Source organism: Pseudomonas sp. P4_D7 (genome assembly GCF_056401755.1).
On record NZ_JBFUIR010000010.1, the window covers coordinates 1 to 57671 of the forward strand.

At 59.6% G+C, this 57671-nt stretch carries 53 protein-coding genes (1 of these 53 running past the window's edge); 15 read left to right on the plus strand and 38 right to left on the minus strand.

Annotated features, from left to right (window positions below):
- From AC1DVF_RS09185 to mtnA, 6 genes are all read right to left on the minus strand, one after another.
- Positions 1-589 (minus strand): prephenate dehydrogenase/arogenate dehydrogenase family protein (locus tag AC1DVF_RS09185; RefSeq protein WP_477782386.1); only part of this gene is annotated, 589 nt, incomplete at its 3' end.
- 28 nt (positions 590-617) lie between these two features.
- Positions 618-1730, minus strand: coding sequence for a histidinol-phosphate transaminase (hisC, locus tag AC1DVF_RS09190; RefSeq protein ID WP_477782355.1), 1113 nt, complete (start codon positions 1728-1730; stop codon positions 618-620).
- Between the two features lie 12 nt (positions 1731-1742).
- The gene (pheA, locus tag AC1DVF_RS09195; protein WP_016770924.1) at positions 1743-2837 is read right to left on the minus strand and encodes a prephenate dehydratase; all 1095 of its coding nucleotides are present in this window, start codon (positions 2835-2837) and stop codon (positions 1743-1745) included.
- Positions 2837-3922 carry a 3-phosphoserine/phosphohydroxythreonine transaminase gene (serC, locus tag AC1DVF_RS09200; protein WP_194934042.1) on the minus strand — a complete coding sequence of 362 codons (1086 nt, stop codon included), beginning with the start codon at positions 3920-3922 and terminating at the stop codon, positions 2837-2839. Before serC ends, pheA begins: the two co-directional genes overlap by 1 nt.
- A gap of 161 nt (positions 3923-4083) precedes the next feature.
- A complete protein-coding gene (gene gyrA / locus AC1DVF_RS09205; protein WP_477782356.1) occupies positions 4084-6858 on the minus strand; it encodes a DNA gyrase subunit A in 2775 nt (924 codons plus the stop codon).
- A gap of 423 nt (positions 6859-7281) precedes the next feature.
- Positions 7282-8358 carry an S-methyl-5-thioribose-1-phosphate isomerase gene (gene mtnA / locus AC1DVF_RS09210; protein WP_093435305.1) on the minus strand — a complete coding sequence of 359 codons (1077 nt, stop codon included), beginning with the start codon at positions 8356-8358 and terminating at the stop codon, positions 7282-7284.
- A gap of 108 nt (positions 8359-8466) precedes the next feature.
- Between mtnA and AC1DVF_RS09215 the strand changes: the two genes are divergently transcribed.
- From AC1DVF_RS09215 to AC1DVF_RS09235, 5 genes are all read left to right on the plus strand, one after another.
- Positions 8467-9801, plus strand: a complete 1335-nt coding sequence (locus AC1DVF_RS09215; protein WP_093435307.1) for a TRZ/ATZ family hydrolase — start codon at positions 8467-8469, stop codon at positions 9799-9801.
- 56 nt (positions 9802-9857) lie between these two features.
- The gene (gene ubiG, locus AC1DVF_RS09220; RefSeq protein WP_093435309.1) at positions 9858-10556 is read left to right on the plus strand and encodes a bifunctional 2-polyprenyl-6-hydroxyphenol methylase/3-demethylubiquinol 3-O-methyltransferase UbiG; all 699 of its coding nucleotides are present in this window, start codon (positions 9858-9860) and stop codon (positions 10554-10556) included.
- A gap of 4 nt (positions 10557-10560) precedes the next feature.
- On the plus strand, positions 10561-11232 hold the full coding sequence (mupP, locus tag AC1DVF_RS09225) for an N-acetylmuramic acid 6-phosphate phosphatase MupP (protein ID WP_093435311.1): 672 nt from the start codon (positions 10561-10563) through the stop codon (positions 11230-11232).
- A gap of 72 nt (positions 11233-11304) precedes the next feature.
- Positions 11305-12045: a YciK family oxidoreductase gene (locus AC1DVF_RS09230; RefSeq protein ID WP_025113079.1), complete on the plus strand. Its 741-nt coding sequence runs from the start codon at positions 11305-11307 to the stop codon at positions 12043-12045.
- A 363-nt stretch (positions 12046-12408) separates the two neighbouring features.
- A complete protein-coding gene (locus AC1DVF_RS09235; RefSeq protein ID WP_460091852.1) occupies positions 12409-13335 on the plus strand; it encodes a GGDEF domain-containing protein in 927 nt (308 codons plus the stop codon).
- 134 nt (positions 13336-13469) lie between these two features.
- Here the strand turns inward: AC1DVF_RS09235 and AC1DVF_RS09240 are convergent, their stop codons facing one another.
- From AC1DVF_RS09240 to AC1DVF_RS09270, 7 genes are all read right to left on the minus strand, one after another.
- Complete coding sequence (locus tag AC1DVF_RS09240) at positions 13470-14231, minus strand: TenA family transcriptional regulator (protein WP_477782357.1); 762 nt, start codon at positions 14229-14231, stop codon at positions 13470-13472.
- 79 nt (positions 14232-14310) lie between these two features.
- Complete coding sequence (locus tag AC1DVF_RS09245) at positions 14311-16770, minus strand: EAL domain-containing protein (protein WP_460129738.1); 2460 nt, start codon at positions 16768-16770, stop codon at positions 14311-14313.
- A gap of 201 nt (positions 16771-16971) precedes the next feature.
- Positions 16972-18798: an ABC transporter ATP-binding protein gene (locus AC1DVF_RS09250; protein ID WP_093435319.1), complete on the minus strand. Its 1827-nt coding sequence runs from the start codon at positions 18796-18798 to the stop codon at positions 16972-16974.
- Complete coding sequence (locus tag AC1DVF_RS09255; RefSeq protein WP_460092255.1) at positions 18791-19393, minus strand: DsbA family protein; 603 nt, start codon at positions 19391-19393, stop codon at positions 18791-18793. Before AC1DVF_RS09255 ends, AC1DVF_RS09250 begins: the two co-directional genes overlap by 8 nt.
- A 35-nt stretch (positions 19394-19428) precedes the next feature.
- Entirely contained in the window at positions 19429-20370 is a 942-nt protein-coding gene (gene trhO, locus AC1DVF_RS09260) for an oxygen-dependent tRNA uridine(34) hydroxylase TrhO (RefSeq protein ID WP_099756885.1), read from the minus strand.
- A gap of 102 nt (positions 20371-20472) precedes the next feature.
- Positions 20473-20772, minus strand: coding sequence for a BolA family protein (locus AC1DVF_RS09265; RefSeq protein WP_064391455.1), 300 nt, complete (start codon positions 20770-20772; stop codon positions 20473-20475).
- A gap of 12 nt (positions 20773-20784) precedes the next feature.
- A complete protein-coding gene (locus AC1DVF_RS09270) occupies positions 20785-21306 on the minus strand; it encodes a DUF2059 domain-containing protein (protein WP_034155305.1) in 522 nt (173 codons plus the stop codon).
- A gap of 193 nt (positions 21307-21499) precedes the next feature.
- Here AC1DVF_RS09270 and AC1DVF_RS09275 point away from each other — a divergent pair, with 193 nt between their 5' ends.
- Complete coding sequence (locus AC1DVF_RS09275; protein WP_007908383.1) at positions 21500-22894, plus strand: class II fumarate hydratase; 1395 nt, start codon at positions 21500-21502, stop codon at positions 22892-22894.
- Between the two features lie 123 nt (positions 22895-23017).
- Here AC1DVF_RS09275 and AC1DVF_RS09280 read toward each other — a convergent pair whose 3' ends face one another.
- Entirely contained in the window at positions 23018-23977 is a 960-nt protein-coding gene (locus tag AC1DVF_RS09280; protein ID WP_477782358.1) for a DMT family transporter, read from the minus strand.
- 210 nt (positions 23978-24187) lie between these two features.
- Here AC1DVF_RS09280 and AC1DVF_RS09285 point away from each other — a divergent pair, with 210 nt between their 5' ends.
- Positions 24188-24382, plus strand: coding sequence for a DUF6316 family protein (locus AC1DVF_RS09285; protein ID WP_093435328.1), 195 nt, complete (start codon positions 24188-24190; stop codon positions 24380-24382).
- Between the two features lie 139 nt (positions 24383-24521).
- On the opposite strand, the gene AC1DVF_RS09290 is transcribed toward AC1DVF_RS09285, so the two are convergent.
- Both AC1DVF_RS09290 and pap read right to left on the minus strand, forming a co-directional pair.
- Entirely contained in the window at positions 24522-25706 is a 1185-nt protein-coding gene (locus AC1DVF_RS09290; RefSeq protein WP_427120430.1) for a thiolase family protein, read from the minus strand.
- A 102-nt stretch (positions 25707-25808) separates the two neighbouring features.
- Entirely contained in the window at positions 25809-27323 is a 1515-nt protein-coding gene (gene pap / locus AC1DVF_RS09295; protein ID WP_095048579.1) for a polyphosphate:AMP phosphotransferase, read from the minus strand.
- Between the two features lie 172 nt (positions 27324-27495).
- Between pap and mnmC the strand changes: the two genes are divergently transcribed.
- From mnmC to AC1DVF_RS09320, 5 genes are all read left to right on the plus strand, one after another.
- Positions 27496-29475 carry a bifunctional tRNA (5-methylaminomethyl-2-thiouridine)(34)-methyltransferase MnmC2/FAD-dependent 5-carboxymethylaminomethyl-2-thiouridine(34) oxidoreductase MnmC1 gene (gene mnmC / locus AC1DVF_RS09300; RefSeq protein WP_477782359.1) on the plus strand — a complete coding sequence of 660 codons (1980 nt, stop codon included), beginning with the start codon at positions 27496-27498 and terminating at the stop codon, positions 29473-29475.
- 162 nt (positions 29476-29637) lie between these two features.
- Positions 29638-31410, plus strand: coding sequence for an N-acetylglutaminylglutamine amidotransferase (locus AC1DVF_RS09305; protein WP_477782360.1), 1773 nt, complete (start codon positions 29638-29640; stop codon positions 31408-31410).
- A gap of 3 nt (positions 31411-31413) precedes the next feature.
- Positions 31414-33159, plus strand: a complete 1746-nt coding sequence (ngg, locus tag AC1DVF_RS09310) for an N-acetylglutaminylglutamine synthetase (protein ID WP_460091863.1) — start codon at positions 31414-31416, stop codon at positions 33157-33159.
- A gap of 156 nt (positions 33160-33315) precedes the next feature.
- Positions 33316-34506: an osmoprotectant NAGGN system M42 family peptidase gene (locus tag AC1DVF_RS09315; protein ID WP_077574040.1), complete on the plus strand. Its 1191-nt coding sequence runs from the start codon at positions 33316-33318 to the stop codon at positions 34504-34506.
- Positions 34507-34691: 185 nt separating this feature from the next.
- Positions 34692-34919 carry a YheU family protein gene (locus AC1DVF_RS09320; RefSeq protein WP_003192759.1) on the plus strand — a complete coding sequence of 76 codons (228 nt, stop codon included), beginning with the start codon at positions 34692-34694 and terminating at the stop codon, positions 34917-34919.
- A 5-nt stretch (positions 34920-34924) separates the two neighbouring features.
- On the opposite strand, the gene csrA is transcribed toward AC1DVF_RS09320, so the two are convergent.
- From csrA to AC1DVF_RS09335, 3 genes are all read right to left on the minus strand, one after another.
- Entirely contained in the window at positions 34925-35110 is a 186-nt protein-coding gene (gene csrA, locus AC1DVF_RS09325; protein ID WP_016985988.1) for a carbon storage regulator CsrA, read from the minus strand.
- 135 nt (positions 35111-35245) lie between these two features.
- Positions 35246-35578 (minus strand): YnfA family protein, encoded by a 333-nt coding sequence (locus AC1DVF_RS09330; RefSeq protein ID WP_016985989.1) that lies wholly within the window; start codon positions 35576-35578, stop codon positions 35246-35248.
- Between the two features lie 63 nt (positions 35579-35641).
- Positions 35642-36457: an SDR family oxidoreductase gene (locus tag AC1DVF_RS09335; protein ID WP_093435347.1), complete on the minus strand. Its 816-nt coding sequence runs from the start codon at positions 36455-36457 to the stop codon at positions 35642-35644.
- Positions 36458-36780: 323 nt separating this feature from the next.
- Here AC1DVF_RS09335 and AC1DVF_RS09340 point away from each other — a divergent pair, with 323 nt between their 5' ends.
- Positions 36781-36939, plus strand: coding sequence for a DUF3309 family protein (locus tag AC1DVF_RS09340; RefSeq protein WP_169432680.1), 159 nt, complete (start codon positions 36781-36783; stop codon positions 36937-36939).
- 75 nt (positions 36940-37014) lie between these two features.
- Here AC1DVF_RS09340 and AC1DVF_RS09345 read toward each other — a convergent pair whose 3' ends face one another.
- The 10 genes from AC1DVF_RS09345 to AC1DVF_RS09390 all read right to left on the minus strand — a co-directional run bounded on the left by AC1DVF_RS09345 (position 37015) and on the right by AC1DVF_RS09390 (position 46438).
- Positions 37015-39108 (minus strand): LTA synthase family protein, encoded by a 2094-nt coding sequence (locus tag AC1DVF_RS09345; RefSeq protein ID WP_477782361.1) that lies wholly within the window; start codon positions 39106-39108, stop codon positions 37015-37017.
- A gap of 314 nt (positions 39109-39422) precedes the next feature.
- Positions 39423-40028 (minus strand): START domain-containing protein, encoded by a 606-nt coding sequence (locus AC1DVF_RS09350; RefSeq protein ID WP_016985992.1) that lies wholly within the window; start codon positions 40026-40028, stop codon positions 39423-39425.
- Between the two features lie 41 nt (positions 40029-40069).
- On the minus strand, positions 40070-40324 hold the full coding sequence (locus AC1DVF_RS09355; RefSeq protein WP_007908349.1) for a YkgJ family cysteine cluster protein: 255 nt from the start codon (positions 40322-40324) through the stop codon (positions 40070-40072).
- Positions 40325-40490: 166 nt separating this feature from the next.
- Positions 40491-40961, minus strand: coding sequence for a translation initiation factor 2 (locus AC1DVF_RS09360; RefSeq protein WP_093435540.1), 471 nt, complete (start codon positions 40959-40961; stop codon positions 40491-40493).
- A gap of 79 nt (positions 40962-41040) precedes the next feature.
- The gene (locus AC1DVF_RS09365) at positions 41041-42480 is read right to left on the minus strand and encodes an aminotransferase-like domain-containing protein (protein WP_477782362.1); all 1440 of its coding nucleotides are present in this window, start codon (positions 42478-42480) and stop codon (positions 41041-41043) included.
- A 201-nt stretch (positions 42481-42681) separates the two neighbouring features.
- Positions 42682-43494: an OmpA family protein gene (locus tag AC1DVF_RS09370; protein WP_477782363.1), complete on the minus strand. Its 813-nt coding sequence runs from the start codon at positions 43492-43494 to the stop codon at positions 42682-42684.
- Positions 43491-43847, minus strand: coding sequence for a DUF4398 domain-containing protein (locus AC1DVF_RS09375; RefSeq protein WP_093435356.1), 357 nt, complete (start codon positions 43845-43847; stop codon positions 43491-43493). The genes AC1DVF_RS09370 and AC1DVF_RS09375 overlap by 4 nt, the downstream gene beginning before the upstream one ends.
- A 9-nt stretch (positions 43848-43856) precedes the next feature.
- On the minus strand, positions 43857-44678 hold the full coding sequence (locus AC1DVF_RS09380; RefSeq protein WP_477782364.1) for a substrate-binding periplasmic protein: 822 nt from the start codon (positions 44676-44678) through the stop codon (positions 43857-43859).
- Between the two features lie 80 nt (positions 44679-44758).
- Positions 44759-45688, minus strand: coding sequence for an electron transfer flavoprotein subunit alpha/FixB family protein (locus AC1DVF_RS09385; RefSeq protein ID WP_477782365.1), 930 nt, complete (start codon positions 45686-45688; stop codon positions 44759-44761).
- Positions 45689-46438 carry an electron transfer flavoprotein subunit beta/FixA family protein gene (locus AC1DVF_RS09390; protein WP_007908338.1) on the minus strand — a complete coding sequence of 250 codons (750 nt, stop codon included), beginning with the start codon at positions 46436-46438 and terminating at the stop codon, positions 45689-45691.
- A gap of 548 nt (positions 46439-46986) precedes the next feature.
- Between AC1DVF_RS09390 and AC1DVF_RS09395 the strand changes: the two genes are divergently transcribed.
- Positions 46987-48651 carry an electron transfer flavoprotein-ubiquinone oxidoreductase gene (locus AC1DVF_RS09395; protein ID WP_016985998.1) on the plus strand — a complete coding sequence of 555 codons (1665 nt, stop codon included), beginning with the start codon at positions 46987-46989 and terminating at the stop codon, positions 48649-48651.
- Positions 48652-48835: 184 nt separating this feature from the next.
- Here the strand turns inward: AC1DVF_RS09395 and AC1DVF_RS09400 are convergent, their stop codons facing one another.
- Positions 48836-49726 carry an AraC family transcriptional regulator gene (locus tag AC1DVF_RS09400; RefSeq protein ID WP_099756894.1) on the minus strand — a complete coding sequence of 297 codons (891 nt, stop codon included), beginning with the start codon at positions 49724-49726 and terminating at the stop codon, positions 48836-48838.
- 192 nt (positions 49727-49918) lie between these two features.
- On the opposite strand from AC1DVF_RS09400, the gene AC1DVF_RS09405 reads away from it, so the two are divergent.
- A complete protein-coding gene (locus tag AC1DVF_RS09405; protein ID WP_477782366.1) occupies positions 49919-50971 on the plus strand; it encodes an NAD(P)-dependent alcohol dehydrogenase in 1053 nt (350 codons plus the stop codon).
- Here AC1DVF_RS09405 and AC1DVF_RS09410 read toward each other — a convergent pair.
- The 8 genes from AC1DVF_RS09410 to AC1DVF_RS09445 form a co-directional block, all read right to left on the minus strand.
- Complete coding sequence (locus AC1DVF_RS09410) at positions 50968-51771, minus strand: IclR family transcriptional regulator (RefSeq protein WP_477782387.1); 804 nt, start codon at positions 51769-51771, stop codon at positions 50968-50970. The two genes, AC1DVF_RS09405 and AC1DVF_RS09410, sit on opposite strands and share 4 nt — an antisense overlap.
- Positions 51772-51832: 61 nt before the next feature.
- Positions 51833-53143, minus strand: a complete 1311-nt coding sequence (locus AC1DVF_RS09415; RefSeq protein ID WP_116256287.1) for an MFS transporter — start codon at positions 53141-53143, stop codon at positions 51833-51835.
- A gap of 174 nt (positions 53144-53317) precedes the next feature.
- Positions 53318-54466, minus strand: a complete 1149-nt coding sequence (dgoD, locus tag AC1DVF_RS09420; protein WP_095112897.1) for a galactonate dehydratase — start codon at positions 54464-54466, stop codon at positions 53318-53320.
- Between the two features lie 61 nt (positions 54467-54527).
- Positions 54528-55148, minus strand: coding sequence for a 2-dehydro-3-deoxy-6-phosphogalactonate aldolase (locus AC1DVF_RS09425; RefSeq protein WP_460091878.1), 621 nt, complete (start codon positions 55146-55148; stop codon positions 54528-54530).
- Positions 55149-55167: 19 nt separating this feature from the next.
- Positions 55168-56157, minus strand: a complete 990-nt coding sequence (locus AC1DVF_RS09430) for a 2-dehydro-3-deoxygalactonokinase (protein WP_477782367.1) — start codon at positions 56155-56157, stop codon at positions 55168-55170.
- A gap of 154 nt (positions 56158-56311) precedes the next feature.
- Positions 56312-56833 carry a hypothetical protein gene (locus AC1DVF_RS09435; RefSeq protein WP_093435370.1) on the minus strand — a complete coding sequence of 174 codons (522 nt, stop codon included), beginning with the start codon at positions 56831-56833 and terminating at the stop codon, positions 56312-56314.
- A 1-nt stretch (position 56834) separates the two neighbouring features.
- Positions 56835-57563 carry an alpha/beta hydrolase family protein gene (locus tag AC1DVF_RS09440; RefSeq protein WP_186620494.1) on the minus strand — a complete coding sequence of 243 codons (729 nt, stop codon included), beginning with the start codon at positions 57561-57563 and terminating at the stop codon, positions 56835-56837.
- A gap of 5 nt (positions 57564-57568) precedes the next feature.
- On the minus strand, positions 57569-57671 hold the end of the coding sequence (locus tag AC1DVF_RS09445) for a PAAR domain-containing protein (RefSeq protein WP_093435374.1). Its footprint extends 392 nt past the window's final position; 103 of the gene's 495 nt are visible here — the last part of the coding sequence; the start codon falls outside the window, past its right edge; it ends in the stop codon at positions 57569-57571.

Here is a 57671-nt window from a genome sequence, read left to right on the forward strand (position 1 = left end):
GACCAAAGGCCAGCAGGTGCGGCAGATGACTGGTCGCGGCCAGCACTTCATCATGACGCTCGACCTGCATATGCTCGACGTCGGCGCCCAATTCGCGCCACAGACGATCGACCACAGCCAACGCCGCCGGATCGGTTTGCTCAAGCGGCGTGAGGATCACTTTGTGGCGACGGAACAGTTCGGCATTGGAGGCTTCCACCCCGCTCTGCTCGGAGCCGGCAATCGGATGGCCCGGCACGAAACGCGCCGGCATGCCGCCAAACGCCTCGGTCGCCGCGCGCACCACATTGCCTTTGGCGCTACCGACATCGGTCAGAATCGCCGCCCCCAGATCAATACTCGCCAAACGCGCGAGCACTTTTTCCATGGCCAGAATCGGCACCGCCAGCTGAATCACGTCAGCGCCCTGACAGGCCACCACCAGATCATCTTCACAACGATCGACCACACCCAACTCGACCGCCAGCTTGCGCGATTGCGGATCGAGATCGACCCCGACCACTTCGCGGCAGATGCCACTTTCACGCAAGCCCTTGGCAAACGAACCACCGATCAACCCCAGACCGACCACCACAAGGCGCCCGATCATAGGTGCAGCAGATTGCAGTGCAGTGACATCACCCACGAGCCAGAACCTTGCGCAGCACTTCGAGGAAGCGGCTGTTTTCCGCCGGCAGACCAATGGTCACCCGCAGGTGGTTCGGCATGCCGTAGTTGGCCACCGGACGCACGATCACGCCTTCGCGCAGCAAGCCCTGAAATATCGGAGCAGCTACCTGACCGAGATCGACGCAGATGAAGTTGCCTTTGGATTCGATCCAGCTCAGGCCCAACTCACGGAAACCGGCTTGCAGCTGCTGCATACCCGCCTCGTTGAGCTGACGGCTTTGCGCCAGATATTCCTCATCCTTCAACGCCGCACAGGCTGCCGCCAAGGCGAGGCTGTTGACGTTGAATGGCTGGCGAACACGGTTCAGTACATCAGCCACAACCGGGGTCGACAGACCGTAGCCAACACGCAATGCCGCCAGACCATAGGCCTTGGAGAAGGTACGCGAGACCAACAGATTCGGGTAAGCGGCAAGGAAATCCAGTCCGTCCGGCAGATCACTGCCTTCGGCGTACTCAATGTACGCCTCGTCGAGCACCACCAACACGTGCTCCGGAACATCCTGCAGGAACTCGTCCAGCGCTTCTGCGCCGAACCAGGTACCGGTCGGGTTGTTCGGGTTGGCGATAAATACGACGCGGGTATTGCCATCGATGGCCGCGAGCATCGCAGGCAGATCATGCCCCCAATCCTTGGCCGGCACCACTTTGGCCTGAGCACCGACCGCCTGCGTGGCAATCGGATACACCGCAAACGCATGTTCGCTGAAAACAGCGTTCAGGCCCGGCGCCAGATAGGCACGCGCGACCAGCTCAAGAATGTCGTTGGAGCCGTTACCCAGAGTGACCTGGCTCAGCTCGACACGGCATTGCTCGGCCAGCAGGGATTTCAGCGCAAAACCGTTGCCATCCGGGTAACGCGTCAGCTCGGCCAGCTCTTCGCGGATGGCCGCCAAGGCTTTCGGACTGGCGCCTAGCGGGTTTTCGTTGCTCGCCAGTTTGACGATTTTGGCCGGATCCAGGTCCAGCTCGCGCGCCAGTTCGTCCACAGGCTTGCCCGGAACGTACGGCGAAAGTTGTTGCACGCCCGGCTGTGCCAGAGCGAGGAAATTGCCACTCATTTGCTACCGCCCTTAGAGAACTGCTTTCGGGTAGGAACCCAGCACTTTGAGTGCTACTGCTTCCTGACTGATCTTTTCCAGCACACCTTTGATCAACGGATCACGGTGGTGGCCGACGAAGTCGATGAAGAACACGTAGGTCCATTTGCCGCTGCGCGACGGACGGGTTTCGATCCGGGTCAGGTCGATCCCGTTGTCATGGAACGGCACCAGCAGCTCGTGGAGCGCACCCGGCTTGTTGCTCATCGAAACGATGATCGAAGTCTTGTCGTCACCGGTCGGCGGTACTTCCTGATTACCGATCATCAGGAAGCGCGTCGAGTTGTCCGGACGGTCTTCGATCTTCTCGGCCAGACGGGTCAGGCCATACAGACCGGCCGCCATGTCGCCGGCAATCGCCGCTGAGTTCCACTCACCCTTGACCCGCTTGGCCGCTTCGGCGTTGCTCGATACCGCAACGCGCTCGACATTCGGGTAATGCGCGTCCAGCCACTTGCGGCACTGGGCCAGCGACTGCGCGTGGGAATAGATACGGCTGATACTGTCGGTCTTGGTGTTTTCACCAACCAACAGGTGATGGTGAATGCGCAGCTCGACTTCGCCACAGATGACCATGTCGTGCTCGAGGAAGCTGTCCAGCGTGTGGTTGACCGCGCCTTCGGTGGAGTTTTCCACCGGCACCACGCCAAAATTCACCGCACCGGCTGCCACTTCACGGAACACTTCGTCGATCGCCGCCATCGGCTTGCTGATCACCGCGTGACCGAAGTGCTTCATGGCTGCAGCCTGGGTGAAGGTACCTTCAGGACCGAGGTAAGCCACTTTCAGCGGCTGCTCCAGCGCCAGGCACGAGGACATGATTTCGCGGAACAACCGCGCCATCTCTTCGTTGCCCAGCGGTCCCTGATTGCGCTCCATCACACGCTTGAGCACCTGAGCTTCGCGCTCAGGACGATAGAACACCGGCACTTCGCCTTCGGCCAGCGAGGCCATCTTTACTCGCGCGACTTCCTGGGCGCAACGCGCACGCTCACTGATCAGCTCAAGGACTTTGGTGTCCAGAGCGTCAATACGAACGCGCAGTGCCTTGAGTTCTTGCTCGGACATCAGCCGTGTTCCTTCTCGAATTCAGCCATGTACGCCACCAGCGCGTTAACGGCGGTGATGTCGACGGCGTTGTAGATGGAGGCGCGCATGCCGCCCACGGAGCGGTGGCCCTTCAGATTGAGCAAGCCGCGCTCTTCGGCACCGACCAGGAACGGCTTGTCCAGACGATCATCAGCCAGACGGAACGGCACGTTCATCCACGAGCGATCCGACTTGTTGATCGGGTTGCTGTAGAGGCCGCTGGCGTCGATGAAGTCGTACAGCGTGCGCTGTTTGACGTCATTCAGTTTGGCGATCGCTTCGACACCACCCTGCTCTTTCAACCACTGGAACACCAGACCAGACAGGTACCAGGCCAGTGTCGGCGGGGTGTTGTACATCGAGCCGTTATCGGCCGCGACTTTGTAGTCGAGCATCGTCGGGCACAGCGAGCGCGCCTTGCCGAGCAAGTCTTCGCGGATGATGTTGACGACGATACCGCTTGGGCCGATGTTTTTCTGTGCGCCGGCGTAGATCATGCCGAAACGCGAGATGTCGACCGGACGCGAGAGGATGTCCGAAGACATGTCCGCTACCAACGGCACGTCACCGGTTTCGGGGATCCACTGAAACTCCAGACCGCCGATGGTTTCGTTCGGCGCGTAGTGAACGTAAGCGGCGTCTTTCGACAGGTTCCACTCGTTCTGGCCCGGAATGGCGAAATAGTCGTAAGGCTTGGCGGTGGCGGCAACGTTGACGTGGCCGTAGCGCGAGGCTTCTTCGATGGCTTTCTGTGACCAGATACCGGTGTCGATATAGTCGGCCGAGCCGTTTTCCGGCAGCAGGTTCAGTGGAATCTGCGCGAATTGCTGGCTGGCGCCACCTTGCAGAAACAGCACTTTGTAGTTCGACGGGATATTCAGCAGGTCACGCAGATCCTGCTCGGCCTGGGTGGCGATGGACACGAACTCATCACTGCGATGGCTCATTTCCATGACCGACAGACCCTTGCCGTGCCAATCAAGGAGTTCACCCTGGGCACGTTGCAGGACAGCTTCAGGAAGCGCCGCAGGACCGGCGCAGAAGTTATAGGCTCGCTTGCTCACATCCAATCTCGCTCTGATTTGGTGGTATCACATATCAGTCGGCGCTGATTTTATGTGGGAGCGAGCTTGCTCGCTCCCACATGGATCTTCATGGGCGCCGAAATTTCATACCGGACAAATAACAAGGGGGCGAATTCTCATCCGCCCCCTCGTTTGTCCGCTTATTCTTGCGGTTCTTCGTCTGCTGCGGCGTCGAGTTGCTGGTCTTCGGCAGCATCGTCGATCACGACATTGCCTTCGAATTCCTCGCCCTCTTCAYCCTCAAGCTCTTCACCTTCAACTTCCGAAGGCTCCTGAACCCGCTCCAGCCCGACCAGGGTTTCATCCTTGGCCAGCTTGATCAGCGTGACGCCCTGTGTGTTACGACCCAGGCTCGACACTTCGTCGACACGGGTACGCACCAGAGTGCCCTGATCGGAGATCAACATGATTTCTTCACCGTCCTGCACCTGAACCGCGCCGACCAGACGGCCGTTACGCTCGTTGCTGACCATGGCGATAACGCCCTGACCGCCACGCTTGTATTCAGGGAACTCGGTGATCGCCGTACGCTTGCCGTAGCCGCGCTCGGAAGCAGTGAGAATCTCGCTGCCTTCTTCTGGAATCAGCATGGAGATCAGCTTCTGCCCTTCTGGCAGACGCATACCACGCACACCGCGGGCGGTACGGCCCATGGCGCGAACTTCGGATTCCTTGAAGCGAGTCACTTTGCCGCCGTCGGAGAACAGCATGATTTCCTGCTCGCCATCGGTAATGGCGGCGGAGATCAGGATGTCACCTTCGTCCAGCTCCAGTGCGATCAGACCAACRCTGCGCTGACGGCTGAAGGCCACCAGCGGAGTCTTCTTCACGGTACCGTTGGCGGTCGACATGAAGATGAACGGGGCTTTCTTGCGGTCGGCAGCCTTGATGCGAGCACGACGTTCTTCATCGGTCTCGTTGCTGTTTTCGATTTCTTCTACATCAGCCTCGGCGCCTTCGGCTTCTTCTTCATCGGCCTGACGCTTCATGGATTCGAGATCGACCGGCAGCATGGTGGTGATGTATTCACCTTCGCTCAATGGCAGAAGGTTGACCAGCGGACGACCACGGGCGGCGCGGGACGCTTCCGGAATTTCGTAGGTCTTGAGCCAGTAAACCTTGCCTTTGCTGGAGAACAGCAGCAGCGTGGTGTGGCTGTTGGCAACCAGCAGGTGAGCGATGTAGTCCTCATCCTTGACGCCGGTGGCCGACTTGCCTTTACCGCCACGACGCTGAGCCTGGTACGCAGCCAGTGGCTGGGTCTTGGCGTAGCCACCGTGGGAGATGGTCACGACGCGCTCTTCTTCCGGGATCATGTCACCCAGGGTCAGATCGAGACGGGCATCGAGAATCTCGGTGCGACGCTGATCGCCGTATTCGGCGCGGATCACTTCCAGCTCTTCGCGGATCACTTCCATCAGGCGCACGGCGCTGTTGAGGATGCGGATCAGCTCGCCGATCTGGTTGAGAATCTCTTGATACTCGGCCAGCAGTTTTTCGTGTTCCAGACCGGTCAGACGGTGCAGACGCAGTTCCAGAATGGCTTGCGCCTGTTCTGGCGACAGGAAGTACTTGCCTTCACGCAGACCGTATTGCGGATCGAGGTTTTCCGGACGGCACGAATCGGCACCGGCACGCTCAACCATCGCCACCACTGCCGAGGATTCCCACGGTGTGCTGACCAGCGCTTCTTTGGCTTCCGACGGCGTCGGCGAAGCCTTGATCAGGGCGATGACCGGGTCGATGTTCGACAGGGCAACGGCCTGGCCTTCGAGGATATGACCACGCTCGCGCGCCTTGCGCAGTTCGAACACGGTACGGCGGGTGACCACTTCGCGACGGTGACGGACGAAGGCTTCCAGCAGATCCTTGAGGTTAAGGATGCGTGGACGGCCGTCGATCAGCGCAACGATGTTGATGCCGAATACCGATTGCAGCTGGGTCTGGGCGTAGAGGTTGTTGAGGATCACCTCAGGTACTTCGCCGCGACGCAGTTCGATCACGACGCGCATACCGTCCTTGTCGGACTCGTCGCGCAGTTCGGTGATGCCTTCCAGCTTCTTCTCTTTGACCAGCTCGGCGATCTTCTCGATCAGACGCGCCTTGTTCAGTTGGTACGGCAGCTCGGTGATGACGATCTGCTGACGGCCACCGACCTTGTCGATGTCTTCGATGATCGAGCGGGCGCGCATGTAAATACGGCCACGACCGGTACGGTAGGCTTCGATGATGCCGGCGCGACCGTTGATGATCGCGGCGGTCGGGAAGTCCGGACCGGGGATGTATTGCATCAGTTCATCGACGGTCAGCTCAGGGTTGTCGATGAGCGCCAGGCAACCGTCGATGACTTCACCGAGGTTGTGCGGCGGAATGTTGGTCGCCATGCCCACGGCGATACCGCTGGAGCCGTTGACCAGCAGGTTGGGGATACGGGTCGGCATGACCGCCGGGATCATTTCGGTGCCGTCGTAGTTCGGCACCCAATCCACGGTTTCTTTATGCAGGTCAGCCAGCAGCTCGTGCGCCAGCTTGGTCATGCGCACTTCGGTGTATCGCATGGCCGCAGCGTTGTCGCCGTCGACCGAACCGAAGTTGCCCTGACCGTCTACCAGCAGGTAGCGCAGGGAGAAAGGCTGGGCCATACGAACGATGGTGTCGTACACCGCGGTATCACCGTGCGGGTGATACTTACCGATCACGTCGCCGACAACACGGGCAGATTTCTTGTACGGCTTGTTGAAGTCGTTGCCCAGCTCGCTCATCGCGAACAGTACGCGACGGTGCACGGGCTTGAGGCCATCGCGCGCATCCGGCAGTGCACGGCCGACGATCACGCTCATCGCGTAGTCGAGGTAGGACTGTTTCAGCTCGTCTTCGATATTGACCGGGAGGATTTCTTTGGCCAGTTCGCCCATGAGAAGCCTGATTCCTTTTTCTGGTGAAACTTCGTCATATCCATATGGGACCAACGAAGCTCGTCGGGGCAGACCGAGTGCCATGCACCGACTTACGACAAATCAACATTGGATCGCGGATTTGCGCAGTAAAGACAGCCCCGTGGAGCTGCCTCGGAAAACGCCGGATGTTATCACAAGAGCCGCCACGCACCTATCCCCCTGATGCGCATGGAGCATAGTTAGTTGACCGGTGACAGGCTTAACGGGGACGAGAGAGGCTCAGAGCTTCTTTGAATGCAGAATTGGGGCTTGGTTTAGCGATGTTTATTGACATTTATGACCCCTTCGCGAGCAGGCTCGCTCCCACAGGGTTCTGTGGCGCTCACAAAACCTGTGGGAGCGAGCCTGCTCGCGAAGAGGACAACGCAGACATCAAGCCAATCAATGCAGGCGTTTGCGGCACATCAACTGGGCCATTTTCGCGGTATCCGGGCGCTCGACGATGCCTTTTTCGGTGACGATCGCATCGATCAGGTCGGCCGGCGTCACGTCAAATACCGGGTTGAACGCTTCAACGTCCGCGCCGACGCGCTTGCCACCCACTTCGAGCAACTCGGCGCCATCACGCTCCTCGATCGGGATGTCGTCACCGCTGGCCAGATTCATGTCGATGGTCGAACTTGGCGCCACCACCATGAAACGCACGCCGTGGTGCATGGCGTTGACCGCCAGTTGGTAGGTGCCGATCTTGTTGGCCACGTCACCGTTGGCGGTGATGCGGTCCGCACCGACGATCACCCAGGTCACGCCTTTGGTTTTCATGATGTGCGCAGCGGCGGAGTCGGCATTCAGGGTGACCGGAATGCCTTCGTTGGCCAGTTCCCAAGCGGTCAGGCGCGAACCCTGCAGCCACGGACGGGTTTCATCGGCATAAACGCGCTCGACCATGCCTTCCAGATAAGCCGCGCGAATCACCCCCAGCGCCGTACCGAACCCGCCGGTAGCCAGCGCACCGGTGTTGCAGTGAGTCAGAATCGCCTGCGCATTGCCCTGGTGCTTGCGGATCAGGTCAACGCCGAGCTGGGCCATGGTCAGGTTGGCTTCGCGGTCGCTTTCATGAATGGCAATGGCTTCGGCTTCCAGCGCCGCCAACGGGTCGGCGTTGCCTTTCAGACGATCCAGTCGATCGTGCATCCGGCCCAACGCCCAGAACAGATTGACTGCGGTCGGACGAGAATCGGCCAGCAAGGCGAAATCTTCTTCCAGCGCCGCAGCCCAGTCGCCACCTTCGGTCAGACGGGCACGGGCCGCCAGCACAATGCCATAGGCTGCGCTGATGCCGATGGCCGGCGCACCGCGCACCACCATCGAACGAATCGCCTCGGCCACGCCGGCGGCGCTGGTGTAGGCAATCCAGGTTTCCTCGAACGGCAAAATACGCTGATCCAGCAGGTGGAGCGCGCCATCTCGCCAATCGATGGCCTTTACTTTCTCCGCAGCCAACAGTCGATCGCGCATCCCTCACCCCGTACTCATGAACAAAAGCCGCCGATTATAGCGATCCCCCCGCGAAGACGCTCGGGTATACTTCGCCATCCTTTACAAAAGCACTGGAACCGCCCCTCGATGCCGAAACCTGCCATTGCGCTCGACTTATTATTGCTGCCGACCTGGCTGGTACCCGTCGAACCTGCAGGCGTTGTGCTCAAGGAGCACGGCCTGGGCATTCGCGACGGTCGCATCGTGTTTATCGGCCCGCGCGCCGAAGCATTGAAGTGTAACGCCACAGAAACCCGGGAATTGCCGGATGTGCTGCTCGCCCCCGGCCTGATCAACGCGCACGGTCACGCGGCGATGACGCTGTTTCGTGGCCTGGCCGATGATTTGCCGCTGATGACCTGGCTGGAAAATCACATCTGGCCGGCCGAGGCCAAGTGGGTCGATGAAGATTTCGTTCGCGATGGGACTGATTTGGCTATCGCCGAGCAGATCAAGGGCGGCATCACCTGTTTCTCGGACATGTATTTCTACCCGAAAGTCGCCAGCGAGCGCGTGCACAACAGCGGCATTCGCGCGCAGATCGCCATTCCAATCCTTGATTTCCCGATTCCGGGCGCCAGCAGCGCCGATGAAGCCATTCGTCAGGGCGTCGAGTTGTTCGGCGATCTCAAGCACCATGAACGGATCAAGATCACCTTCGGCCCCCATGCACCGTACACCGTCGGTGACGAAAACCTCGAGAAAATCCGCGTGATTGCCGAGGAGCTGGACGCCTCGATCCATATGCACGTGCACGAAACCGCTTTCGAAGTTCAGCAAGCGCTGGAGCAGCGCGGCGAACGTCCGCTCGCGCGCCTCGGCCGTCTCGGCCTGCTCGGCCCGCGCTTCCAGGCCGTGCACATGACCCAGATCAGCGATGACGACCTGGCGTTACTGGTAGAAAGCAACACCAGCGTGATCCACTGCCCGGAATCGAACCTGAAACTCGCCAGCGGCTTCTGCCCGGTCGAGCGTTTGTGGCAGGCTGGCGTCAACGTGGCCGTTGGCACCGATGGCGCCGCCAGCAATAACGATCTGGATCTGCTCGGCGAAACCCGTACCGCTGCGCTGCTGGCCAAAGCCGTCGCCGGTTCCGCCACCGCACTCGACGCCCATCGAGCGCTGCGCATGGCCACACTCAACGGCGCGCGCGCACTGGGGATCGAGGCGCAAGTCGGCTCGCTGGAAATTGGCAAAGCTGCCGACATCGTCGCTTTCGACCTGTCCGGCCTGGCCCAGCAACCGGTATATGACCCGGTCTCGCAGCTTATATATGCCACCGGTCGCGATTGCGTGAAACACCTGTGGGTCGCCGGCAAGCAACTGCTCGACGACCGCCGCCTGACGCGCATGGACGAAGAGCAACTGGGCGCCACCGCCCGGACCTGGGGCCAGCGCATCAGCGGCCACACCGAATCGTAAACACCTTGGCGCAAACGCCAGGGCTACAGCACTTTTAAAGTTTTAGAGGATTAAACATGAGCAACGTCGACCACGCTGAAATCGCCAAATTCGAAGCCTTGGCCCATCGCTGGTGGGACCGCGAAAGCGAGTTCAAACCACTGCACGACATCAACCCGCTGCGGGTCAACTGGATTGACGAGCGGGTCAATCTGGCCGGCAAGAAAGTCCTCGACGTCGGTTGCGGCGGCGGCATCCTCAGCGAAGCCATGGCGCAACGCGGTGCCACGGTGATGGGCATCGACATGGGCGAAGCGCCGCTGGCGGTCGCGCAACTGCATCAACTGGAATCCGGCGTCAGCGTTGAGTACCGCCAGATCACCGCCGAAGCCCTGGCCGAAGAAATGCCGGAGCAGTTTGACGTGGTCACGTGCCTGGAAATGCTCGAGCACGTGCCGGATCCGTCGTCAGTGATCCGCGCCTGCTTCCGCATGGTCAAGCCGGGCGGTCAGGTGTTCTTCTCGACCATCAACCGCAACCCGAAGGCCTACCTGTTCGCCATCATCGGCGCTGAATACATCATGAAGCTGCTGCCGCGCGGCACCCACGATTTCAAGAAATTCATCCGCCCGTCCGAGCTGGGTGCCTGGAGCCGCATGGCCGGCCTGACCGTCAAAGACATCATCGGCCTGACCTACAACCCGCTGACCAAGCACTACAAACTGGCCAGCGACGTTGACGTCAACTACATGATCCAGACCCTGCGCGAGGAGTAAGCCGATGGCGATCAGAGCAGTTCTTTTCGACATGGACGGCACCCTGCTCGACACGGCGCCGGACTTCATCGCCATCTGCCAGGCCATGCGTGCAGATCGCGGCTTGCCGCCGATCAACGACAAGCACATCCGCGACGAGATTTCCGGTGGCGCCAAAGCCATGGTCGCGGTGACGTTTTCGATGGACCCGGAATCGCCGGGCTTCGAAGAACTGCGTCTGGAGTTCCTTGAGCGCTATCTGGTTGGCTGCGCCGTGCACAGCAAACTGTTTGACGGCATGGGTGAACTGCTGGCCGATATCGAAAAGGCCAAGCTGATCTGGGGCGTGGTCACCAACAAGCCACTGCGCTTTGCCGAGCCGATCATGCAGCAACTGGGATTGGCTGAGCGTTCGGCGCTGCTGATCTGCCCGGATCACGTGAAGAACAGCAAGCCGGATCCGGAGCCATTGATCCTCGCGTGCAAGATGCTTGATCTGGATCCGGCGACGGTGCTGTTTGTCGGCGATGATCTGCGTGATATCGAATCGGGGCGCGATGCCGGTACGAAAACGGCAGCGGTGACGTTCGGCTACATCCACCCGGACGACAACCCGCGGCATTGGGGGGCGGACGTGGTGGTGGATCATCCGTCGGAGCTGCGCAAGGTGCTCGATAGCGCGCTTTGCAGTTGCTGAGACCTGACGCAGAGCGTCATTGGCTGCATTCCCACGCAGAGCGTGGGAACGATCTGACTTGATGAGGTTTTTATGTTTGATTATTCCGCTCGCCCCGAATTGCTCAAGGATCGGGTCATTCTGGTCACCGGTGCCGGTCGCGGGATCGGCGCGGCAGCCGCAAAAACCTACGCCGCCCATGGCGCTACGGTATTGCTGCTGGGCAAAACCGAAGCGAACCTGACGCAGGTGTATGACGAGATCGAGGCTGCCGGGCATCCGCAACCCGCCGTGATTCCGTTCAATCTCGAAACCGCCCTGCCCCATCAGTACGATGAGCTGGCCGCGATGATCGAGACCGAGTTCGGCCACCTCGACGGCCTGCTGCACAACGCTTCGATCATCGGCCCGCGCACGCCGATCGAACAGTTGTCCGGTGAAAACTTCATGCGCGTCATGCAAGTCAACGTCAACGCCATGTTCATGCTGACCAGCACCCTGCTGCCRCTGCTCAAGCTGTCGCAGGATGCCTCGGTGGTGTTCACCTCCAGCAGCGTCGGGCGCAAGGGCCGTGCGTACTGGGGCGCTTATGGCGTATCGAAGTTCGCCACCGAAGGCTTGATGCAAACCCTGGCCGATGAAGTCGACGGTGTCGCGCCGGTACGCTCCAACAGCATCAACCCGGGCGGCACGCGCACCAGCATGCGCGCCCAGGCGTATCCGGGGGAAAACCCGCTGAACAACCCGACACCGGAAGAAATCATGCCGGTCTACCTGTACCTGATGGGCCCGGACAGCACCGGCATCAATGGCCAGGCCTTCAACGCGCAATAACTGCCATACGTCGCTTTTGTTGCCGCGGCAGATTCCTGTCGCGGCATGCATTTGCCGCTGGCGACTGTCATATTTCAGTCAATTTTCCACCGCACCCCTCCCCCTTGATCAGCCAACTTATTGATTCCAAACGGTTTAAATAAAACCGAACCGAATGGCACGACTTTCGCTCTAAACTTCCTCAAAGCATGCCGTGTGAAGGCAGTGGGGCAAGGCCGAATTCGATAGCTGACTAATCGTCTTCAGGCAGACTAAACTTACGCCAAATGTCCTACGGGACTGATGGATCAGTATGACGCGCAGCCCATAGCCGCTCTCACCCAGCCTGTAAGACAGACTTACTGCTTTAGGGGCTCACGCCATATGAAATCACCCTCCCAGACCAACGCAATTGACTTTGACAGTGCCAAATTGCAACGCCTGGGCTTTGGTCAGCTGCCTCCCCTTCTGGAGCGACCGGCCAGTCTTGCGCAATTGCGCCAGCAAATGAGCCTGCAACTGCAAACCAGCCTCGAACCGCAACGCATCCTCGGTCTGTTTTTCCGCGAAGTTCAGCGTCTCGTGCCCCTGGACGCGCTTAGCTACGTGCATCAGGGCAGTGACCTGCGTCTGGAGTTCGGTGCCCGCGGCCACCACTCGATCAGCTATACCCTGAGCCACGAAGGCGAGCATATGGGCGAACTGGTGTTCCGTCGCAATCAGCGCTTCAACGACAAGGAACAAGGTCAGCTGGAGTCGTTACTGTCATCCTTGCTGTACCCGATGCGCAACGCGCTGCTTTATCGCGAGGCGACTCAGAGTGCCCTGCGCGATCCGCTGACCGGCGCCGGTAACCGCATCGCCATGGAGCAAACCCTGCAGCGGGAGATCGATATGTCTCGCCGACATCAACAACCGTTGTCGCTGCTGATGCTCGATATCGACCACTTCAAACGGGTCAACGACAGCCATGGCCACAGCGCCGGCGATGACGTGCTTAAAGCCATCGCCGCGACAATCAAGGCGCAACTGCGCAACGTCGACATGGTGTTCCGTTACGGTGGTGAGGAGTTTCTGGTGCTGCTGTCCAATACCAGCCGGGAAGCGGCAGCGATGGTCGGCGAACGACTGCGCTATGCGACGCAGGCGGCCGAATACTATGCCGATGGGCAGTTGATTGAATTGACGGTGAGCCTGGGATGTTCGACGTTGTTGCCGGGCGAATCGGCTGACAGCTTGCTGCGCCGCGCTGACAGTGCGTTGTATGTGGCCAAGCGTGAAGGTCGCAACCGCCTGGCGATGGCGGGCTAAGCCTTTCAGGCAACACAAAACAGTGTGGGAGCGAGCTTGCTCGCGAAAGCGGTGAATCAGTCAACGCAGTGCTGACTGACATGACCCCTTCGCGAGCAGGCTCGCTCCCACATTGGTATTGCGTGAGGCTTGAATCAGCTCTCGACTACCGCCCTGCGCTCTCGGTTGACCAGCAAGCGTTCCGACGTCTCCAGTTGCATGCAACGCTCCAGAAACAGATACATGTAGTCATAGCTCTTGCAGACGGCCTGACGCAACTCGGCCTGCAAGGCCTTGCTCGGGCTCATCCCGGCCAGGGTGCAGATGATTTCCAGCGCCTCCCACGGATGGGCATCGTCGTACTGGGCATGCATCTTCAACCACTTCATCGCGCGCTTGCGATCCTCTTCGGGAAACGCTGCGGCATACACGCCGGAGGAGCAGACCAGCGCCGACCACTCCCCGGTCGCGCCTTCGATGGCATAGTTGGTGGCCGCGATGGCCACAATCAACGAATCGGCTGAGCTGGTGTGCCAGCACCAATGACTCAAGGCATGCAGTTCGGGCGGCACATGTTGGGCCTGAAGGTCTTCCAGACTGACGCCATGTGCACGACTCCAGTGCACCCAATAATCCGCATGATTGAGTTCAACGCGGATATTGCGCATCAGCCAGCGCCGCGCCATGTCTTCGCCCGGATGCCGGGCAAACCTGGTTTTGGTGAGATTCTGCGCCATGTACAGCGCAAACTGCTCAACCACCGGCCAGCCCCCGATCAGGTACTGACGCATGGTTCTGGCGCTGAGCTTGTTATCACGCATGCGCAGGTAAAGTTCATGCTCGACAACCCGGCGCTTGCTCTCGCTGCAATCCGCAATGAGCTGTTGTGCCCAGGCAGGATAACTTGCAGCTTCCATGAGTGGTCCGGTTCGGTTGAATGTGTCGATCACTGTTCGGCTCCTTTTGATTTGTGATTGTAAGGATCGGCGAGAGACTTCAACGGAACGTGCCAGGCGCTTTGAATAACAGCGGTTGCGGTCTGGCGGGCCGACTTTGCAAACTGTCGCAGGTAAACAACTGTGGGCGTTCTATAACATAACCCTGAGCGTAATCCACACCAATTTCAAGCAGGGCCTGCTCGATCTGRGTTGTTTCAACAAACTCGGCAATTGTCTTTTTACCCATGACATGCCCGATGTGATTGATCACTTCGACCATTGCGCGGTTAATCGGGTCGTCCAGCATATCCTTTACGAAACTCCCGTCGATCTTCAGGAAGTCTACAGGCAAATGTTTCAGATAAGCGAATGAAGACATTCCGGCGCAAAAATCATCTAACGAAAAATAGCAACCTAAGCCTTTGAGTTCATTAATAAATCTTATTGCACTACCCAGATTTGAAATTGCACTGGTTTCTGTAATTTCAAAACAAATCATTTCAGGCGGTATTGCATAGTTAACAAACTGTTCCCGCAGAAAGTGCAAAAACGCGTCATCTCCTATAGTAATGCCTGACAGATTAATCGCACACATTGCTAAAGGTTGTTGATGTTCTTGGGCAATACATTGAGCAATAACCTTAAATACATTCTGAACTACCCAACGATCCAGTTGACTCATCAAACCATAGCGCTCGGCGGCGGGAATGAAACTGTCCGGCAGAATCATCCGCCCGGCTTCATCGTGCAGACGCAGCAGAATCTCGATATGCCCACCGTTGTTGTCACCCGACTTGAGCGGAGCGATTTCCTGGGCGTACAGACAAAAACGGTTTTCTTCCAGGGCCATGTGCAAGCGTTGCACCCAAGCCATCTCACCAAAGCGCAGGGACAGTTCGGAATCGTCAGCGTGATAAACCTGCACGCGGTTGCGGCCCTTTTCCTTGGCCATGTAACAGGCCATATCTGCGGCACGCAATGAGGCTTCGAGGGTCGTCGGGATTTGTGCGATATGCACCAGGCCAATGCTCACGGTGGTCAGGAACGGCCGCCCCTTCCAGACAAAGTGCAGATTCTGCACAGTCTGACGCAGCGCCTCGGCAATCTTTTCCGCCGCGTCCGGCGCGCAGTTCTCCAGCAAAATGCCGAACTCATCACCACCCAGTCGCGCCAGCGTATCGCCCTCGCGCAGTCCGGACTGCAGCAGCGTACATATGTGCCGCAACAACTCATCGCCGGCGGCATGGCCGCAGGTGTCGTTGACCAGTTTGAATTGATCAAGATCGAGGAACATCAGCGCATGCCGCCCGGTATGGCGGGTGAGATTGTGCAGCGCCTGCTCCAGGCGATATTCGAACTCGCGACGGTTAGCCAGCCCGGTCAGCGCGTCATGGGTGGCCTGCCACGACAGATTGGCGATGTATTGCCGTTCCTGGGTCATGTCGTGCAACACCAGCACCGTGCCACTGACCTTTCCGGCATTACGGATCGGCGCGCCGACCAGGGTCACCGACAATGTCGTGCCATCAAGGCGCTGGATCAGCTTCGAGTGTTCGCTGCCGCCACTGAGCTTGCCGCTGAGAATGTGCTCGATCAGGGTCAGCCCTTCGGACTGGGCGTTGTCGTCGAGCAGATTGAACAATGCCGCCAGCGGCAAACCCGCCGCCTGTTCGGCTTTCCAGTGGGTCATGGCTTCAGCGGCCGGGTTCATGTAATCGATAGCGCCGCTGACGTCGGTGGTAATGACGCCATCACCGATCGAATGCAAGGTAACGTGCGCCCGATCCTTCTCCAGTTGCAGCGCCTCGGCAAAGGCATGGCGCTGTTTGAGCAACTTGTGCGTGCGCCACAGGGCCAACACGATCAGCCCCAGCGCCGTGGCGAGATTGGTCAACAGCAGCAGCCGCAGGATCATCCGCGAGCCTTCGCCCAAGGCATCACTGAAGGCTTTCGCGGCCGGGGTCACGCCATCGTTGATGGCAAAAATGCGTGCCTTCCAACCCTGGATATCGGCGCTGCTGGCGGTGTTTTGCGAAATGCTGCGGTGCATCTCCTGCGCCACGTCATCCAGCTCGACCAGATAGGCGTCACCGACCGTCCAGCGGTCAATTGCGGTTTCCAGATAACTGAAATGGCGGAAGTTGAGGTACAGCCAGATCAGGCTGGAAACATCGTCCGGGTGGTTGCCACCCTTGAGAATGCCTTCGCGCGCCGCGGCCAGATCCGGCGGTTGATGATCCAGCGCCAGGCGCAACTGATGCCCGCCTTGCGGCACAGCGATCGCAGTGCGGTACTTGAGGAAAATCGCCTCGTCACGGCTGTCGGCGTAGAGATTGAGATAGTAAATCGCGTCTTTCTGGCCCTTGGACCAGAGGCTTTCACCAGCGACGTAACCGCGAACCGCCGAGAGCACGTAAAGACTCACGCCGCCCAATAACGCTTGAAACAACACGACGGCAATAAATGGCCAGACGATGCCCAACAACCGTGGCGTTCCGAGAGTCCGCTTTTGCTTCATGAGATCCCTTGCGCAAGCACTGCCAGATGAACACCGGAAAATCCCGCTCCTGACAGCTCAGCCTAGGCTAATTTTCGCCAAGTCAAAGGGACAGCTCTGCCGTCCTCTAGGTCGATTGTGCAAATGGCGGGACTGTACGGGCGTTCCGAGTGATTTTACTTAATGCAATTCAAGCACTAAGCACAGAAACCGGCACGAAACTCAAGGGCGCTGGATCTGCTGCAGATGACCATAGAGCTTGGCATACAGACCACCATCGGCAATCAACTGCTGATGATCGCCATCTTCAGCGACCTGACCGCCATCGAACACCAGCACGCGATCAGCCTGTTTCACCGCCGACAGTCGGTGGGCAATGATCAGCGTGGTGCGGCCATTGAGGAAGCGCGCCATGGCCTGATGCAGGTTGTACTCGGTGGCGGCGTCGAGGGCCGAGGTGGCTTCGTCGAGGATCACGACTTTCGGTTCGGCGAGGATCATCCGCGCGATGGCCAGACGTTGCCGCTGCCCGCCGGACAGGCGCACGCCGGAGCGGCCGACGATACTGTCCAGCCCATTGGGCAAGGCGCGGATGGTCGCTTCGAGCTGAGCGATTTCCAGCGCCTGCCAGCACGCCTCGTCACTGCGGGTGCGGCCCATGGTCAGGTTGGCGCGCACGGTGTCGTTGAACAGCGCCGGGTGCTGCAACACCACCGCGACGTTTTCGCGAACCGTGTCCAGACCGATTTCCTGCTGGGTCGAACCGCCGAAGCGGATGGTGCCGGACAGTGGCGTATAGAGCCCGAGCAGCAATTGCACGAGGGTACTTTTGCCGCCGCCACTTGCGCCGACAATCGCGACTTTTTCACCGGGAGCAATCGACAGATTCAGCTGATCCAGCACCAGGTCATCGCCGTAGCCGAAGCTCAGGCCCTGTACCTGAATACCTACGGTGTCCCGGCCCTTGAACGGATCGACACCGCCGGGATATTGCGGCTCATCGGCGCGCGCCAGCAGTTCGTTGATCCGCGCCAGCGCCCCGCCCGCCGCGTAATAGGCATATTGCAGATTGAGCAGTTGTTCAACCGGACCGATCATGAACCACAGGTAGCTGAACACCGCGAGCATCTGGCCGATCGACAGGTCGGAGAACAACACCGTGAGCATCGCCGCCGCGCGGAAAATGTCGATGCCGAACTGGAACAACAAACCGCTGGCACGGTTGGAAGCGTCGGTTTTCCACTGCGAGTTGACCGCGTAGTTACGCACTTCCTGCGCGCGCAGACCGAGCCGCCCGAGGAAGAAACCCTGACGGTTGCCGGCACGGATCTCCTGAATCGCATCAAGGGTTTCGCTCAACGCCTGGGTGAAGCGCGAGGTGCTGTCGTTCTCAAGCTTCTTCAGGTGTTTGACGCGTTTGCCCAACTGCACCGTGGCGTAGATCACCAGCGGGTTGAACAGCAGAATCAGCAGCGCCAGTTTCCAGTGCATCCACATCAGGATGCTCGCGGTGCCGACCAGCGTCAGCATCGCCACCAGAAAGCGACTGAGGGTTTCGCCGACGAATTTGTCGAGGGTATCCAGATCGGTGACCAGGTGCGTCGTTACTGTGCCGCTACCGAGGCTTTCGTATTCGCCGAGGGAAATCCGCTTGAGGCGTTCGATCAGACGCACGCGAATACGATAGACGATGTCCTTGGCCAGCCGTGCAAACAGCCGCGACTGCAACACACCAAAGCACAGCGAACTGCAACGCAGGGTAAGGGTCACCAGCAACATCAGGCCGATATAGCCGGCCGCTTGCTGCCACATCGTCGGCAGCACATGGTTCATGACTTTCAGCGCGGCATCGCCATGGCCGAGCAGGACTTCGTCCACCAGCAGCGGCAACAGCAATGGAATCGGCACGCTGCACAGCGTCGCCAGCACAGCCACGCCGTTGGCAATCCATAGGGATTTTTTGTGAGTGAGTGCCAGTCGCCGGACTTCTGCCCAGCTCAGCCGGTCGACACGCTTTACGGCTGGCGTGTCATCGGCCAGGTCAGGCACAGGCGGCGCGCTCCAGCCAGCGGCCGAGCAATGGCGACAGTTCGCTGAGCGGTTGATAGCCATTGGTCAGCAGCGCCAGTTGGCCATTGCGTTCGGCGAGCAGGGTCGGGAAACCGGCGATGCCCAGATCCTGCACCCAACTGAAATCGGCCTGAGTGGCTTTGTGCTGATCGGCATGATCGAACAACGCCGCGAACTCGATGCGCGGCACACCGGCCTTCTCCGCCAAATCGACCAATACACTGGCCTGGGTGACATCGCGGCCTTCAGCGTAAAACGCCTGCTGGATCAGTCCGACCAATGTCCACGCGCAATCCGGCGCCAGACTGCGCGCCGTGACGATCGCGCGGCAGGCAGGCTCGGTGTCGTAGACAAAACCGTCAGGTAACGCACCTTCAAACTTGAACGGTTGACCGGTGGCCTCGGTGACCGCTTGCCAGTGTTCAAGAATGTAGCGACGCGTGGTCGGCTCCAGCGCCGAGCCGCTGCCGGTGCGCAAACCACCGACCACCAGATGCAACTCCACCCCGGCTGCTTGCGCCTGCTCAACCAATGCCTTGGCCACCGGAGCAAAACCCCAGCACCACGAACACATCGGATCCATCACATAGAGCAGGCGCGCAGACATGATTAAGCCTCGGTGGATGCTTGCTTGTAGTTGTAGCCGATCGGGTGCGGCATGTTGCGCGCCTTGGCCAGTTCGATCTGCTTCTGCCGGTCGATGGCGCTGCGGCGGGTTTTCTCGCTCAACGTGTCCCAGCAATGCGGGCAACTGATGCCGGCAACGTAATGCTCGCTGGTGCGATCTTCAACACTGACCGGTGTGCGACAGGCATGACATTGATCGTAGTCGCCTTCGCTGAGGTCGTGACGCACGGTCACGCGGTTGTCGAACACGAAGCAGTCGCCCTGCCACTTGGTTTCTTCCTGCGGCACCTCTTCGAGGTACTTCAGGATGCCACCCTTGAGGTGGTAAACCTCTTCGAAACCCTCGCCGAGCATGTAGCTCGAAGCTTTCTCGCAGCGAATGCCACCGGTGCAGAACATTGCGACCTTCTTGTGCACGGCCGGGTCGAAGTGTTCTTTGATGTAGTCGGGGAATTCGCGAAAACTGGTGGTTTTCGGATCGATGGCGCCTTCGAAAGTGCCGATCGACACTTCGTAATCGTTACGGGTGTCGATCAACAGCACTTCCGGGTCACTGATCAACGCGTTCCAGTCTTGCGGATCAACGTAGGTGCCGACCTTTTTGTTCGGGTCGACGCCTTCGACACCGAGGGTGACGATCTCTTTCTTCAGTTTGACCTTGGTGCGATAGAACGGCTGCTCGTCGCAGTACGACTCTTTGTGATCGATGTCGATCATGCGTGGGTCGTTCTTCAGCCAGGCGAGCAGACCGTCGATGCCTTCGCGAGTGCCGGACACCGTGCCGTTGATGCCTTCTTCGGCGATCAGCAGGGTGCCTTTGATCTGGTTGTCGACCATCGCTTGCAGCAGCGGCTCGCGCAGGTTGACGTAATCTTCGAGGGTGACGAACTTATACAGTGCCGCCACGACAATCGGTTGTGTCATGGGTATTTCTCCAGGTGGCTACCCTCGCAAAGGGTGAACCGGATTCAAAAAAAAACGCGCCGGGTGAGCGGCGCGTTGCGGATTCTAGCAAAAAACCGAAGCTTAATGCTTACTGCCGCCAGCACAGGTCGGCGATGCCGGAGCGGCGCCGATCTCTGCCCATTCCTGCGGGGTGTAGGTGTGCAGCGCCAACGCATGGAACTCGCCCATCAGCTCACCGAGCGTGCCGTAGACTTTCTGGTGGCGCTTGACCCGGTTCAGGCCGTCGAACTGCGCGCTGACCACCACGGCCTTGTAGTGCGTCTGCAACCCGCGACTGTGCATGTGGCTTTCGTCCAGCACTTGCAGGTGCTCAGGCTGAAGCAGGGCCAGCGTCGATTCGATGCGTTGTTGCATGGTCATCACGAACTCCGCTTACTTCTTCTTGGCCGGCGCAGCAGCGCCTTTCGGGTCCAGCTCTTTGGTCATGTCGTCGAGCAGCTTGTTGACGACAGGCACGGCGCTTTCCAGTTTGGCCTGGGTCATCTGGGCCGATTGCTGGGTCAGCTGCGGCATTTTTTCCAGGACTTTCTTGCCCAGTGGCGACTGGTAGAACGCGACCAGGTCTTTCAGCTCGGATTCGCTGAAGTTGCTGGTGTAAAGCTTGACCATGTCAGGCTTGAGCTTGTTCCAGCCGATGGCCTGGTCCAGGGCGGCGTTGGCCTTGGCCTGGTAGGTTTCCAGTACGGCTTTCTTGGCTTCCGGGGCTTTGGTCTGTTCAAAACGCTGAGCGAACATTTGCTGCACTTGCATGTACACCGGAGTGCCCAGCTTGTCAGCGTGCGCCAGGGTCAGGAAAGCTTCAGCACTGGCGTTGTGGCTGGCGGTATCGGCAAGCACCTGGCCGCTGGCGCAAACCAGTGCAACCGCGGTGCAGATGGCACGAAGACGAGTCATCGAGTTTCCTTTTCAGCTAGGCGAGGTAAAACCCCAAGGGCGACCATTCTGCGCCTAAAAAACCTCGTGGCTCAACCCCCGAGCCTTGCCGTGCTTGATTGGCCGGGTTTTACCGGTCAACAATCGGTTCGAGGGAACCACCACGGCCGATGCCGGCCTAAACTGCGCAAACAGACCAACAGGAGTGTGCACGATGAGCCGTATCGAAACCGACAGCCTGGGCCAGATCGAAGTCCCGGACGACGCCTACTGGGGTGCTCAGACGCAACGCTCGCTGATCAACTTCGCCATTGGTCAGGAACGCATGCCGCTGCCGGTACTGCACGCTCTGGCCCTGATCAAGAAAGCCGCTGCACGGGTCAACGACCGTAACGGCGATTTGCCCGCCGACATCGCCCGCCTGATCGAACAGGCTGCCGACGAAGTGCTCGACGGCCAGCACGACGACCAGTTTCCGCTGGTGGTCTGGCAGACCGGCAGCGGCACGCAGAGCAACATGAACGTCAACGAAGTCATCGCCGGGCGCGCCAACGAACTGGCCGGCAACCCGCGCGGCGGCAAGACGCCGGTGCACCCGAACGATCACGTCAACCGCTCGCAAAGCTCCAACGACTGCTTCCCCACCGCCATGAGCATTGCCACCGCCCAGGCCGTGCAGGAACAACTGCTGCCGGCGATCGCCGAGCTGTCCGGTGGTCTCGCCGAACTGGCGGCGCGGCACATGAAACTGGTGAAAACCGGGCGCACGCACATGATGGATGCGACGCCGATCACCTTCGGTCAGGAGTTGTCCGGGTTCATCGCGCAACTGGATTACGCCGAACGCGCAATCCGCGCCGCGCTGCCAGCGGTGTGTGAACTGGCCCAGGGCGGCACCGCGGTCGGCACCGGGCTGAATTCGCCGCATGGTTTTGGTGAGGCGATTGCTGCAGAACTGGCGGCGCTGTCCGGCCTGCCCTTCGTCACCGCGCCGAACAAGTTCGCCGCCCTCGCCGGCCACGAACCGCTGACCAGCCTGTCCGGCGCGCTGAAAACCCTCGCCGTGGCGCTGATGAAAATCGCCAATGACCTGCGCCTGCTCGGCTCCGGTCCCCGCGCAGGTTTTGCCGAAGTGCGGCTGCCGGCAAATGAGCCGGGCAGCTCGATCATGCCGGGCAAGGTCAACCCGACCCAGTGCGAAGCGCTGTCGATGCTCGCCTGTCAGGTGCTAGGCAACGACGTGACCATCGGCATTGCCGCGAGTCAGGGTCACTTGCAGTTGAACGTGTTCAAACCGGTGATCATCCACAACCTGCTGCAATCGATCCGCCTGCTTGCCGATGGTTGCAGCAACTTCCAGCAGCACTGCATTGCCGGGCTGGAGCCGGACGCCGAAGTCATGGCCCGACACCTGGAGCGCGGGCTGATGCTGGTGACGGCACTGAATCCGCACATTGGTTATGACAAATCAGCGGAGATCGCCAAGAAGGCTTACAGCGAAGGGCTGACCTTGCGTGAGGCGGCGTTGGCGTTGGGCTATCTGACGGATGAAGAGTTTGATGCGTGGGTGCGGCCGGAGAATATGATCGAGGCAGGCGCCAAGGGTTAAGTTTTGTAGAGCCTGAAAGTCCGTCTTCGCGAGCAAGCTCGCTCCCACATTTGGGCGCATTTCCAACATGAGAATGCAGTCGAATGTGGGAGCGAGCTTGCTCGCGAATGGGGGCGACGCGGTTTAACTGGCTGCCATCTTCAACCGCCGCGCCTTCAACCCGGCAATCAACGAAGGCCCCAACGCCACCAGCGCCGACCCCAGCACCACCAGCACCGCGCCGCCATAACCCAACCCGTTGATCTGCTCGGCATGCACATAGTCCGGCCAAATTCGCGCAGCGATCGCCACCGCGCCAAACGTCACCAACGGCGTGATCGCCAACGTCGCACTGACCCGCGACGCTTCCCAATGCGCCAGCGCTTCAGCGAACGCGCCATAGGCAATCAACGTGTTCATACAGCACGCCAGCAGCAGCCAGCCCTGCAACGGGCTGAGGTTCAGCGCTTCGAGCGGATGCACCCACGGCGTCAGCAACAGTGCGCAGAACAGATAAATCACCATCATCACCTGCAGCGAATTCCACACCGTCAGTAACTGCTTTTGGCCCAGCGCATAAAAGGTCCACACCATCGACGCCAACAGCACCAGCAACACCCCGGCGGTGTAATCCGACAACGAGCTCAGCAGCTCCGCCAGACGCTGATTGAAAAACAGCACGAAACCGATCAACAGCACCGCCAACCCGATTCCCTGACCAATACTGAAACGCTCCTTGAACACAAACAGACTGGCGATCAACAACATGATCGGGCCCATCTGCACCACCAGTTGCGCGGTGCCGGGGCTGAGCAAATTGAGCCCCATCAGGTACAGCACATAGTTGCCGACCAGCCCGAGCACCGCCATCAGCACCAGCCAACCACCCCTGGGACCCAGCACTTTGCGACTGGGCAGACGTTTCACCGCCGCCAGATAGATGAACAGACAGCCACCGGACACCAACAGACGAAACCAGGTCACCGTGACCGGGTCCATCACCAGCAGCACCTGTTTGAGTTTGATCGGCAGGATGCCCCACAGAAACGCGGTCAGCAGCGCCAGGAACAAGCCGTACACCCAGCGACCCGATGAAATGTGCATGGAAACCCCAAAGCCTGCTGACAAGTGCGCTCATTCTAGGCGCGCCATGAACCGACACACAGGGACAGTTAAGGCCAGGACGCGAATGAAACTGTTCAGGTCGCAGCATTAAATTGACGTCGCGCCGTTGATCGGCTGTACAGGCGCGCCAAATGCTTCAGGCATAAGCTCAATGGATCCCTTTCAGCGCACCAGCCAAGGAGACCGATCATGTTAGCAATGCGCGCGCAGGACAGCGCCCCCGCCACGCACTTTCGCAGTGATCGCTTGTGCCGGGTCAATGGCGAACTGTTTTTCAGCACTCGGGAAAATACCCTTGAGGGGCCGTTCGACAGTCCCGAGAAGGCTGAGCAGGAAATAAAGGCGTATATCGCGCGGATGCAGCTACAGGATTCCAACCGGTAAACCCGGTAGATCCCTTCGCGAGCAAGCTCGCTCCCACATTGGATCTCTGGTGTACACAAAATCAGTGTTCACTGAAGATCTACTGTGGGAGCGAGCTTGCTCGCGAAGAGGGCTGAACAGACAACTAGTGAATTGAGGATTAACGCACCGCCTCAAACAGCCCCGTCGCGCCCATCCCGCCGCCCACGCACATGGTGACGATGCCGTAACGCAGATTACGCCGCTGCAACTCCCGCACCAGATGCCCGACCTGCCGCGACCCGGTCATGCCAAACGGGTGACCAATGGAAATCGAGCCGCCATTGACGTTGTATTTCTGATTATCGATCTCCAGCCGATCCCGGCTGTACAGGCACTGCGAAGCAAACGCCTCGTTCAGTTCCCACAGATCGATATCCGCCACCTGCAAGCCTTTGGCCTTGAGCAGCTTCGGCACCGAGAACACCGGGCCGATACCCATTTCGTCCGGCTCGCAACCGGCCACGGTGAAGCCGCGGAAAAATGCTTTCGGCTTGAGGCCCAACTGCAAGGCTTTCTCCAGGCTCATCACCAGCGTCATCGAGGCACCGTCGGACAGCTGCGAGGAGTTGCCCGCCGTCACCGAACCATCCTCGGCGAACACCGGTTTCAATCCGGCGAGACTTTCATAGGTGGTGTCCGGGCGATTGCAGTCGTCGCGATCAACCACACCGTCGAGAATCTGCACTGCACCGGTGTTTTTGTCCTCGACGCGATACTTCACCGCCATCGGCACGATTTCATCGTTGAACAGTCCCGCAGCCTGCGCCTGAGCGGTGCGGATCTGGCTCTGCAATGAATAGCGATCCTGCGCTTCACGGCTGACGCCATAACGCCGCGCGACCACTTCGGCGGTCTGGCCCATCGTGTAGTAGATGCCCGGCGTTTGCTGCTTGAGCAGCGGGTTGATCAGGTGATCGGTGTTGACGCTTTTCATCGTCAGGCTGATCGACTCGACGCCGCCGGCCACGATGATGTCGCTGCAACCCGAAGCGATCTGGTTGGCAGCAATCGCAATCGCCTGCAAGCCCGATGAACAGAAACGGTTGAGGGTCATGCCGGCGGTGCCGGTGCCCAAACGCGACAGCACCGCGACGTTACGACCGATGTTGTAGCCCTGCGCGCCTTCGTTGGAGCCGGCGCCGACAATGCAGTCCTCGACGCTGGCCGGATCGATGTCGTTGCGCTCAAGCAGCGCGTTGACGCAATGGGCCGCCATGTCATCGGGACGGGTCTGGTTGAACTTGCCGCGAAAGGACTTGGCCAGGCCAGTCCGCACGCTGTCGACGATCACCACTTCACGCATGGCATACCTCATTGTTGTGGTCGGTTGAGAGTGGACCGAGCATAAGTCCACCGCATCAACCACCGCGACAATCATTCACCCCGCGTATGCGCGTCTATCGGCTCAGTCCTTGTGTTTCTTCGCGTGCTTGTCGGATTTCTCGAAGGCCTCTTCCAGTGCACGGTTGATCGTGCGCAACACCTTCACCCGGGCCCAGCGCTTGTCATTGGCCTCGATCAGCGTCCATGGCGAGATCTCCGAGCTGGTGCGGTCGACCATATCGCCGACGGCAGCGCGATAGGCGTCCCACTTGTCGCGGTTGCGCCAGTCGTCTTCGGTGATCTTGAAGCGTTTGAAGGGGATCGCTTCGCGCGCCTGGAAACGCTCCATCTGCGTATCTTTATCAATAGCCAGCCAGAACTTGACGACGATCACTCCGGCGTCGGACAGCTGCTCTTCAAAATCGTTGATTTCGCCGTAGGCACGCAACCAGTCGGCCGGCGTGCAGAAGCCCTCAATCCGCTCTACCAGCACCCGGCCGTACCAGGAGCGGTCGAACACGGTGAACTTGCCGCGCGCCGGAATGTGCCGCCAAAAGCGCCACAAGTACGGCTGAGCGCGCTCCTCCTCAGTCGGTGCGGCGATCGGCACGATGTTGTATTGCCGTGGATCAAGCGCCGCCGCGACCCGACGGATCGCCCCGCCCTTGCCGGCGGCATCGTTGCCCTCGAACACCGCCACCAGCGCGTGGCGGCGCATGCGTTTGTCGCGCATCAGCCCAGACAAGCGCGCCTGCTCGGTGATCAGTTGTTCCTCGTAGTCTTTCTTCTCCAGACGCTGGGTCAGGTCGAGGCTGTCGAGCAGGTTCAACTGATCGACCGGCGTGCCCAACGGCGCGGCGCTGACATCGTGCGGATGCACGTCCGGGCGCTTCAGCGCATTTTGCAAACCTTCGAGGAGAATCTTGCCGACCGCCAGGCTCCGATAGTTGGCGTCGGCGCCTTCGATCACGTGCCACGGCGCGTAATCACGGCTGGTACGGCGCAGCACGCGCTCGCCGTATTTGACGAACTTGTCGTAGGTTTCCGATTGCTGCCAGTCCAGCGGGCTGATGCGCCAGCTGTGCAGCGGATCATCGGCCAATGCTTTGAGCCGGGCCTTCATCTGTTTCTTGGACAGGTGAAACCAGAACTTGAAGATCAGCGCGCCTTCATCGCAGAGCATCTTTTCCAGACGCTCGGCGCCGGCGATCGCCTGATCCAGACGCGGATCCTTGAACAAGCCATGCACCCGCCCCTGCAGCATCTGGCTGTACCAGTTGCCGAAAAAGATGCCCATGCGCCCCTTGGCCGGGAGCATTCGCCAGTAGCGCCATGCCGGAGGCCGCGACAACTCTTCATCGGTCTGCTGATCGAACGTGCGCACTTCGATCAGGCGCGGGTCCATCCACTCGTTGAGCAACTTGACCGTCTCGCCCTTGCCCGCGCCTTCAATGCCGTTGATCAGGATGATCACCGGAAAACGCTTCTGCTGCTGCAGTTCGAACTGAGCTTCGAGCAAGGCTTCACGCAATGCCGGGACGGCCGCATCAAAGGTGTCTTTGTCGATGGCGTGACCGATTTCAGCGGATTCAAACATGGGACGGCTCCTTCCAGGATTCAGCAAGACTAGCGGATTGGGCACAGCAGCGGCGCAGAAATTCCCACGGCTGGCGGATTGTCCGTGAGTCAACGGGCGCAAGCCTTGCCATGGATCAAGCAGCCCCTGCGCGATCGGCTAGAATGGCCGCCTTGTCGTTGCCGAGCCTGCCATGAAACCTGTATTGCCCCACGCCCAACTCGATTGGGATGACCACGGACGCCCGCGTTCGCGGGTATTCGATGACGTGTACTTTTCCGACCAGTCAGGGCTGGAAGAAACCCGTTACGTGTTCCTCGAACAGAACCGCCTGGCCGAGCGTTTTGCCGCGCTGCCGGCGGGTGGGCGACTGGTCATCGGCGAAACCGGGTTTGGCACCGGGCTGAATTTTCTTTGCGCCTGGCAGTTGTTCGAGCAGCACGCCATGGCGGGTGCGCGCCTGCATTTCGTCAGCGTCGAAAAATACCCGCTAAGCCCTGCCGACCTGAAACGTGCGCTTGCCCTATGGCCGGAACTCAAGCCACTGGCCGATCAGTTACTACGGCATTACGTGGCGATCCATGCCGGCTTTCAGCGCATCACCCTGGCCCACGGCCGCGTGACGCTGACGCTGTTGATCGGCGATGCCCTGGAACAACTGCCGCAACTCGACGCGCAGATTGATGCGTGGTTTCTCGACGGTTTCGCCCCGGCGAAAAACCCCGACATGTGGACTGCCGAACTGTTTGTCGAGCTGGCGCGACTGGCAGCGCCCGGCTCAACCATCAGCACCTTCACCAGTACCGGTTGGGTCCGCCGTTTGCTCAACGCCGCCGGGTTCAAAATGAAGCGCACGCCGGGCATCGGTCACAAGTGGGAAATCCTCCGTGGCGAGTTTCTCGGCTGGCCGGCGGAAGTGACGCCGCCGACACCGGAAAAACCCTGGTTCGCTCGTCCTGCACCGATCGCGGCTGAACGTCGAGCGCTGGTGATTGGCGCCGGTCTCGCCGGCTGCGCCACGGCGTCCAGCCTGGCCGCACGTGGCTGGCAGGTGACGTTGCTCGAACGCCATGCGGCGGTGGCGCAAGAAGCCTCGGGCAATCCGCAGGGCGTGCTGTACCTGAAATTGTCCGCCCACGGCACGGCACTGTCGCAACTGATCGTCAGCGGTTTCGGTTACACCCGACGCCTGCTGGAAACCCTGCAACGCGGCACCGACTGGGACGCTTGCGGCGTGCTGCAACTGGCGTTCAATACCAAGGAAGCCGAGCGTCACGCCCAGTTGGCCGAAGCCTTCCCGGAAGACCTGTTGCAGTGGCTGGATCAGCCCGAGGCGCAGGCCCGTGCCGGGGTCGGTCTGGCCCATGGCGGCTTGTACTATCCCGAAGGCGGTTGGGTGCATCCGCCGGCGTTGTGTCAGGCGCAAGCGGCGCAGGCGAACATCGAACTGCTCAATCATTGCCAAGCACTGCAACTGCGCAGGGTCGATGACCAGTGGCAAGCCCGCGACGGTGACCGCTTGCTCGCCAGCGCGCCGGTCGTGGTGTTGGCCGGTGCCGCCGACATCAAATGTTTTGCGCAGAGCGCCGAGTTACCGCTCAAGCGCATTCGCGGGCAGATCACCCGTCTCGCCGAAACCGCAGAAAGCCAGGCACTGGCCACTGTGGTCTGCGCCGAAGGCTACGTCGCTCCCGCCCGTCTGGGCGAACACACGCTCGGCGCCAGTTTCGACTTCAACAGCGATGACCTGACGCCGACCACCGCCGAACACGTGGGCAATCTGGCGATGCTCGAAGAGATCTCAAGCGATCTGGTTACGCGTCTGCACATCAGTGAACAGCCGGTCGAAAATCTTCAGGGCCGCGCAGCCTTTCGCTGCACCAGCCCTGACTATTTGCCGATTGTCGGCCCCCTCGCCGACCGCGAAGCGTTCCTCGACACCTACTCGGCGCTGAGCAAAGACGCCCGCCAAGTGCCGGACATCGCCTGCCCTTGGCTGGACGGTTTATACGTCAACAGCGGCCACGGCTCTCGCGGGCTGATCACCGCGCCATTGTCCGGCGAACTGCTCGCCGCATGGCTGGACAATGAACCTCTGCCGCTGCCACGCAGTGTCGCCGAAGCCTGTCACCCCAACCGCTTTGCGTTACGTCGGTTGATTCGCGGCAAATGAACTGAAGACCACGGGCCATGACGGTGGCCCACTGGTCTGACGGTGCCTCTTATAACTTATCGTTCTAAAACTCCCACAACCGCACCGGGTCAGTTTCTGAGTACCGGCCATTTCGGCCGCTGAAGAAACACCCTCCCCAACGGAAAAACCGGTAAGGACTATATGTGCGGATTAGCTGGCGAGTTACGTTTTGATCAACAACCTGCAGACCTTGCAGCGATCGAGAGAATTACCCATCACCTGGCCCCTCGCGGCCCCGACGCGTGGGGCTTCCATGCCCAAGGGCCGATTGCCCTGGGTCACCGTCGCCTGAAAATCATGGACCTGTCGGACGGCTCGGCGCAGCCGATGATCGACAGCCAGCTGGGCTTGTCCCTGGCCTTCAACGGCGCGATCTACAACTTCCCGGAATTGCGCGCCGAACTTGAAGCGCTGGGTTACGCGTTCTACTCCGGTGGCGACACCGAAGTGCTGCTCAAGGGCTACCACGCCTGGGGCGAAGCGCTGCTGCCGAAGCTCAATGGCATGTTCGCGTTTGCCATTTGGGAACGCGACGCCAAACGCCTGTTCATCGCCCGCGACCGTCTCGGCGTGAAGCCTTTGTACCTGTCGCGTACTGGCCAGCGTCTGCGCTTTGCCTCGGCGTTGCCAGCGTTGCTCAAGGGCGGCGACATCAACCCGATCCTCGATCCGGTGGCGMTCAATCATTACCTGAACTTCCATGCCGTGGTTCCGGCGCCGCGCACCTTGCTGGCCGGCATTGAAAAACTGCCACCGGCGACCTGGATGCGCGTTGAAGCCGATGGCCGCACCGAACAGAAAACCTGGTGGACGCTGCCTTACGGCCCACACGATGATGAGAAAAATCTGACCCTCGAAGATTGGGTTGATCGCGTCCTCGACAGCACCCGCGAAGCGGTGGCGATTCGTCAACGCGCGGCAGTGGATGTCGGTGTGCTGCTGTCCGGCGGCGTCGATTCGAGCATGCTCGTCGGCCTGTTGCGTGAAGTCGGCGTCGACAACCTTTCGACCTTTTCCATCGGTTTCCAGGATGCCGGCGGCGAACGCGGTGACGAATTCCAGTACTCGGATCTGATCGCCAAACACTACGGCACTCAGCATCATCAACTGCGCATCGACGAGAAAGAGATCATCGAGCAATTGCCCGCCGCGTTCCGCGCGATGAGCGAGCCGATGGTCAGCCATGACTGCATCGCCTTCTATCTGCTGTCGCGCGAAGTGGCCAAGCATTGCAAAGTGGTGCAGAGCGGCCAGGGTGCTGACGAGTTGTTCGCCGGTTATCACTGGTACCCGCAAGTCGACGGCGCGGCCGATCCGTACGCGGCGTATCGCAACGCATTTTTCGACCGCAGCTACGACGACTACGCCGCCACCGTGCAGCCGAAATGGCTGACCGCGAACGATGCTGCCGGCGACTTTGTGAAAGAACATTTCGCCCAGCCCGGCGCCGAGGCGGCGGTGGACAAAGCCCTGCGTCTGGACAGCACGGTGATGCTGGTCGACGACCCGGTTAAACGCGTCGACAACATGACCATGGCTTGGGGTCTGGAGGCGCGTACGCCGTTTCTCGACTATCGGCTGGTGGAACTCTCGGCCCGAGTGCCTGGCCAATTCAAGCTGCCTGACGGCGGTAAACAAGTGCTCAAAGAAGCCGCGCGCCGAGTCATCCCGAGTGAGGTGATCGACCGTAAAAAAGGTTACTTCCCGGTGCCGGGCCTCAAGCACTTGCAGGGCGACACGCTGAACTGGGTGCGCGAGTTGCTGCTCGATCCGAGTCAGGATCGCGGTCTGTTCAATCCGGCCATGCTCGACAAATTGCTGACCGATCCGCAAGGCCAACTGACGCCGTTGCGCGGTTCGAAGTTGTGGCAACTGGCTGCCCTGAACCTGTGGCTCAGTGAACAAGGAATCTGATCGATGAAACCCCACGCCACAGCCATCAACCAACGGCTGCTACGCGGTCAGACGCCGTCCTATGAACGCTTGCAGGCGCGTCTGGCCGAAGACGGCAGCACGTTGGCCGCCGACCCTATCGCCGTCCATTGCGGCTGGGGCCGGTTGCTGATCGGCCACACGTTTCCCGACCCGGCATCGCTGGCACAGGAGCTGCTCAAAGAACAGCCCGGCGAGCGTGATATCGCGTTGTACGTCGCGGCGCCGCAGCAGATCCTCGGCTTGGAACCGACGCAACTGTTTCTCGACCCGTCGGACACCTTGCGCCTGTGGTTCAGCGATTACCGCCAGGCCACCCGTGTGTTTCGCGGCTTTCGTATTCGCCGCGCGCAGAGTGAGGCGGACTGGCAGGCGATCAATCTGTTGTATCAGGCGCGCGGCATGTTGCCGATCGATGCCACGCGGCTCACTCCGCATCATCAGGGCGGCCCGGTGTACTGGCTGGCCGAGGATGAAGACAGCGGCGCGGTGATCGGCAGCGTCATGGGCCTGAACCATCAAAAGGCTTTCAACGACCCGGAAAACGGCAGCAGCCTGTGGTGCTTGGCGGTTGATCCGCAATGCTCGCGGCCGGGTGTTGGTGAAGTGCTGGTGCGGCACCTGATCGAGCACTTCATGAGTCGCGGCTTGAGCTATCTGGATCTGTCGGTTCTGCATGACAACCGGCAGGCGAAAAACCTCTACGCCAAGCTCGGCTTTCGCAATCTGTCGACCTTCGCCATCAAGCGCAAAAACGGCATCAACCAGCCGCTGTTTCTCGGCCCGGGGCCGGAGGCGCAGTTCAACCCGTATGCGCGGATCATCGTTGAAGAAGCTCATCGACGCGGTATCGACGTGCAGGTGGATGACGCCGATGCCGGGCTGTTCACCCTCAGCCACGGCGGGCGTCGCGTACGTTGCCGCGAATCGTTGAGCGACCTGACCAGCGCGATCAGCATGAGCCTGTGCCAAGACAAAAGCCTGACCCACAAAGTGCTCAAAGGCGCCGGACTGAACCTGCCCTCGCAGCAACTGGCCGGTAATGCCGACGACAATCTGGCCTTCCTCGATGAGCATCAACGGGTGGTGGTCAAACCGCTCGACGGTGAACAGGGCCAAGGCGTGGCGGTGGATTTGCAGAGCATCGAAGAGGTGCAGCAAGCCATCGAAGCGGCGAAGCAATTTGACAGCCGCGTGCTGCTCGAAAGCTTCCACGAAGGGCTTGATCTGCGGATTCTGGTGATTGGCTTTGAAGTGGTGGCGGCGGCGATTCGCAAGCCGGCGGAAGTGGTCGGCGATGGCCAGCATTCGGTGGGCGCGTTGATCGAGGCGCAGAGCCGTCGTCGGCAAGCGGCGACCAGTGGCGAAAGCAAGATCCCGCTGGATCACGAAACCCAGCGCACCCTGCATGCGGCCGGTTATGACTACAGCAGCATTCTGCCGGCCGGCGAGCACCTGTTTGTGCGGCGTACGGCGAATCTGCACACCGGCGGCACGCTGGAAGATGTCACCGCAATCCTGCACCCGACGCTGGTCGATGCAGCGGTACGGGCGGCGCGGGCGCTGGACATTCCGATGGTCGGCCTCGACTTGATGGTGCCGGCGGCGGATCAACCCGAGTACGTGTTTATCGAGGCCAACGAACGTGCCGGTCTGGCCAACCATGAGCCGCAGCCGACGGCGGAGCGCTTTGTCGATTTGTTGTTTCCGCACAGTCAGCCGGCTATTTAACCCTTTCCTGATCGTTCCCACGTCGAGGCGTCGAACCGTCTGCGTGGGAACGCCTCACCGGACGCTCTGCGTCCACTCTTGGGACGCAGAGCGTCCCCGGCTGCATTCCCACGCAGAGCGTGGGAACGATCAGCGCTCAACCCATCAGGAGTTTCCATGACCACGCAAATCCCCGAACCGGATCTCAACTACCTGCAAAAAGTCCTGCTGGAAATGCTCGCCATTCCCAGCCCCACCGGGTTTACCGACACCATCGTGCGTTACGTCGCCGAGCGTCTGGAAGAGCTCGGCATTCCCTTTGAAATGACTCGACGCGGTACCATTCGCGCCACGCTCAAAGGCAAGAAGAACAGCCCCGACCGCGCCGTTTCCGCGCACCTGGACACCATCGGCGCCGCCGTTCGTGCGATCAAGGACAACGGCCGCTTGACCCTCGCCCCGGTCGGCTGCTGGTCGAGCCGCTTTGCCGAGGGCAGCCGCGTCAGCCTGTTTACCGACAACGGCGTGATTCGCGGCAGTGTCTTGCCGCTGATGGCGTCCGGGCATGCCTTCAACACTGCCGTCGATGAAATGCCGATCAGTTGGGATCACGTCGAACTGCGTCTGGATGCCTACTGTGCGACCAAGGCTGACTGCGATTCGCTGGGCATCAGCATCGGCGACGTGGTGGCATTCGATCCGCTGCCGGAATTCACCGAAAGCGGTCACATCAGCGCCCGTCACCTCGATGACAAGGCCGGCGTTGCGGCGCTGCTCGCGGCACTCAAAGCCATCGTCGACAGCGGCCAGGAGCTGATGATCGACTGCCACCCGCTGTTCACCATCACCGAGGAAACCGGCAGCGGCGCGGCGGCGGCGCTGCCGTGGGACGTCAGCGAATTCGTCGGCATCGACATCGCGCCGGTCGCTCCCGGCCAGCACTCCAGCGAGCATGCGGTGAGTGTGGCGATGCAGGATTCTGGCGGCCCGTACGATTATCACCTGTCGCGACATTTGCTGCGTCTGGCCGGTGAAAATGAACTGCCGGTGCGCCGCGACCTGTTCCGCTATTACTTCAGCGATGCGCACTCGGCGGTGACCGCCGGCCACGACATCCGCACCGCCCTGCTCGCGTTTGGCTGCGATGCGACCCATGGGTATGAGCGCACGCACATCGACAGTCTGGCGGCGTTGAGTCGTTTGCTGGGCGCTTATATTCTGAGCCCGCCGGTGTTCGCCAGCGATGCGGCGCCAGCGAATGCTTCACTGGATCGCTTCAGTCATCAGATTGAGCATGACACACAGATGGAGAGCGATACGCGAGTACCGTCGGTGGACAGTCTGGTGGGGCAGCGTTCCGACAGTTAAATCTTTGTTGGCAGAACCATCGCCTTCGCGAGCAGGTCGAATCGTCGCACCGTCGCTCCCACATTTGGAATGCGTTCCCCTGTAGGAGTGAGCCTGCTCGCGATGAGGTCGGTACAGGCAACACAAAACTGGCAGGCAAACCGCAATCGCCGTAGCATCCCGCCATTGATTCAGCCGAGGTGCCCATGCTCATTCCCTACGACGCTCTTGAAGTCGACACCCTCACCCGCCTCATCGAGGATTTCGTCACCCGCGACGGCACCGACAACGGTGATGACACGCCGCTGGAAACCCGCGTGCTGCGCGTGCGTCAGGCATTGACCAAAGGCCAGGCGCTGATCGTCTTCGACCCGGAAAGCGAGCAGTGCCAGTTGATGCTCAAGCACGACGTGCCCAAGCACCTGTTCGACTGAAATCCTCAGCGAACTTTCTGCGTGGCTTGCTTGCGCTGAATCCGCTCATAGACCTCCGCGCGGTGCACGTTGACCTTTTGTGGCGCCTCGACGCCAAATCGCACACTGGCACCGTTCACTGACAGAACGCGCAAGGTGATGTCATCACCGATTGAAATCAACTCACCAACGACACGGCTGAGTACAAGCATGAGATTCGTCCTTCAGGGTTAGCGAACCCTGAAGATGCGCGGCTTGCCGCGCCTCTTCAATGCACGGCGAGCAAATCAGTTTTGCCTTACACCCATGCTCGCCCTGAGCTGTCAGACGCTTCCCACAAAAGACCTTCAGGCAGCAGAAAAGCGTGGCCCGAACAGAATCACGCTGGCGCCGATCACGCACAGCGCCACGCCGATCCAGTCCGAACCCAAGGGACGCACGCGCTCGACCACCATCAGCCAGCCAATCGAAGTGACAATGTAGATGCCGCCATAAGCGGCGTAGGCACGACCGGCATAGTTGGCTTCAACACGGGTCAGCAACAGTGCGAACAGGGTCAGGCTGAGCAGCGCAGGAATCACCCACAAGGCACTTTTGCCCTGACGCAGCCACATGAAGAAGGCGAAACAACCGGCGATTTCAAACAGCGCCGCGAGAAAGAACCACAGGTAATTGAGCATTGATGCGTCTCGACAAGGTGACCAGTGCGGCCACCCTAACGACGCTGTCTGCAACGGGCAAGGTCAGCCGTTGTTCTGTTTGGCTTTGGCGCGCATCTTCTCCGCCATTGAAGTCATTTCGTTGTAGAGCAGTTGCGGGTTCTTCTGCTTCAGCGCCCAGGCCATGCGCCCTTGTTCGTGGGGCAGGATCATGAACTCGCCAGCGGCGACTTGCTGATAGATGTAGTCAGCGATATCCGCCGCCGTAATTGGCGAACTTTCCAGCAACTTGCCGACCTGCGCTTTCATCGCCGGGGTCGGCCCACGGAACGAATCGAGCAAGTTGGTCTGGAAGAACGAGGGGCAGACCACGTGCACGCCGACTTCCTGCTGCGCCAGTTCGATCAGCAGACTTTCCGACAGTGCTACCACGCCGGCCTTGGCCACGTTGTAGTTGCTCATCGCCGGGCCTTGCATCAGTGCCGCCATGGAGGCGATGTTGATGATTTTGCCTTTGCTTTGTTCAAGCAGTGGCAGGAACGCCTTGCAGCCCTTGACCACGCCCATCAGGTTGATCGCGATCTGCCAGTCCCAGTCTTCCAGCGACAGTTCGCTGAAAAAGCCACCCGAGGCCACGCCGGCGTTGTTGACGATGATGTCGATGCCGCCGAGCTTTTCTTCACAGGCCTGAGCGAACGCGGTGAGCTGGCTGTAATCACGTACATCGCAGCGCTGGGTAAAACCGTCGCCACCGGCCTCGCGGACCATTTTCAGGGTTTCCTGAAGACCGGGTTCGCTGACGTCGGACAAGGCCAGTTGCCAGCCTTCACGGGCCCAGCGCAGCGCGATTTCGCGACCCAGGCCCGAGCCCGCACCAGTGATCATCATGCGATTTTGCATAGCAGACAGCCTTGTTGTTCCGGGGAAGATGCGCGGAGTGTAGCGAAGGATCGGCGCGCGCCCACGCTCCATCAAGTTGCTGAATGGAGGATCAAAAGATCGCAGCCTTCGGCAGCTCCTACATGGGTTCCTGCAGGCGCTGTCGAGTGAAACGAGGCGGCGAACTTTTCGCTGTAAAGGAAATAAGCGAGCGATCCAAATACATTAAAAAAACATTGAATTTTCTTTCATGCACACCGGTCGGAATTTGTAAGCCGTCTGGAATTACTTAGTCTCCAGTCGCCCTTGAATACCAAGACTTCTCGAACGCTATCAACAAGGAAATCGACATGGGCACAATTCTAATCATTATCCTGATCCTGTTGCTGATCGGTGGTCTGCCGGTCTTCCCGCACTCCAGAAGTTGGGGTTATGGTCCTTCGGGCATTATCGGCGTGGTGTTGGTGGTGCTGTTGGTGCTGCTGTTACTCGGTCGGATATAACGCTTCAAGCGCAAAAAAAAGAGGCCCTGTTCAGGGCCTCTTTTTTATTGCGTGGATTTTACTGTCGGCAAGCGATCAATCAGGCTTGCCGTTGATGACACCGGCAGTGTTGTCCATCAGGCTTTTGGTCGCCGTTTGCAGGAACGCTTCGAGTTTGAGTTTCAACTCGGCAGTGCGCGGTGCATTCGGAACGATCTCGGCATGTGGATTGGCACCCAACTGGTATTGCCAGATCTTCGGCCCCATTTCCTTGTCCTTCGGCAGGACCAGAATCTGGTCGGCGGTGACGATGGCAGTGGTCTGCTCGCTGCCCGACGGCTTGATCACCCCGAAACCGGTGTCGCCTTCCGGCAGATTGAGCAGGTCACGGCCCCAGCACTGATGACGCACTTCGCCACCGAGACGGCCCATGATGGTCGGCACAATGTCGATCTGCGTCCCCACGGTGTGGTCACGGGTGCCGAACTTCTCCTGAATACCAGGCGCGATCATCAGCATCGGCACGTTGAAGCGGCCCAAGTCCATTTCGGTGATCTGGCGCTCGTTGCCGAAGCCGTGGTCGCCGACGATGACGAACAGGGTTTCCTTGAAGTACGGCTCTTTGCGCGCCTTCTCGAAGAACTGACCCAGCGCCCAGTCGGCGTAGCGCATGGCGGTCAAGTGTTCGTTGAGGCTGCCGCGATCGGTCACACGCTCGACCGGCAATGGCGTCGGCAAGGCGTATGGCGTGTGGTTGGACAGCGTTTGCAGCAAGGCATAGAACGGCTTGCCGTTTTCACGCTTCTTCAACTCGATCAGACCACGATCGAACATGTCCTGATCGGACACGCCCCAGGTCGGGTCGGAGAAGACCGGGTTGACGAAGTCGTTACGACCAACGAAGTTGGTCATGCCCTGGTTGCTGAAGAAGCCCGACTGGTTGTCCCAGGCGAAGTCGCCGTTGTACACGTAGACGTCGTCATACTTGCGCGTGCTGAGCAGCTGCGGCAGGCCGGAGAGCTTGTGGCTGCCTTCCGGGGTCTGCATCAGGTATTCGAAACCTGGCAGATTCGGGAAGCAGGCCATGGTCGCGAACATGCCCTGGTGGGTGTGCGTACCGTTGGAGAAGAAGCGGTCGAACAGCAAGCCTTCCTTTGACAGTTTGTCCAGGTATGGCGTGATGTTGCCCGGCGCACCCAGCGCACCGACCGAGTGACCGGCCATGCTTTCCATCAGGATCACGACAACGTTCTTGATCGGCAGGGTCTTGTCGGCCGGTGGCGTGTATTGACGGCGTACGGCGGCGATATCGGCATCGACCAGTTTGTCGTCCGGCATCAGCAGCATATCGCGCACGACCTTCTGCGCTTGCTCCTGCGGCAGTGTAGCTTTCCAGATGTTGTTGCGGTCTTCGCCCATACGGTCCTTGGCGGCCGCGATCAGCGACAGCGTGCCGTTGAGGCCGAGCTGGTTGGCGAAGTTGGAGTCGGTGGTGTACACGTCACCCCAGCGCAGTGGCGGGCCTTGACGCAAGGTGCCGCGGGCGGCAACTACACAGATCAACAGGCAGACCACGAACACCGCCAGACGGGTGTACCACGGCGCAACTTGACGGGTACCGACACTGCCACCGCTGAACGGGCCGCGCGGACGCGTGGCACGGTCGGCGCCTTTGAACGCGAGGGTCAGAATGACGGTGCCGATCACCCACGCGAGCAGGTAGCGCACCACCGGAAAACCGTACCAGAGCATGCTCATCACGGTTTTCGGGTCTTCTTTCACGTACTGGAACACCAGGCCGTTGAGGCGCTGGTGGAACTCGCGGTAGAAGTCCATCTCCATCAGGCCGAGGAACAGCGCGATGCTTGAGGCGATGGTCAGCCACAAGCGGAAGAAGCCGCGTGCGGCCATGGCGCGGGCACTGAACAGCGCCAGTACCAGCGGAATGCACACGTAAACCACCAGGCGCAGGTCGAAACGCAGGCCGTTGGCGAAGGCTTCGAGGAAGGTCGAAGCCGGGGTGTCGAGGATCATCTCGCGGTTGTAGACCAGCAGCGCGAGGCGCAGCACGGAAAACATCACCATCATGACCAGCGCGCAAAGCAGCGTGTAGGCCAGATGCGATTTGACGGTCGGTTGCAGCAGGCGAGCAGAAGATCGCTGCTGATTCAGGGCGTCCGGGTTTGCCATGTCGTTTTAGGACCCATTGGAAGTTGAAGTTGCAAAAATACAGCGGCGCCAGGCCCTCTATTGGTCATTCCAGACCCCGGGGCTTGCGCGGTGCGCAAATGTTGCACGATCACCCGCACCATTGCCATTGATTACTGCCCTGCCGCCCGACACTTTCATTTAGTGCAGCCGCGAACCGGGGCAGCGTGCAAACAGCGCGGGCGAATTGTCAGGAACACTTTGTGAAAATTTCGTGCAACGCATATCTGGAAACACAATATAGATACAAAACAAAACGCCCCGAATCGATCGGGGCGTTTTGTTGCAACGCGAGATTACTTCTCGGCGCGTTCTTTCAAGGCTTTGAGGGTATTGAACGGTGCATCGACGACAAACTTGTTGGCAATCATCGACGGCACGCTACCACCCGGCTCGGTATGCACCTGATAGGTCACTTCAACCTGATCACCTTTGGGTACGAATTTCCAGAAGCCTTTGACCTGCGCTACACGGACAAAGCCTTTCTCTTCCGGAATGTACTTGGGCAGACCTTCGAGGTTACGGGTCAGGCTGCCATCGGCGCCTTCAACGGTGGTGATGTGCAGCACCGAATCACGCGGGGTCACCGGCCAAGGCGTGTTGAACTGGGTGTAGGTCCAGCTCTGATCGCCCTCGTGCTTGAGCAGTTTCTGGGTCTTGCATTCGTGAATCCAGGCGCACGCGCCGGAGACGTCTTCCTGCAGTGCGCGCAGTTTGGCGACGGTGGTTTTCATCAGCGCAACGCCCTGGTAGGACTTGTAGTCCGAACCTGGCACTTCACTCAGGGACACCTTGATGCCGTCCTCGTTCTTGGCGACTTTCCAGTCTTCAGCCTGAGCGACGGAGGTAGCCAGCACAGCGGTCAAACCACACAACACAGCGATACGATGCAGCGAACCCATAGTCTTATTCCTTATTGTTGAAGTTCCGTTCGTTTGACACATCACGCCGCCGTCATCTGCTCCCACCAGCCAATCAGCCTGATCGCTTCTTCCGAGCTGCTGCCACAGACTTCGACATCCGCCGCAAAGCCGGAACAGACTGCCGGGCGCTCGGGGCGGCCGAAAATGCTGCACAGGTTTTCGACCGAGAGTTGCACGCAACGTTCGCCGGCAGGTTTGCCATCAGGCATGCCGGGAATTGGCGAACTGATGGAAGGGGCAATGCAGCAAGCGCCACAGCCTTCACGGCATTTCATGACGAACAATTCCTCGCGACGGGCGATGTGTAAAAGGGACGCGGAACAGAGTAACCGCTAAAACGGCTGTTTTAAATTCCCTGAACCGGGGTTTTTACCGATAACTGAATGTGACTGACCAGTCTCCGACAAAGCGTCTGGTCTGCGGGTCACAGATGGCCTGCAGTCACTGCTTGAATTCAAAATCCAGCGCCGCACCTTCGACTTCACGGCGCTCTTCGTTGCGCAGTTGCAACTGCATTTCGTTGCTGAGCAAACGTCCGTTGAGCTGGAAGCCGTTGTTCTTCTCGCCAAACATCTGCGGCAGGATCGGCTCGCGCTTGGGCAATTCAACCGTGCCCTTGGGCTTCAATTCCTCGACCATGTCTTTGGGCAGGCTCAAATCGAGTTTGGCCGACGGCAACTTGGTTTTTACCACTTCACTGGCGGGTTTCGATTTCGAGGCGACTGGCTTGCGCTTCTTGATGATTTTTTGCTGAGGTTTCTTCGCCGGAGTTGCCTTCTGCGCTGGCGTGTTTTTTTTCGCCGGGCTCATCGCCGCCGGTTTTTCCTGAGCCGCAGCGGCCACGACGCCAGGCGCATGACCGATCATCAGCAAACCCAGCAAAACCCAAGCGGCAGGAGCAATCGCTTTCATGAACCCAACAGTGGCAAACGGCAGATGGCCATATGCTCGCTTGTTGGGCGCCACAAGACAAGCATCAGCCACCGCTCGTTCAGAATCCGCCAGCGGTTTCCTGACACAGTTGCGTCGCCAGCAAGCCAAGGGTCATCAACGCCCGCTCCGCCTCGCGGTTCCACGGAATCCCGCAGTTCAGGCGAATACAGTGGTTGAACTGCTCGGTATTACTGAAGATCAGTCCCGGCGCAATGCTGATGCCCTGCTGCAGGGCGCGCACATGCAATTCCTGAGTATTCACCCTACCCGGCAAGCTCACCCAGAGGATGAAACCGCCCGTAGGCCGGGTCATTTGCGTACCCTCGGGGAAGTACTGCTGCACCGCCAACTGGAAGGCACTGAGGTTTTTTCGGTATTCCTGGCGGATGTACCGTAAATGCCGGTCATAACCGCCGTTTTCCAGATAAGCGGCAATCGCCATCTGCGTCACGCTGCACGCCGAGTGGGTGCTGAAGGTCTGCAAGCGCTGGATTTCCTGCTGATATTTGCCAGCGATCATCCAGCCGATGCGCACACCGGGTGACAAGGTTTTGGAGAAGCTCGAACAGTAGATCACCCGATCCAGTCGGTCATAAGCCTTGAGCGCTTTGGTTTTGCCCTGCTCGAACATCAACTCGCCATAGATGTCGTCTTCGACAATCTGGATGTCGAAGTCCGAGGCCAGACGCAGCAACTGTTTCTGCCGCTCTTCGGGCATGGTGCCGCCCAGCGGATTGCTCAGGCGCGTGGTCAGCACCAGCGCTTTGATCGACCATTGGTTGGCGGCCAGTTGCAGCGCTTCGAGGCTCATGCCAGTGGCCGGATCGCTAGGGATTTCGATGACCTTCAAGCCGAGCAGATCGGCCAATTGCAGCAAACCGTAATAGGTTGGTGATTCGGCGGCGATCAGATCGCCCGGGCGGGTCAGCACGCGCAACGACATCTGCAAGGCGTCGACACAACCGTGGGTGATGACCACTTCCGACGGATCGACCACCACACCGGCATCACGCATGCGGATCGCCACTTGCCGGCGCAGCGGCTCAAAACCGGGGCTGAACATGTAGCTGAAAGCACGCGGACTATGGAAGCGGGTGACCTTGGCCAGTTGCTGATGCAGTGCGCGCACCGGCAGGTAATCGACACTCGGCACGGCCGCACCCAGCGGGAACACGCCTTCGCGGCGTGATTCGACCAGAACCTGTTGAATGATGCTGCTGCGGGTAACCAGCCCCGGCCGCTCGACACGGGCGATGTCCGGCGTCGGCGCCGTCAGTGCCGGCGTCTGGTGCACGTAATAACCGGACTGCGGGCGCGCCCGAATCAGCCCCTGATCTTCGAGATTGGCGTAAGCCTGCAACACCGTCGCATGGCTGACGTTGAGCTGCGAACTCATCTTGCGCACCGAAGGCACGCGCTCCCCCGGTTGATAGACCCCACGGCGGATGTCTTCGGCCAGTTGCCGAGCAATACGTTGGTAGAGCAAGAGATTGGTCATGACGCAGCACTCGATTTCACGGGCATTTTATTCTTGTGTGAAACAATACCGGAACAGTTTAGAAGTGTACTGGGACAGTTGCCACATTACTCGACCATACAGTGCGGTGTCTGCCCCCTACTGTACGGATTGCGAGCCAATCGACAGACGTAAAAAAGCCCGGCACTGCATGACAGCCCGGGCTTTCCAGAGACGCAACCCTCAGCGGGCGGCGCCGAGCTGGCCTTTTTCATCGGAGAAGACAATTTCAACCCGACGATTCTGTGCCCGCCCACGCTCGGAAGCGTTGGCGTCCACTGGGTATTCGTCGCCGTAGCCTTCGACCTGAATGCGTTTGTCGTCGATGCCCAGGTCCATCAGCACGTCCGCCACCGCTTGCGCGCGATCACGGGATAGCTTGAGGTTTTCCTGCTTGCCGCCGGTGCTGTCGGTGTAGCCCTCGATGCGCACTACACGTTTGGGGTTCAGTTGCAGGAACTGAACGATTTTCAGCACAACACGGTTGGCCGAGTTTTTCAGCTCTGCTTCACCGGTGTCGAACAGTACATCGCCGAGGGTCATCACCAGACCACGGTCGGTCTGCGTGGTGGCCAGTGCAACGATCTGTTCTTCCAGCCACTTGCCCTGCTGCTGCACGCTAAGCAACTTCGATTCACGCAAGGCCAGTTGCAGGCGCTGGCGGTCCAGTTCGAGCTTGGCCGCGCGCTCCTCATTGAGCACCTGATTGGTATGCTCGCGGGCGATTTCGCTGTAGCGCTGGCTCAGGTAGGCGTAGTGCACAACATCGGAACCGCTGCCCCAATAGGTCGACAGGCGATCGGCACGAGCCAGGGACTCACCGGCGCGGATCACGTCTTTCGGCGCGATGCGCAGCACGTTGGAGTCTTCCTTGACCTTCTGGAAGTCGGCGCTGGCTTCTTGCAGAGCGGATTCGCTGTGTTGACCGGCGCAGCCGTACAGGCTGACGCAACCGGCGAGGATCAGGCCGCCTACAACTTTCGACTTGAGACTCATTGGGCATCTCCCAGTTGCTTGCGCAGACGGACGATGCGGGTGTTAAGCACATTCACCTGTTCTTGACTTTTTTGCGTCAGCACTTTGGCTTCGGCCAGACGTGCATCCAGTTCAGCCTGCTCCGAACGCATACGCGCGTTCCGATAGGACTGGTCAGCCATGTTGCCTTTGGCGCGGTTGTACTTGGTTTCGGCCAGTTTCATTTCCGGCACTTCGTCGGCGGTGGCGCCAACAGCCTTGGCCTGGGTGATGGCTTGCTCGGTCAGGCGCATTTGTTCATTGGGTGCCGGATCGGTCGCGCAACCGGCCAGGGCCAGAACGGCCACAGCCGCGAAAAGAGGTCGAATACTCACTAAGAATCCCTACTGTTTTGGGGCACTGACGGGTTGTGGCGGCTGTTGCTGCTGCGCCTTCCAGCGATCGATGTTGCGTTGCAGCGCGGCTTCCGTCAGTCCGGACGCGGGCAATTCTGTCATCTTTTTGGCCAACTGTCCGCGCAACCACGGATCGTTGCATGCCGAGTTATGCGAAACCGCGAGGAACAGCCCCGGCCGGTCGACCGGTTGCTCGAACACCAACAGGTCATTGGCCATACCCAATGCCTGCGCGGCGGCCATGCCCGAGTAGCGGCCGGCGAGTACATATTCCACTTCGCCCAAGAGCAATTTCTGTAGCGCCTGAGTGAGGTTGGCTGTCCGGGTCAGGGTCAGATTCTGCTCGGCGAAAGTGCCAAATGCCTGGGTCATACGAGACTTTTCCGACAACGCACCGACGTGACCGTGCAGGTCTTTGGCCTCGCTGTAGACCAGCGTCGAGCCTTTGCGGGTCCACACCAGATAGTCGTTTTCCAGCAACGGCGGATGGATGTAGTCGAGGTTTTCCAGCTCATTGAGGGTCAGCGGCGCGTCGGCGAGCATGTCCATGCGCCCGCTGCGCACTTCATCGAGGGCTTGCGAACGTTTGCCGGCGTAGAGCAATTCGACTTTGATGCCGAGGTCTTTGGCGACTTGTTGCAGCAGATCAGCGCTGGCACCGATCAACTGCTTGGGATTCTGCGGGTCCTGCCACAGGTACGGCGGCGCATCCGGGCTACCGGTGACGACGAGGCGCTCGCATTTGCCCGCGGCCATCGCCAACCCCGGCAACAGGGCCAACCCCAACAACCATCCGCAACGCAGATCCATGGCAAAACGCTCCCACTCAAATCCGAGACAAAAAAAAGCCCGACCAACAGGCCGGGCTCTTTATAAGTGAAGCCGCTGGATTAGACCAGCTTCTCCAGCTCAGGGACGGCTTCGAACAGATCCGCCACGAGACCGTAATCGGCCACCTGGAAGATCGGCGCTTCTTCGTCCTTGTTGATCGCAACGATCACTTTGGAGTCTTTCATACCGGCCAAATGCTGGATCGCGCCGGAGATACCGACGGCGATGTACAGCTGTGGCGCAACGATCTTGCCGGTCTGACCGACCTGCATGTCGTTCGGTACGAAACCTGCGTCGACGGCGGCGCGCGAAGCCCCCACCGCAGCGCCCAGCTTGTCGGCCAGAGCGTACAGATGCTTGAAGTTGTCGCCGTTCTGCATGCCGCGGCCGCCGGAAACGACGATCTTGGCAGCGGTCAGCTCAGGACGATCGGACTTGGCCAGTTCTTCGTTGACGAAGCTGGAAGTGCCGGCGTTGTGCGCAGCAGCAACAGCTTCAACGGCAGCCGAACCACCTTCAGCGGCAACCGGGTCGAAACCGGTGGCACGCACGGTGATCACTTTGATCGCAGCGGTCGACTGCACGGTAGCGATAGCGTTACCGGCGTAGATCGGACGTTTGAACGTGTCAGCGCTTTCGACCGAGATGATCTCGGAGATCTGGTCAACGTCCAACTGCGCAGCAACGCGCGGCAGGATGTTTTTGCCGTTGGAGGTGGCGGCAGCCAGGATGTGGCTGTAACCAGCGCCCAGCTCAGCTACCAACGGAGCAACGTTTTCCGGCAGCTGATGCGCGTAAGCCGCGTTGTCAGCATTCAGGACTTTGCTCACGCCAGCGACTTTCGCTGCGGCTTCAGCCACGGCGCCAGCGCCTTGACCTGCAACCAGAACGTGGACGTCGCCGCCGATTTTGACCGCAGCAGCCACGGTGTTCAGTGTGGCCGGGGCCAGCACTTTGTTGTCGTGTTCAGCAATAACCAAGATAGTCATTTAGATTACCTTCGCTTCGTTTTTCAGTTTCTCGACCAATTCAGCTACCGACTTAACCTTGATGCCCGCGCTGCGTGCAGCCGGCGCTTCGACTTTCAGGGTCTTGTTGGTGGAGGCGGTGGAAACGCCCAAAGCGTCCGGAGTCAGCACTTCGAGAGGCTTCTTCTTGGCTTTCATGATGTTTGGCAGGGACGCGTAGCGCGGCTCGTTCAAACGCAGGTCGGTAGTGACGATTGCCGGCAGTTTCAGGGAAACCGTCTGCGCGCCGCCGTCGATTTCACGGGTCACGGCAACGCTGTCGCCGGAGACTTCGACTTTCGAGGCGAACGTGCCCTGACCGTAGCCGCTCAGTGCAGCAAGCATCTGGCCGGTCTGGTTGTTGTCGCTATCGATCGCCTGTTTGCCGAGGATAACCAGTTGCGGCTGTTCCTTGTCGACCACAGCCTTGAGCAGCTTGGCCACGGCGAGCGAGGTCAGATCTTCAGCGGATTCGACGAGGATGGCACGGTCGGCACCCAGAGCCAGTGCGGTACGCAGTTGCTCCTGAGCGGTGGTCGGGCCGATGGAGACGACGACGATTTCAGTCGCAACACCTTTCTCTTTCAGGCGTACGGCTTCTTCCACTGCGATTTCGCAGAACGGGTTCATCGACATCTTGACGTTGGCGAGATCGACGCCGGAATTGTCCGCCTTGACGCGAACCTTGACGTTGTAATCCACAACGCGTTTGACAGCTACAAGAACCTTCATGGATTCCTCGTTACTCTCCGGTGAAAAGAAAGTCGCCTAGGCGAACCTGGCGGTTGATGCTCATCAGGCTAAAGGGCACCTCTAAAAACGCCGACTTGGGTGTCTGGTGGCTGCACAGTGTGAGGACCTGCGACCGTTCGTCAGGGGTGACCGACGAGTCATTGATCTTCACGCTGTGTAAACTGCGCGCCGGACTGCGCTGCGCATCACCTTCTACTGCCTGTGCCCTGTCTTTAGACGTGCTCTTGAAACCGCCAGTCTGCCTACGACGAGCGCAAAACCGCCCGTATCTTGACCGGAACGCCTATTCCGGTCAATACAGCAAAATGACCATTCATAAGCCGCGCTTCTTTGATTTCTCTGGGCTGGAGCCGATTCAAACAAACGTTTGTATTGGACGCTCGGAGTGGTGTAGATATAATGCGCCGCCTAGAGAGAAAGGTCGGTCTCCAATATCCCCCTTGACGTTAACGTAAAGGAATAGCGGATGCGACATCAAACCTCCAAATTAGAAAAAAAACTGTTGAGCCTTGAGTAGGAGATAGCCTGTGGAACGCGAATACATGGAATTCGACGTGGTCATCGTCGGTGCCGGCCCCGCTGGCCTGTCCGCCGCCTGCCGTCTGAAGCAGAAGGCCGCCGAAGCCGGTAAGGAAATCAGCGTCTGCGTGGTCGAAAAAGGCTCCGAAGTCGGCGCACACATCCTGTCCGGTGCCGTGTTCGAACCACGCGCTCTGAACGAACTGTTCCCGGACTGGAAAGAACTCGGCGCACCGCTGAACACGCCAGTGACCCGCGACGATATTTTCGTGCTGAAAAACGCCGAAAACGCGCAAAAAATTCCGGACTTCTTTGTGCCCAAGACCATGCACAACGAAGGCAACTACATTATTTCCCTCGGCAACCTGTGCCGCTGGCTCGCCCAGCAGGCTGAGAACCTCGGCGTGGAAATCTACCCGGGTTTCGCCGCTCAGGAAGCACTGATCGACGAACAAGGCGTAGTGCGCGGGATCATCACTGGTGATCTGGGCGTCGACCGCGAAGGCAACCCGAAAGAAGGCTTGTACACCCCGGGCATGGAACTGCGTGGCAAGTACACGCTGTTCGCCGAAGGCTGCCGTGGCCACATCGGCAAGCAACTGATCAAGCGCTACAACCTCGACAGCGATGCCGACGCCCAGCACTACGGCATCGGCCTGAAAGAAATCTGGGAAATCGACCCGGCCAAACATCAGCCAGGCCTGGTGGTGCACACCGCCGGTTGGCCGCTGGACATCATGGGCACCGAAAACACCGGTGGCTCGTTCCTCTATCACCTGGAAAACAACCAGGTGGTGGTTGGTCTGATCGTTGACCTGTCCTACAGCAACACTTACCTGTCGCCGTTCGACGAGTTCCAGCGCCTCAAGCATCACCCGGTGCTGGCGCAGTACCTGGAAGGCGGCAAGCGCATCAGCTACGGCGCGCGCGCGATCTGCAAAGGTGGCCTGAACTCGCTGCCGAAAATGGTCTTCAAGGGCGGCGCGTTGATCGGCTGCGACCTCGGCACCCTGAACTTCGCCAAGATCAAGGGCAGCCACACCGCGATGAAGTCCGGCATGCTCGCCGCAGAATCCGTGGCTGACGCGCTGTTCGCGGAAAAGGACGGCACTGAAGAGCTGACCACTTACGTCGACGCGTTCAAGAAGAGCTGGCTTTACGACGAACTGTTCGCCAGCCGTAACTTCGGCCCGGCGATCCACAAGTTCGGCGCCATCGTTGGCGGCGGTTTCAACTGGCTGGACCAGAACATCTTCGGCGGCAAACTGCCGTTCACCCTGCACGACACCAAGCCGGACTACGCCTGCCTCAAGCTCGCCGCCGACTGCAAAAAGATCGACTACCCGAAACCCGACGGCAAACTCAGCTTCGACAAACTGAGCTCGGTGTTCATCTCCGGTACCAACCACGAAGAAGAGCAGCCGTGCCACCTGAAGCTGACCGACCCGAGCATCCCGATCAGCAAGAACCTGCCGCTGTACGACGAACCGGCGCAGCGCTACTGCCCGGCCGGTGTGTACGAAGTGATCACCAAGGAAGACGGCGAGAAGCGCTTCCAGATCAACGCGCAGAACTGCGTGCACTGCAAGACCTGTGACATCAAGGACCCTTCGCAGAACATCACCTGGGTCACGCCGGAAGGCGCTGGCGGCCCGACTTACCCAAATATGTAAGTCGAACCGCTGAACATCAAGGCTCCCGAATCGGGGGCCTTTTTGTTGCCCAAAATTCCTCTGACACCACAAAACAACTGTGGGAGCGAGCCTGCTCGCGAAAGCGGTGTGTCATATAAAAATGATGTCGACTGATGCACCGCATTCGCGAGCAGGCTCGCTCCCACAGGGGATTATCGTCTAATCAGGCAGCGCGTTCGTCACCCGGACTACGCTCAAAGTAGCGCTTGTACTCGCGGCTGAATTGCGACGTACTCTGATACCCCACCCGATGCGCCACCTGCGCCACACCCAGGCCTTCGGCGACCAACAACGTCTGCGCCTTCAGTAACCGCAGGCGCTTCAGATACTGCACCGGCGACAACAACGTGCTGCGTTTGAAATGCTCATGAAAGGTCGACACGCTCATGTTCGCGCAACCGGCCAGCGTTTCAACGTTCAACGGCTCGGTGTAATGCGCATGCAGATGACTGATCGACGCCGCCACCCGCGCGAATTGCCCTTGCTGCTCGACCAATGCCCGCAACACATCCGCCTGCGGCCCACGCAACGCGACAAACAACAACTCCCTTACCCGCGCCGGCCCGAGAATCTGACATTCCAGCGGATCGTGCAGGCAACTGAGCAAGCGCTCGACGCAACCGCGCATGGCATCGTCGAGCACCACCGAGGTCATCGACTCCGGCGTCTGCGCCGGGATATGCCGGCCCGGCGCCAGCCCCATGGCCAGCACCAGCTCACCGAGCAAGACCCGGTCGATCGCCACCGAAACACCGAGCAACGGCGCATCCGGCAAGGCAAACGTCTCGCATTCGAACGGCACCGGCAGCGCCTGAATCAGATAATGCCCGGCGCCGTACTCCATGGTGCGCGGCCCGAGAAACGCCAGTTTGCTGCCCTGGGCGATGATCATCAGGCTCGGTTCGTAAATGTGCGGGCCACGGGCAACGTCGCAACTGGCACGCAACACCTGCACACCCGGCAGCCCGGTCTGGCTGTAACCATCGCGCAGCGCCAGCGGTTCAATAAGCGAAACCAGCCGGGCATTGGCATCAAGATGACGGGTCAACTGCATCGAATTGCTCTTCACAAAAAATCACGAAAATAAGGGATGAAAGCATCATCGCAGATCCTTTTGCCAATGCGACCGATCAAACCCGCATGCCGGAGGATTAGGCATGAGACCCGGAGGAATCGTCATGGCCGGACCGACAGTCGGCGCCCAGAATGCGCCGCCTCACTTGTTCCTGCTTTTGCGAGGTTTCACATGTACACCGCCATCGGTTATGCCGCCCAATCGGCCACCACCCCCCTCGCCCCGATGAAATTCGAACGCCGCAGCCCTCGCGCCGACGACGTAGCGATCGAGATCCTCTATTGCGGCGTCTGCCACTCCGACATCCACCAGGCGCGCAACGAATGGGGTATCGCCGTTTACCCGCTGATGCCCGGCCACGAGATCGTCGGCAAAGTCACCGCCGTCGGTGCGAACGTCACCCGACACAAAGTAGGCGATCTGGTCGGCGTGGGCTGCATGGTCGACTCGTGCCGCACCTGTGAAGCCTGCCAGTCGAACCTTGAGCAATATTGCCTCGAAGGTCCGACCATGACCTATGCCACCCCGGACCGGGTCGACGGCAGCAACACCATGGGCGGTTATTCGGACAGCATCGTCGTCAGCGAACACTTCGTCGTGCGCATCCCGGAGAAACTGGCACTCGCCAGCGCCGCGCCGATTCTCTGTGCCGGCATCACCACCTACTCGCCGTTCAAGCACTACGGTGTAAAAGCGGGCGACAAGGTCGGGATTCTCGGCATGGGCGGTCTGGGCCACATGGGCATCAAGTTCGCAAAGGCCATGGGCGCCGAAGTCACGCTGTTCACCCGCTCGGCGAGCAAGGCTGAAGAAGGTCGTCGTCAGGGCGCCGATCACGTGATCGTTTCCACCGACGCCGAGCAGATGGCCGCCGCCGCAGGCCGGTTCGACTTCCTGCTCGACACCATTCCGGTGCAGCACGACCTCAACCCGTACCTCGACACCCTGCGCTTCGACGGCGTGCACATTCTGGTCGGTCTGATCGAACCGATCGATCCACCGGTACACGCCGCCAAACTGGTATTGGGTCGCCGCATCTTGGCCGGTTCGTTGATCGGTGGCGTCGCCGAAACCCAGGAAGTCCTGGACTTCTGCGCCGAGCACAACATCACCTGCGACATCGAAATGCTCGACATCCGCCAGATCAACGAGGCTTACGCCCGGATGATTGCCGGTGACGTGAAGTACCGCTTCGTGATCGACATGGCGACGCTCAAGGTTTAAACCTTCAGGCCTAGCTCAGCCGACAGCCGGGCTGTGACCCCTTTGATTAGAGGAATCAGCTCGGCCATTTTTTCCAGCGGCATGTACGGCACGGTGCTGGCGATACTGATCGCCGCCACGATGCCCTTACTCGCATCACGAATCGGCGCCGCCACGCAGCGGATCGACGGTTCGTTGTCCTCCAGATCGAAGGCGTAGCCACCGGCGACGTACTCGGTCATGCGCTGCTCAAGCTGCTCCCACGACTGCTGAGGATGCTGCGGCCAGAACTGACTCTTCCCACCTGCCGGCAGACTGATGTCGTAGAGACGCTGCCAATCTTTCGGCGAGTCATCGAGCATCAACGCCTTGCCGATACCGGTGCGCGCCAGCGGCATGCGATGGCCGACCCGCGAACGCATTTCCGGGCCGTTGCGCCCCGGATTTTTCAGCAGATACAACACTTCATCGCCTTCGCGAATGCCCAAGTGCACGGTGTCACCAGTCAGCGCCGACAACTCGTCCAGATACGGCCCGGCCAGGGTCACCAGCGGCAACTCTTCACGCGCCTGGAAACCCAGTTCGATCAGCTTCGGTCCGAGCAGGTAACCGATTTGCGGCACCACGCGCAGATAGCGCTCATCCACCAGGCAACTGGCCAGACGATGGGTGGTGCTGCGCGTGGTGCCGATCAGCCGGGCGATCTCCTTGAGATCGCGAGCGCCACTGGCGACCGCTTGCACCACACCCAAGCCACGCAACAGCGTCTGGGTGCCGGTGGGCGCGGCGTCCTTGGTTTTTTCCGGGGCGTCTTCCTGCATATCCAGCCTTTTACCGTTGAGCGAGGGAACGGGCGGCATTATGGTCGCCCGACGCAGACCACTACAACTCGATACGCTCGACCTTGCCGACCAGCAGCACATAGGACAACGCACCGACCAAGGCGAGCACCGCGATGTAGGTGATCGCCGGCGCGAACGAATCGCCGCTGGCAAGGAAGCCAATCACGATCGGCGTGGCGATCGCCGACAGGTTGCCGATGAAGTTGAACACCCCGCCGGTCAGCCCGAGCAACCGTGCCGGCGCCAGCGTCGACACCAGCGACCAGGTGATCGAGGCCAGACCGTTGCCGAAAAATGCCAACGCCAGAAAGGCAATCACCAGCGGCGTCGATTCAACAAAATTGGCACCAATGATCGAAGTGGAAATCAGCAGCCCGCCAATGATCGGCAGCTTGCGCGCAAAACCAACCGTGCAGCCGCGACGGATCAGCAAGTCGGAAAAGAATCCCGAGCACAGCACGCCAATGAACGCAGCGAGAAACGGCAGCGATGCCAGCAGGCCGGACTTGATGAAGTCCATGCCGCGATATTTCACCAGATAGGTCGGGAACCACGTCAGGAAAAACCACAGCGTCGAGTTCAGGCAAAACTGGCCGAGGTAGATGCCCCACAATTTGCGCTTGGTCAAGACGATGCCCAAATCGGTCCAGCTGAATTTGGCTTTGACCTTGGCGGACTCTTGCTGAATATCGACCAGACCACCGCCCTCGCGGATCAAGTCGATTTCGGCTTCATTGGCGCCTTTGAAATCCCGTGGCTCACGATAGACCGCGTACCAGATCGCCGCCCAAATGATGCCGACGGCGCCGGTGGCGACGAACACCATGTGCCAGCCGAACTCATGTTGCAGCCAAGCGAGTACCGGAGTGAGAAATGCCAGGCCGACAAATTGTCCGGAGGTGTAGAAGCCGATGGCCGTGGCACGCTCGCGCTCGGGGAACCAGGTGGTGACCACGCGACTGTTGATCGGATAAGCCGGCGCTTCCAGCGCACCGACCGCCATGCGCAACACGAACAGCGCAATGAAGCTGGCCGCGAAACCGAGCATCACCGTGGCCAGCGACCACAGCAGCAACGCGACGCTGTAAAGAATGCGCGGCGGCACACGATCGACCAGCCAGCCGCCGGGGATCTGCATGGCAGCGTAGGTCCAGCCGAATGCGGAAAAGATCAGACCGACGTGAATCGGATCGATGCCCAGCTCACTGGTCAGCGCCGGTGCGGCAATCGACAGGTTGCTGCGGTCGAGGTAGTTGATGACCACGGTGATAAACAGCAACACCATGATGAAAAACCGCTTGCGGCTAGGCGTGACTAAAGACGCCTGCCCGGTGAGGGTTTGCGGTTGCATGGGGAGAGCCTCTTTTTATGTTTATTGAGGTCGGCCTGAGGCCTGATCGTTCCCACGCTCCGCGTGGGAATGCAGCCGGGGACGCTCCGCGTCCCAAAAGCGCACGCAGAGCGTCCATTGAGGCATTCCCACGCAGAGCGTGGGAACGATCTCATCGGGTGTGTCAGGGACGACTCACCACTCGGCAAAACTGCCATCGGCATGGCGCCAGATCGGGTTGCGCCAGCGATGCCCGACGGCCGCACGCTCGATCACGTATTCCTCGTTGATCTCGATGCCCAAGCCCGGCCCGTTCGGAATCTTCACGAAGCCTTTGTCGTAATCGAACACCCGTGGATCCTTCACGTAGTCGAGCAAATCGTTGCTCTCGTTGTAATGGATGCCCAGGCTTTGCTCCTGGATAAACGCGTTGTAACAAGCCGCGTCCAATTGCAAACACGCCGCCAGCGCAATCGGCCCCAGCGGGCAGTGCAGCGCCAGTGCCACGTCGTAGGCCTCGGCCATGTTGGCGATCTTGCGGGTTTCGGTGATGCCGCCCGCGTGGGAGGCATCCGGCTGGATGATGTCGACGTAACCTTCGCTCAACACGCGTTTAAAGTCCCAACGCGAAAACAGCCGCTCACCCAGAGCAATCGGCGTGCTGGTCAACGGCGCGAGCTCTTTCAGCGCTTCGTAGTTTTCGCTGAGCACCGGTTCTTCGATAAACATCAGTTTGTACGGATCAAGTTCCTTCATCAGCACCTTGGCCATCGGCTTGTGCACGCGGCCATGGAAGTCGACGCCGATGCCAACGTTCGGCCCGACCGCATCACGCACGGCGGCGACGTTGGCCAGCGCCAGATCGACTTTTTCGAAGGTGTCGAGAAATTGCAGCTCTTCGGTGCCGTTCATTTTCACCGCAGTAAAACCACGGTTCACCGCCTCTTTCGCCGCACGCGCGGTGTCGGCCGGACGGTCGCCACCGATCCACGAATACACGCGAATCTTGTCGCGCACTTGGCCACCGAGCAGATCGCTGACCGACACCCCGAGCGCCTTGCCCTTGATGTCCCACAACGCCTGATCGATACCGGCCAGCGCACTCATGTGAATCGCGCCGCCACGGTAGAAACCGCCGCGATAGAGCACGGTCCAGATATCTTCGATATTGCGTGGGTCTTTGCCGATCAGGTAATCGGACAATTCTTCAACGGCAGCCGCGACGGTATGCGCGCGCCCTTCAACCACGGGTTCGCCCCAACCGGTCACGCCTTCGTCGGTTTCGACCTTGAGGAAGCACCAGCGCGGCGGGACGATGAAGGTGGTGAGTTTGGTGATTTTCATCTCTGCTCTCTTTTTGTAAATGCAGCTCTTATAGATGCAGCGCACACAGCGCCAAAAAGTCTTAGCGAAGGGCCTTCCACGCAGCCACGTAGGCCTTGGCGTTCAGCGCCACTTGCTCCGGCGTCATGCCCGGTTTGAACAGTCCGGAACCGAGGCCGAAACCTTTTACACCGGCATCGATAAACGCCTGCATATTGTCCGGGGTGATGCCGCCGACCGGCGCCAGTACTGTTCCCGTCGGCAACACTGCGAGCCAGGCTTTGACGACCGCCGGGCCCATCTGCTCTGCCGGAAACATCTTGAGAATGTCCGCGCCCTCCTCCAGTGCCGCGAAAGCCTCGGTCGGCGTGGCGACACCCGGCGACAGAAACAGCCCCGCCGCTTTCGCCGCACGCAAGACCTTGGCGTCACTGTGCGGCATGACAATCACTTGGCCGCCGGCTTCTTTCACCAGCTCGACCTGTGCCGGGGTCAACACCGTGCCGGCACCGATCAGGCAATCGGCGGGCAGGGCCTTACGCAGGATGCGGATACTTTCGTACGGCGAAGGGGAATTGAGCGGTACTTCGATGACGCGAAATCCGGCGGCATACAGGACTTCTCCGACAGCGGCGGCTTCCTGCGGATGCAGGCCCCGCAGGATCGCGATCAGACCGTTTTGCGCCAGTGCTTGCTTGAGCATGTCAGGCCTCCAGTCAGGGTTAACGGGATGAGGAATCGATCAGTCCGGCGGCCTGCGCCAGTTGCCACAGACCACGCTCGGTGGCCTGCTCGGCCAGCGTCACGTTGGCGAAACCGCAGGCATCGAGGGCGCGGCTGTAGCGCGCACAGAGCTGCGCGTTGCCGATGAGGATGATCGAAGGAAGATTCGTGTTGTTGCGACGACGTCGCTGAACCGTGGCGAGCGCCGCCAGCTCATGGCCGATCATCAGGCCGGACAGATAATCGGCCTGCTCGGTCGGGCTGAGTTCGCCGGTCAAGCCCAGGGTACGGGCGCTGAACAACGTCGACAGCACGCCGAGTTCGCCGTCCGCCGACAGAGCAACCTGCACACCACGGTCAAACGCCAAAGCATCGAACGTCGCACCTTGCTTCAGGGTACGACCGAGAATGCTGTGTTCACTGAGCACGGCGAACACTTCACCGGTCATAAACGTGTCGAAGTGAGTGATGCAGCCATCGACCACATCCACCCATTTCGAGTGGCTGCCCGGCAGGCCGATCAACAGATCAGCACCCGCCTCAATCGGCAGATTCTGCAGCACGCCAAGCACCTGGGTTTCTTCGCCGCGCATCACATTCGGCAGGCGCGAACGCTGAATCACACCCGGCACGATATGCACGCGGGTGCCGCGCAGGCTGACAATTGTTTGTAGGGAGTTTCCGAGATTGGCGACGTTCGCCGGCGTCTCGCAGTAGGCCGCTTCACGCCAGCCCTGTGCGCTGCCAACCATGCCGCAGGCAATCACCGGCAGATCCGGCTGCGCATCGAGCCAGTCGCCGCACGCCTCGTCGAACGCCAGTTCAAAACCATCGGCGCATTCGCGACCGTTGATGATTCGCGGGGTCTTGGGCAACTGCATGATCCCGGACGACAGCGCGCGCTGCTCCAGCACCACGCCGCCCGCCGCGAGTTTGTAAGCACGTAATGAGGTCGTCCCCCAGTCGAGCGCGATCAATTGCGCCAGCATCGCTTCACCTGTTTTGTTTTTGGCAGTGAGTGCGACGGACTATAGACCTCTCAGACGGTAAATCTCAATATGTAATTTTGCATCCCATATTTTGGGATAATTACATCTACCCACCCTCCTCGAACAGATCCGTGATTCACCGTTATCAATATCACTACTGACGCTCTATCGCCTGAACGAAAACACTGGCAGGAATATTCATCGATTTTGAGTAATACGGACCGTAAGCGTAGGCAGCTGTCCTGAACTTACATGCCACGACCTGACGCGCGCTCAATACCATCAACAGTTGTTTTTTATTGAAGTACGTACTCAGCGTTCCACCGTCCGGTGTATGCACCGCAGAGACCTCAGCCGAATACACATATGGCCCCGCAGCAGATTCATTTAATACCGCGACGACCTCCCCTTCGAGATACCGGGTCAGGTCCTGTTTTGTTTCGAAGAAGCCACTCTCATCCAATGAACAGATCAAGGCATTGCCGACCTGATGTTGGCCGGCATTGATCTCGAAGAATCGCAACAGATCAGTCATTGAACTGAAGCGAACATCCAGAAGAGCACTGTCTCCAGGCTTGGTAACAGAAACAAATTCAATTTCGGTCTCTGGTAATGGCACTCTTTTTGCGCACGAAGCACACAAACAAAGAACTAGAACTGCAAGCAACACTCGCATGTCAAGACTCCAGGTATTTGATCATTTTTTCAGCGATGAGATCACATGCGGACTGTTCGCCAAGAATCCTCGCCTTGAACATTACGCCTGCATCTTCGTGGTTGGTGTCTACCGCTTTATTGATATCAGGACCCGAGCTCATAACCCAGCGTTCTCCCATCTCGGCGACATCATCGGACTGATTGGGTTTCGCCGGTGCAGCCAATATATTGATCCAGTACTCTGCACCAGGCTTCGGGGTGGTGGCGTAAATGTCTGAAATCAGCCAGACACCCAGTCCGCCGCCCACAGGATCAAGCGTGACCAAGGACTTCACCGTAAATCCCTGTTCTTTGAGTATGGCTGCCAGATGAGCGCCGTTCCATCCTCCAAGACTGTGACCGACGATACTTATATAAATTGATTTATCACCTTTCAGATAACTCAGCACATACTTTTCTATGTCTTTCTTGCCGCGCACATCCTTATAACTAAGGTACACCGACTTTATTTTTCCAATTTGCGCGTCGCTGAATTTTTTAGGCAATAAAACCTGCGCACTGGTTACGTTACCGTGAGGTGGTTGATCTTGATAATACGGCTCCTTGTCTCCAGCCCCGCCAATGAAAAACACGACGATTTTTTTGATTTTGATTGCCACGGTTTTTACAGTCTGATCGGTTTTGCAAGTCAACTCGTGACTCACCACCTCGTTTTTGCAATCTTTGAGTGCAGGGTTTGCGACTTCCATTTCGATCACTCTACAAACAGTTTGATTGTTTCGGCCAAATGCGAGCTGACCATATGAGTAAAGCCCTGCTCATTGGTGATTCCGTGTTCCATGCTGCCATCGCCCCGT

Coding starts and splice junctions, on each gene's coding strand:
- hisC (WP_477782355.1), bottom strand. CDS start 1,730: ATGAGTGGCAATTTCCTCGCTCTGGCACAGCCGGGCGTGCAACAACTT.
- pheA (WP_016770924.1), bottom strand. CDS start 2,837: ATGTCCGAGCAAGAACTCAAGGCACTGCGCGTTCGTATTGACGCTCTG.
- mtnA (WP_093435305.1), bottom strand. CDS start 8,358: ATGCGCGATCGACTGTTGGCTGCGGAGAAAGTAAAGGCCATCGATTGG.
- AC1DVF_RS09215 (WP_093435307.1), top strand. CDS start 8,467: ATGCCGAAACCTGCCATTGCGCTCGACTTATTATTGCTGCCGACCTGG.
- ubiG (WP_093435309.1), top strand. CDS start 9,858: ATGAGCAACGTCGACCACGCTGAAATCGCCAAATTCGAAGCCTTGGCC.
- mupP (WP_093435311.1), top strand. CDS start 10,561: ATGGCGATCAGAGCAGTTCTTTTCGACATGGACGGCACCCTGCTCGAC.
- AC1DVF_RS09235 (WP_460091852.1), top strand. CDS start 12,409: ATGAAATCACCCTCCCAGACCAACGCAATTGACTTTGACAGTGCCAAA.
- AC1DVF_RS09240 (WP_477782357.1), bottom strand. CDS start 14,231: ATGGAAGCTGCAAGTTATCCTGCCTGGGCACAACAGCTCATTGCGGAT.
- AC1DVF_RS09255 (WP_460092255.1), bottom strand. CDS start 19,393: ATGTGTTCGTGGTGCTGGGGTTTTGCTCCGGTGGCCAAGGCATTGGTT.
- trhO (WP_099756885.1), bottom strand. CDS start 20,370: ATGACACAACCGATTGTCGTGGCGGCACTGTATAAGTTCGTCACCCTC.
- AC1DVF_RS09265 (WP_064391455.1), bottom strand. CDS start 20,772: ATGACCATGCAACAACGCATCGAATCGACGCTGGCCCTGCTTCAGCCT.
- AC1DVF_RS09270 (WP_034155305.1), bottom strand. CDS start 21,306: ATGACTCGTCTTCGTGCCATCTGCACCGCGGTTGCACTGGTTTGCGCC.
- AC1DVF_RS09275 (WP_007908383.1), top strand. CDS start 21,500: ATGAGCCGTATCGAAACCGACAGCCTGGGCCAGATCGAAGTCCCGGAC.
- AC1DVF_RS09280 (WP_477782358.1), bottom strand. CDS start 23,977: ATGCACATTTCATCGGGTCGCTGGGTGTACGGCTTGTTCCTGGCGCTG.
- AC1DVF_RS09285 (WP_093435328.1), top strand. CDS start 24,188: ATGTTAGCAATGCGCGCGCAGGACAGCGCCCCCGCCACGCACTTTCGC.
- AC1DVF_RS09290 (WP_427120430.1), bottom strand. CDS start 25,706: ATGCGTGAAGTGGTGATCGTCGACAGCGTGCGGACTGGCCTGGCCAAG.
- pap (WP_095048579.1), bottom strand. CDS start 27,323: ATGTTTGAATCCGCTGAAATCGGTCACGCCATCGACAAAGACACCTTT.
- mnmC (WP_477782359.1), top strand. CDS start 27,496: ATGAAACCTGTATTGCCCCACGCCCAACTCGATTGGGATGACCACGGA.
- ngg (WP_460091863.1), top strand. CDS start 31,414: ATGAAACCCCACGCCACAGCCATCAACCAACGGCTGCTACGCGGTCAG.
- AC1DVF_RS09315 (WP_077574040.1), top strand. CDS start 33,316: ATGACCACGCAAATCCCCGAACCGGATCTCAACTACCTGCAAAAAGTC.
- AC1DVF_RS09320 (WP_003192759.1), top strand. CDS start 34,692: ATGCTCATTCCCTACGACGCTCTTGAAGTCGACACCCTCACCCGCCTC.
- csrA (WP_016985988.1), bottom strand. CDS start 35,110: ATGCTTGTACTCAGCCGTGTCGTTGGTGAGTTGATTTCAATCGGTGAT.
- AC1DVF_RS09330 (WP_016985989.1), bottom strand. CDS start 35,578: ATGCTCAATTACCTGTGGTTCTTTCTCGCGGCGCTGTTTGAAATCGCC.
- AC1DVF_RS09335 (WP_093435347.1), bottom strand. CDS start 36,457: ATGCAAAATCGCATGATGATCACTGGTGCGGGCTCGGGCCTGGGTCGC.
- AC1DVF_RS09345 (WP_477782361.1), bottom strand. CDS start 39,108: ATGGCAAACCCGGACGCCCTGAATCAGCAGCGATCTTCTGCTCGCCTG.
- AC1DVF_RS09350 (WP_016985992.1), bottom strand. CDS start 40,028: ATGGGTTCGCTGCATCGTATCGCTGTGTTGTGTGGTTTGACCGCTGTG.
- AC1DVF_RS09355 (WP_007908349.1), bottom strand. CDS start 40,324: ATGAAATGCCGTGAAGGCTGTGGCGCTTGCTGCATTGCCCCTTCCATC.
- AC1DVF_RS09360 (WP_093435540.1), bottom strand. CDS start 40,961: ATGAAAGCGATTGCTCCTGCCGCTTGGGTTTTGCTGGGTTTGCTGATG.
- AC1DVF_RS09365 (WP_477782362.1), bottom strand. CDS start 42,480: ATGACCAATCTCTTGCTCTACCAACGTATTGCTCGGCAACTGGCCGAA.
- AC1DVF_RS09370 (WP_477782363.1), bottom strand. CDS start 43,494: ATGAGTCTCAAGTCGAAAGTTGTAGGCGGCCTGATCCTCGCCGGTTGC.
- AC1DVF_RS09380 (WP_477782364.1), bottom strand. CDS start 44,678: ATGGATCTGCGTTGCGGATGGTTGTTGGGGTTGGCCCTGTTGCCGGGG.
- AC1DVF_RS09385 (WP_477782365.1), bottom strand. CDS start 45,688: ATGACTATCTTGGTTATTGCTGAACACGACAACAAAGTGCTGGCCCCG.
- AC1DVF_RS09390 (WP_007908338.1), bottom strand. CDS start 46,438: ATGAAGGTTCTTGTAGCTGTCAAACGCGTTGTGGATTACAACGTCAAG.
- AC1DVF_RS09400 (WP_099756894.1), bottom strand. CDS start 49,726: ATGCAGTTGACCCGTCATCTTGATGCCAATGCCCGGCTGGTTTCGCTT.
- AC1DVF_RS09405 (WP_477782366.1), top strand. CDS start 49,919: ATGTACACCGCCATCGGTTATGCCGCCCAATCGGCCACCACCCCCCTC.
- AC1DVF_RS09410 (WP_477782387.1), bottom strand. CDS start 51,771: ATGCAGGAAGACGCCCCGGAAAAAACCAAGGACGCCGCGCCCACCGGC.
- AC1DVF_RS09415 (WP_116256287.1), bottom strand. CDS start 53,143: ATGCAACCGCAAACCCTCACCGGGCAGGCGTCTTTAGTCACGCCTAGC.
- dgoD (WP_095112897.1), bottom strand. CDS start 54,466: ATGAAAATCACCAAACTCACCACCTTCATCGTCCCGCCGCGCTGGTGC.
- AC1DVF_RS09425 (WP_460091878.1), bottom strand. CDS start 55,148: ATGCTCAAGCAAGCACTGGCGCAAAACGGTCTGATCGCGATCCTGCGG.
- AC1DVF_RS09430 (WP_477782367.1), bottom strand. CDS start 56,157: ATGCTGGCGCAATTGATCGCGCTCGACTGGGGGACGACCTCATTACGT.
- AC1DVF_RS09435 (WP_093435370.1), bottom strand. CDS start 56,833: ATGCGAGTGTTGCTTGCAGTTCTAGTTCTTTGTTTGTGTGCTTCGTGC.
- AC1DVF_RS09440 (WP_186620494.1), bottom strand. CDS start 57,563: ATGGAAGTCGCAAACCCTGCACTCAAAGATTGCAAAAACGAGGTGGTG.